We start from the raw sequence: 55,822 nt of genomic DNA, 5'->3' as shown, positions 1-55,822 counted from the left end.
CGTTAAGCGTTTGCCTGCACGTTGATTAGCTCTCGAAAGTACTGCGAGATTTTGCCATCTCTGCTAGCGTTCTCCGCTTCCCAGCCAAACTCCCAGGCATCGCGGCGTACGACCCAATCGCCAACCAAGATTGCGTCCTCGTTCGGCCGACGGTCAGGGCTCAGGTAGGGATTCTCGTTGGCCTTCAGACCGAGAATACGAGCCCTCGAGCCGGCCTCTTGAAGGTCGATCAACTCTTCTATCGTCATCCAATACTCCCTACACCCCTCCGTATGCTACTCAGCAGGTCGGCGATGTGCAAGCTTCGGCTAAAGTAGAAAATGCGATTACGGGAGGGTGACGCTGCGATATACTTGCCTCAACCTCCCCAAATTCGAATTGCTGAAGCTGCCTAGAATCCGCGACGGAAGCTATTTCTCACGCGGCCGCCTCACGGGGCTAAGCAGTGTGGCGTTTGCGATTGATGAGCAGTCTCGCTCGCGATAGGTTCGCGTTGCGAATCCGCAGAACCACACGGGAATAGGTCTACATGGCGACTGGAACGGTAAAATTCTTCAACGACGACAAGGGATTCGGGTTCATCACTCCCGACAATGGCGGCCAGGACGTGTTCGTTCACATCTCCGCATTGGAACGCGGCAGTTCGTTGCGTGAAGGCGACAAGGTCAGATACGAAGTCGGACAAGACCGCAAGACCGGGAAATCGAAGGCCGAAAACGTTTCGGTCCTCTGATCGACTGGGCCGATGTTCGATGAACCCGCAATTGTGCGGGTTTCGCCATCGGAAAGAGTCTCAGCCGTAGCTATGCCGTCCTCTCTTGCTTCCTCGAGATCGTGAGTAACGAGGATCATCGTGACCGCTTCCTCGCTCCAGATGCGGGCGAGTTCTTTCGATATCTTCGTCATCGCGTCGAGTGCACCGAATGGTTGGTCTAGCAGAAGGATACCAGGCTGGACAGCCAGCGCCCTTGCTATACCGACCCGCTGAGCCATTCCACCGGACAACTGTGATGGTAGAGCTTCTGCGAAGTCGGAAAGACCGACGAGCTTCACATAGCGCGCGGCCAGTTGCCTCAGACTTCTTGACTCCGCGGTTCTCGAGCGGAAACCCAACGTTGTCTAGGACCGAAAGCCAAGGCAACAGCCTTGGCTCCTGGAATATCACGGCGCGATCGTTGCCCACTCCGCGAATGGGCTGGCCCTCAACCGCCGACTGTGGCGATCGACGCTGTGCCCCCAACCACCGAGCCAAGGACAGCAGACAAGGCACCAACAATCACGGGGTCCAAAAACGCACTCCTCGTGTGACCTAGCGATCCAGGTTCCCAGTCACTAGGACATCGAAGGGCCAGATAACCTTCGACCTTGACTCCGCAAGGACACAGGGGGGGCCCATTTGTTAGCCAAGGCAGAACTGGAGGCGCGGGGAGTATCGCCGAGGAAACCCAAGGCAAGGCGCACCGTTCGTTCACCAAGTTATCACCGCGATCGACGCCCCCTTTTTGGAATCATGCCCCACGCAAAATCCAGGAAGGTCTCGGCATAAAGCAGGACGCCGATTTCCAGTGGTCAAAGGCAGACCTCGACTGGGTCTGGAAGCAGGCCATCGCAAACGGCGTCGAATGGTTGCATAGCGACGAGGCCAAGGCATTATGTTCCGCCCGCATTTGTTAGATTGCAGACTGATGCGGGTGTAGTGTTCGGGGATCTGCTTATGCGAATGTTCACGGTTTTGCCCACGGCGGGATTTGCAAGGTTGCCGGAACGTTCCGTGTTTTCCGCATTAAGTAAGCGGCTGACGAGAGGGGCTGCGACGTCAATGTCATCTCCTCTCATGGACGTACCGGCATCGCCCGCGCCGCTCTTGCCGATCATTGCGGCAAGCTCTTACGCAGGCCCAGCACCTAGGGCGAAAGCGAGCTATCGGAGAGGTACTCCGGACGCACTGAGGAACTGACGCTGACAATTTTACCTGACAGGGTCGCTCTTCGGTCCGCGCCTCCAAAAGCGAGGACTACCCCGCTCCCTCGTGGTAAAACGGCAACAGGAAGAGGGAGGAACGCCGCCATCACTTCACGCCGTCGCAACCGGCTTTGCCAATGGCGATCGCTAACCCGGAACCGGCCAAACTGAGGCGTGAGGGTTCCAGTTCTTTCGCTACGAAAGAGGAGACGGAAGACACACTTTCCAAAGCCCGGCGTGTTCTGCGCAAGAGCCTGCCATTGGCACTTGTTCACCGAGACGAGGAATTTACCATGCGCAAGACTTACATCGTTTCGAATATCAATGTTACCGATCTGGACGGTTATGAGAGATACTTGAACGCGGCCATCGAAGTGACAAGGGAGAACGGTGGCAGAGTGTTGGTGGGTGGCAGCCCAATCGAAATCATCGAAGGCAAATTGCACAACCGCATCGTGGTCATTGAGTTTGAGAGCATCGAAGCGGCACGCTCTGCGGCGGCGGGTTATACAGTTCTGCGTGATACGCGCGGGACTTCGGCCCCTGATTATAATTCGGTCATCGTGGAGGGCATATGAGCGGATGGAGGCGGCGAAGCTTATCCCCCTGATCGCCCCTCAGGTCTCGTCGGGAGAGTTGACGGTACCTCAAGGGCTGGGTTTGGGTCTCTGCCCAATGCATTTTACGCCACGAACGAAGAAGTAAGTGGCGCAAAGTCGAAGTTCGACGCTCGCCGTCATATCGCACTTAGCGAGTGACAGCCCCGCAGGCTGATGTCAGCAAACCCGCCTTCAAGCCCCGCCAACGCGCGTTTGCCTGCGGATACCGCCCCGGGGGCGGCTTTGCGCTCCAGCGCCCCGGCAGGCGGCGGGGCGGGCGCGATTTCCACAATTTGACGCCATATCGACGCCACAGCCCGGGATGGCAAAAGCAAAAGGGGCCAGCCTTTCGGCTAACCCCTTGAAAAGATGGTGGGCCCGGAGAGACTCGAACTCCCAACCAAGCGGTTATGAGCCGCCGGCTCTAACCATTGAGCTACAGGCCCGGGCGGCCACAGTGGCGCCGTGCGTCCGGCGCAATGGTTCGCCGGGGCAGTTTCGCTCTAACGCAATTCTTGAGCGGTCACAAGCCATTGCCGCAATAGCTTCACAATCCAACGGCAAAGGAATAGCCGTAGATCACAATCGGGGAGTGAAACATGCCATTGTGCAACACCAAGGGGTTCGTCTTTAGTCTGCTCGTCAGCCTACCGGCCGCCGCCGCTGCCGGTCTGCCAGCCCTGGCTGCTGATTCGCAGCCGCGCCAGGCGGTGATTTCGGTGATCGGCGAGGGCCGGTCGACGATGGCGCCCGACACGGCGGTGCTCACCCTGTCCGTCGTCAGGCAGGAAAAGACCGCGCGCGAGGCACTTGACGGAAACAACAAGGCGATGAGCGAGGTTCTTGCCGCGCTGAAGAAGGCGGGAATTGCCGAGCGCGACCTGCAGACATCGGGTTTTTCCGTCCAGCCGCAGTACAGGTTTCCACAGGGCAGCGACGGCCAGCAGCTGCCGCCCGAGCTGATCGGCTATCAGGTGTCTAATTCGCTGACCGTGCGCGTCCGCGATCTGTCCAAGCTCGGAGCCATCATAGACCAGTCGGTGACGCTCGGCGTCAATCAGGGCGGTGATATCCAGTTCACCAATGACAAGCCCGACAGCGCGATCGAGGCGGCGCGCAAGGATGCGGTCGCCGATGCGATCAGCCGGGCAAAGACGCTCGCCGTGGCTGCTGGCGTCAAGCTCGGCAACGTTATCGAGATCAACGAAAGTGGCCCGCGGCCGCAGCCCGTGCCGGTCTACCGGGCGGCGATGATGAAGGAGGCGGCCGATTCGTCGGTGCCGATCCAGGGCGGCGAAACAAGCTACAACATCACCGTCAATGTGACCTTTGCCATCGCCCAATAGGCCATTCCGGCCTTCGGTAACCTAAGTTGATTCAACTTGAGCCGTTGATATAGTGTTTGATATCAACGGCTTATGTCTTTTGATCCGGCAATGTGGGGCGTCGAGGTGATAAAAGCCTTTATCACACGTATATTACACTATAACATTGATCGTGTTATTCGGTCCGGTCGGGAACATGAGTTCTGTTCCCGCTTTCATGCCGGCCGATGAGGAGGAATTGGCACTATCCCCACAAGAGGAGACAGACATGACGAATGCCTTGCCGCCACTTCACAACGGACACGCCCCGTTCACCCTTCAGGAACTCTTCCGCGAAGCGCTCTATGCCTTTGAGGAGTGGGACGCGGAACTTACGGAGCCGATCGTGACATTCGAGGGTCGGGTCGTTCCCATCAGCTCCGTCTTCGAGGCCATGCGCCTGTGCAATGATATCGTTCCCATGAACATCGTCGGCGCCGTCACCGAACGGCTGACAAAGCCGTGGGAAGGCGAGGGACCGCTCGATCAGATGACCTTCTCGACAGCCGCCCGGGTCATGGGTGTCCTTGTGCGCAAACGTCTGCATTCGACGGGTACGCCTGACATCGTGGCGGTTGCATCGGCCCCGGCCGAGCGCCGCTCGCGCGGTTGAACTCAATTCTCGCGGCTGCCGAACCGGTGGCCGCGATTATTGTGCCGGGGCATCTCCACCTCGGAGTTGCACCTGTTAACGGATCCTCAGGGCTCGAACGCTTCTTTCAATCCTTGTGTCTTTCGCTCCCGCAGATCGAGGTCGGCCTCGATATGTGCGATGTGATGCACCATGAGATGGCAGGCGTGATCGAGATCCTTGCGTTCAATCGCGGTGACGATGTTGCCATGTTCCGAGTGGCCGCAGCTCGAGACGGTCGATTGGCCGTAAAGCGCGATCACCAGGGATGAGCGTGCGACAAGTTCGTCCATGAAACGCTGCATGATCGCATTGCCCGAAATGGCCGCAAGCGTCAGGTGAAAATCACCGGACGCCTTGATTTCGGCACGGCGGGCGGTCTGCCCGCGTTCACCCATCAGGCGGGTCTCTTCAAGCAGAAGCTGCTTCAGGTGCTGGATTTCGGACGGCGTTATTCTTGCTGCCGCGTCGCGCAGGATGCCGGGTTCGATCAGGCGCCGGGCGGCAAAGATCTGACGGGCCTCGTCCGGCGAGGGGTAGGCGACAAACGCGCCGCGGTTCTTCTCGACATTGACAAGACCCTCGAAGGACAGCGCCTGGAGGGCGGCGCGCGCAAGCGTGCGACTGACGTTGAAAAGTTTGCCGACGTCATTTTCCGACAGCTTGGTTCCCGGCGAGAGCCGACGCTCCACGATCGCATCGCGGATGGCGTCGCGGATCTGCTGGGCGCCGGTTTCGCCGGAATCATCCGTTGTCTGGAGCGCGTTTGCGGCGGAATTCATGAAATGGAATACCTTCTATATCTGCAAATGATATCCGTCTTTGGGGCAAAAGTTAATCGGAATTTGCGATCAAAATTACGTCTAAATTGTATACGATTTTTTGCACGAATTGCAGACGATAGCCTATTTCATGTGCAGGTGTGAGGTGGCGCTGAATTTTACGGCAAAGACTGCGCTTGCAGGAAACGCCTGTTTTCCCAAGTGTTTGATGCGGGTCGATAGAAACTGGCACGGCAGATGCATTGTTCTTCTCGAACAGGGGAAGACACGATGGGAAAAGCGGCAGAGATCGATATTGCATCCGTTTCCAAGGTGTATGGCGCCACCACGGCGGTGCACGCGATCAGCCTGAAGATCCCGGCGGGCTCCTATTGCTGCTTCCTGGGGCCGTCCGGTTGCGGCAAGACGTCGACGCTAAGGATGATTGCGGGGCACGAGAGCATTTCGTCAGGCGACATCCGTCTCGGTAATACTGTCGTGACCGATTTTCCGCCGGCCAAGCGCGGTACGGCGATGATGTTCCAGTCCTATGCGCTGTTTCCGCACCTCGATCTCGTCGACAACGTCGCCTTCAGCCTGAAGATGAAGGGCGTCGAAAAGGATGAGCGCCGCGCCAAGGCGATGGACATGCTGAAGCTGATGCAGATGGAAGCCTATGCGACGCGGCGGCCGGCACAGCTCTCTGGCGGCCAGCAGCAGCGTGTCGCCCTTGCCCGGGCGCTGATCACGGATCCTGAGGCGCTACTGCTCGACGAGCCGCTATCGGCGCTGGATCCGTTTTTGAAGATCCGCATGCGCGCCGAACTGAAGAAGCTGCAGAAGACGCTCGGGATCACTTTCGTGCATGTGACGCACAGCCAGGAAGAGGCGATGGCGCTGGCAGACGTCATCGTGATCATGAACGACGGCAAGATCGAGCAGGCCGCGGCGCCGCGCGACGTGTTCGAACGCCCGGCGACTGCCTTCGTCGCCCGTTTTATGGGCGATCACAATGTTCTGTCGGGCCGCGTCACGTCCTCGAAGGACGGCGTCGTGACGCTGGAAGTGCCGGAAGGCCAGACGTTTTCGGTGCGCGGCGAGGGCAGGCGGGTCGGCGAGGCCGTCGATATCGGCATCCGCACCGACCGTGTGCGCCTTAATACCGCCTCCGACAAGACGCTCGGTTTCAACGGCATCGTATCCAACATCGAATATCGCGGCGCTTCGGTGAAGATCACCGCAATCGGCGCGGGCAGTGACGACTTCACGGTCATCGCGAGCGACGGCGACTATTTCGCCAAACCCGCATCGGTCGGCGATGCGGTGTCTCTGAGTTGGGCCCTGGAGGACGCCGTCCTCCTCGGCCGCGTTTCCGCATGAATCATCATCACCACAAAAAGAGGGAACTGACATGACTGATGAAACGAAATCCATCAAGACGGGCAATGGCCTGTCCCGTCGCACGCTCTTGAAGACGAGTGCTGCTGCGGCCGGCGCGATCGCCGGCTCTGGCCTCATCACCGGCTTCCCGACCATCTGGGCGAAGACCAACATCACGCTTCGCCAGTTCGGCACCGGCGTTTCGAACATCAATGCGATCGCTGAGAAGTGCAAGGCCGACCTCGGCATCACGCTCGAGATGACGGCGACCGATTCCGACGCCGCCGCACAGCGCGCCGTCACGCAGCCCGACAGCTACGATATCGCCGACATCGAATACTGGATCGCCAAGAAGGTTTACCCGACCGGCGTGCTGCAGCCGATGGACGTCAAGAAGCTCAAGTACTACGACAAGATCGTGCCGCTCTTCATCAACGGCAAGCTGAAGCCCGACAGCGTCATCGCCCAGGGCACGGCACCGCACACGGTCGGCTTCGTCGAAGGCCAGGAATCCAAGGCGTTCGCCAAGGAGCCGACACAGTGGATGACGATGGTTCCGACCATCTACAACGCCGACACGCTCGGCATCCGTCCTGATCTCGTCGGCCGCGAAATCACCACCTGGGCCGATATCATGGACCCGAAGTTCAAGGGCAAGGCCTCCATCTTGAACATCCCCTCGATCGGCATCATGGATGCCGCGATGATCATGGAAGCCATGGGCAACATCAAGTATGCCGACAAGGGCAACATGACCAAGGAAGAGATCGACAAGACGATCGAATTCCTGATCAAGGCCAAGGGCGACGGCCAGTTCCGCGCCTTCTGGAAGTCGTTCGACGAGTCGGTCAACCTGATGGCCTCCGGTGAAGTCGTCATCCAGTCCATGTGGTCGCCGGCCGTTGCCGCTGTCCGCTCCAAGGGCATCGCCTGCAAGTATCAGCCGCTCAAGGAAGGCTACCGCGCATGGGGCGGCGGTCTCGGCCTGGCAGCGCACCTCAAGGGTGCCGAGCTCGACGCAGCCTATGAATACATCAACTGGTACACGTCCGGCTGGGTCGGTGGCTATCTCAACCGCCAGGGCTACTATTCTGCTGCCATGGATACCGCCAAGGAATTCATGTCTGCCGACGAATGGGGCTACTGGATCGAAGGCAAGCCGGCGCAGGGCGATATCCTGTCTCCGGAAGGCAAGATCATGGAGAAGGCCGGCGCCGTTCGTGACGGCGGTTCGTTCGAAGAGCGCATGGGCCACGTCGCTTGCTGGAACTCCGTCATGGACGAAGACCGTTACATGGTCCGCCGCTGGAACGAGTTCATCGCTGCCTAAGGCTCTTGGCTTTCCTCTCCCAGCCCTCCCGCAAGGGAGGAGCGAGGAGGGGGCGGCCAAGAAACTCCCTCCCCTTGTGGGGAGGGTTGGGGAGGGGTCTTGGACGGCACCTCCCTCTATCGGCAGGGATGAAAGCTTGATTTCCGAAAGGATTGGGAATGGCGACGATCGCTTCAGAGCAGACAGACGGGAAGGCCGGGCCGATCCGCAGCGGCGGTTTTCGCCTTCCGCCGTGGGCCGCCTCCTACATCCAGGCAACGCCGCTCGTCATCATCCTTGGTTTCTTCTTCGTTCTGCCGATCGCGATGATCGCGGTGGTGAGTTTCTGGGATTATGACTTTGCCGGCCTCTACCCGGCCTTTCTGACGATGAACTACACGGATACGCTCGGCTCGTGGGTCACGTGGAAGACCTATCTCAACACGTTGAAATTCACGGCAATCGTCTGGGTGCTGACCCTCTTCATCGGCTTCTGGGTCGCCTATTTCCTCGCATTCCACATCCGCCGCACGTCGACGCAGATGATCCTTTTCCTCGTCTGCACCGTGCCGTTCATGACGTCGAACATCATCCGCATGATCTCCTGGATCCCGGTGCTCGGCCGCAATGGCCTGGTCAATACCGCGCTGGTCAACATGGGGATCGTGCCGCAGCCGATCGAGTGGCTGCTCTATTCCGATTTCGCGGTCGTCCTGGCGATGGTGCATCTCTACACGCTGTTCATGGTGACGCCGATCTTCAATACGCTGATGCGCATCGATCGCTCGCTGTTCGAGGCGGCGCGCGATGCGGGTGCCAGCGGCTGGCAGATTCTCTGGAATGTCGTGCTGCCTCTCGCAAAGCCCGGCATTGCGATCGGCTCCATCTTCGTTGTGACGCTTGTCATGGCCGACTTCTCGACCGTGCAGGTCATGTCCGGCGGCCAGAGTGCGTCGGTGGCGCTGATGATGAAAAACCAGATGTCGCTGCTGCAGTATCCGGCGGCCGCCGCCAATGCCGTGGTGCTGCTGATCGTCGTCCTGATGATGGTCGCGGCGATCCTGCGCGTTGTCGACATCCGCAAGGAGCTTTGAGATGAACCACGAAAAGCGCACCTTGGAATTCTATGCCCTGGCGGCTTTCTTTCTCGTCTTCGTGCTGTTCCTCTACGGGCCGCTGTCGGCGATCCTGATCCTGTCCTTCCAGGGGCCGGAGGGCGGCTTGACCTTCCCGCTGAACGGCGTGTCCGTCCACTGGTTCTTCAACCTCTTCGAAAAGCAGGCGGTCGGGGATTTCGGTGCCTCCTTCCGCCGGTCGTTCACGCTCGGCTTCATGGTCATGGTGGTGACGGTCGTGGTGTCGCTGCTCGCGGGCCTGGCGTTCCGCCGGCGGTTTCGTGGCTCGACCGTGCTTTTCTACACGACGGTCGCCAGCCTCGTCGTTCCCTCGATCATCATCTCGCTCGGCATCGGCGTCGTGTTCCAGCAGGGCGGTCTGCGGCCTGCGTGGTACTCCTCGGCATTCGGTGCGCATCTGACCTGGACGCTGCCCTTCGGCGTGCTGATCATGTTTGCCGTCTTCAACCGTTTCTCGCCAGCCTATGAGGAAGCGGCGCGCGATCTCGGAGCGAATTCCTGGCAGACCTTCCGCCATGTCGTGCTGCCGATGATCGCCCCCAGCCTGATCGGCGTCGGGCTGTTCGGCTTCACGCTCTCCTATGATGAATTCGCACGCACGCTGATGACATCCGGCAGCTACAACACGCTGCCGCTCGAAATCTATGGCATGACGACCAACGTCACGACGCCCGTGCTCTATGCGCTCGGTACCGTCACGACGCTCTTCTCCTTCACGATCATTCTCGTCGCGCTCGCCATCATGCTCATGCTGAGCCGGCGCCAGGCAAAGATAAGCTGACATCATGCGCATTCTACTCGTCAATCCAAACACGACGGCCTCCATGACCGAGAAGGCCGCAGTCGCGGCACGCGCGGTGGCTGCTGCGGGGACAGGGATCATCTCCGCTACGTCGCGCATGGGGCCGGTCTCGATCGAGGGGCACTATGATGGCGCCTTCGCCATTCCGGGGCTTCTCAGCGAACTGAAAGAGCGGCAGGCCGCCGGCTACGACGCCGCCGTCATCGCCTGCTTCGACGACACCGGGCTTGATGCCGCGCGCAGCTTTGCCGATGTCCCTGTGCTCGGACTTTGCGAATCCGCCATCGCGACCGCAGGCTTTCTTGCGCAGCGGTTCACGGTCGTGACGACGCTGGAGCGGTCGCGCGTGCTGATCGAAAATCTTGTCCGGCGCTACGGCATGGGTGAGCGTGCGAAGGTTCGAGCGTCCGACATTCCGGTGCTCGAACTGGAGGACGCAGCGTCCGGCGCGATCGGGAAGCTGCGTGCGGAGATCGAGCGGGCGCTGTCGGAGGATGGGGCCGAGGCGATCGTGCTCGGCTGCGCCGGGATGACCGATCTGGCGCGCGAACTACAGGAGATCTATGGCGTGCCGGTGGTGGATGGCGTTGCGGCGGCCGTCAAGCAAGCCGAGGCGCTGGTGTCGCTCGGACTGTCGACCAGCAAGCGCGGCTCCTATGCGTCACCGTTGGCCAAGCCCTTCATAGGGGCGATGAGTGACTTTTCGCCGATGCGGGCGGCAGGCTGAGCGATGTCCATTTCCTTGGATTTTGAAACGCTCTGCGAACGCTGATGATCGGCACTGTCGTTCCGCGTCCGATCGCGCTGGTGACGACGGTGGACGAGCATGGCCGCATCAATGCTGCGCCATCCAGCTTCTTCAAATTGTCTGTCGGCCGATCCGCCGATCCTCGCTCTGGGCGTGGAGAACAACCCCGATATGTCCTTCAAGGATACCGGCCACAATATTAGGATGACGGAAGTCTTCACCGTCAATATCGTCTCGTTCGCGTTTTGCCGAAGCGATGCATGTCTGCGGTTCCAAATGCCCGCGCGGTGTCGATGAGCTGAACGAAGCGGGATTGACGGCGATGCCCGGTACCAAGGTCGCGTCGCCGTGGATCGCGCAAGCGCCCGCGGCTTTCGAGTGCAAGCGGCATGTGACGCTGGAGCTCGGCAGGTCGCGGCAGATCATCATGGGCGGGGCGTCTATGCGCACTATCGCGAGGGTGTCGTCGATCCAAGAGCGTTTGCGCGTCGATCCGGCAGCGCTTGATGCTATTGCGCGCCTTGGCGGCGATACGTGCAGCACGATCCGCGACCGCTTCGAGATGCTGACACCGAAGCTCTGAGGCGAGACCTATCATCACGATTGTGCTTTACTTTTCCGCTCTGGTTGCGAATGTTCAGGCAAAAGCATAGCGGAGTGAAGCAGACATGATGACGGCCGAAGAGGACCTCAAGCGGATCGCGGAACAGGAAAAGGCGTTGAGCTTCGACGCTTTCGATCTCACCACGGCGTGGCAACTCGGCAAGCTGTTGCACGAGCTCGGCAGCGAACGCGGTCTTGGCATCGCCATCGACATCACGCTCAATTCGATGCCTGTTTTCTACGCCGCACTTCCCGGCGTGACGCCCGACAATGTTCAATGGGTGCGGCGCAAGCGCAATCTGGTGCTGCGCTACTTCAAGAGCAGCTACGCGATTGGGCTCGATCTCAAGGAGAAGGGGAAAACCGTCGCCGACAACGGCCTGTCAGACGCGGACTACGCGCCGCATGGCGGCAGTTTTCCGATCAACGTCAAGGGGACGGGTTGCATCGGCGCGGTAACGGTATCGGGTTTGCCGCAGCGCGACGATCACAATCTGGCCGTCGAAGCGCTGGCGCTGATACTGGCAAAGGACCTGGACGCGCTGCGCCTGGCCTGAATGAAGGCGGCGCCGGACATACCACGGCGCCGCCTCCCAGATCAGATCTTGCCACCAGCCTCGGCGATCACCTTGGTCAGGCTGCCGGTCGCCGGAAAGAGCGGGATCAGGCAGGCCTGAAGCGCGTGATAGATGTCGCCTTTGCCCGGGAAGATTGTGTGGGCGGGAACGAGGTCTTCCGTCAGCTCTTCATGCCAACCGCCGTTCTTGTGGTCGACGAAGCAGCGCTCGATCACGTTCCAGATCTTGCGATAGCTTTCCTCGTGGTAATCGCTCGGCAGGTGCTCGTTGAGGTAATGGGCGGCAGCCGCGCCTTCCGAGGCTGGCCACCACAGCTTGCTGCGCTTGGCGGGCGCGTCGTCCCAATCGAGCGTGTAGAAAAAGCCGCCCTTGTCGGTGTCCCAGCCGAGCAGCATCGACTGCGCAAAGAGTGCCTTGGCGGCATCCGGCATCCACGCATGCTTCTTGCCGCCGAGCGACCAGAGCTGCAGCAGCAGTCGTGCCCATTCCAGCCAGTGCCCGGGTGTGGTGCCCGAGGGGCGGAACATCTCGTTGCCGCGATAGGTCTGGTCGAGGACCCATTCTGACGAGAAGTGCTCGGCAACGCGCCAGTCAACGGAGCCCGCGGCGCGGCGGATGACGAGATCGGCGATGCTGTCGGCCTTGTCGAGATAGGCGTTGTCGCCGGTGGCTTCGAAGGCTGCCATCAGCGCCTCGGTCAGGTGCATGTTGGAGTTCTGACCGCGATAGCTGCCGCCTTCGATCAGCGACCAATCGGCATTGAACTCCTCGGCGATCGCGCCATGGTGCGGCTCCCAGAACCTGGTGTTCAGGACTTCGCTGACATCGGCGATCATGGCGTCTGCCAGCGGGTGACCGATTGTCTTGGCCGACGAGCCGGCGAGCAGAACGAAGGCGTGGCCGTATCCCTGCTTGGTGGAATCGACCGGGCCATCATTGTCGAGAGACCAGAAGTAACCGCCGTTCTTCTTGTCGCGATGATGGTTCCAGATATACTGCATGCCGTGGTCAACCACATCTTCAGCGCCTGGACGGCCGAGCAGGGCGCCGATCGAGAAGCAATGGACGGCACGCGCGGCGATGTGGACGCCACGCACCTGACCCTCGGCGTCGAGCGGCCTGCCGGTATCGTCCAGATCGTAGAACCCGCCCCTGGGATTGATGGAATCATGCTGGAAGAAATCGAACAGGGCATTTGCCTGGGCTAGCAGCCAGTTGCGGTGGTAGCTGCGGGTGGTCCAATTTCCGAGCGTGGCGTCGCCGATTGCAGGTGCCATGGTACTCCTCCGATTGCGTGCACAATGCCTTTCAAAGCGCCTATATAGGGGCGGTTCGAGTCTGTCACCCGGCAACCGCGTCAGGGACAGCTTCGTCAAGCGTATATTGACATAAAGATATCTTTATGTGAATTGGAGCGCTGGTCTTTAACGACGTCAAGGAGCCTGCCCGTGTTTGACAATCTTTTTGGTCCCCAGGGGGCAAAGCGTGACGGCGGTGATGTGTTCGCAGCCCTGAAAAAAGCGGCAAGCGAACGCATCCTCGTTCTTGACGGCGCGATGGGCACGCAGATCCAGGGGCTCGGCTTCGACGAAGACCATTTTCGCGGCGATCGGTTTATCGGTTGCGCCTGTCATCAGAAGGGCAACAATGACCTTCTGATCCTGTCGCAGCCGGATGCGATCGAGGAAATCCATTACAAATACGCCAAGGCCGGCGCCGATATTCTCGAGACCAACACCTTCTCCTCGACCAGCATTGCCCAGGCGGACTATGCCATGGAGGGCGAGGTCTACGCTCTCAACAAGGAAGGTGCCGAGATCGTACGCCGGGCGGCGCTGCGGGCCGAGCGCGAGGATGGACGCCGTCGCTTCGTGGCCGGCGCCATCGGCCCGACGAACCGAACGGCTTCGATCTCCCCCGACGTCAACAACCCGGGCTTCCGTGCGGTGAGCTTCGACGATCTGCGCATTGCCTATGGCGAGCAGATAGACGGCCTGATCGACGGCGGCGCCGATATCATCCTGATCGAGACGATTTTCGACACGCTGAACGCCAAGGCGGCGATCTTTGCCTGCGAAGAACGCTTTGCCGCCAAAGGCGTCCGTCTGCCTGTCATGATCTCCGGCACCATCACCGATCTCTCGGGACGCACGCTTTCCGGCCAGACGCCGTCGGCCTTCTGGAACTCGGTTCGCCACGCCAATCCGTTCACGATCGGCCTCAACTGCGCACTCGGCGCCAATGCCATGCGCCCGCATCTGCAGGAGCTTTCGGGCGTTGCCGATACCTTCATCTGCGCCTATCCGAATGCCGGACTGCCGAACGAGTTCGGCCAGTATGACGAGACGCCGGAGTTGATGGCCGCCCAGATCGAGGGCTTTGCGCGCGAGGGCCTCGTCAACATCGTCGGCGGCTGCTGCGGTTCGACGCCGGAGCACATCCGCGCGATTGCCGAAACCGTGGCAAAATACAAGCCGCGCGAGATCCCCGACCATCGTCCCTTCATGTCGCTGTCTGGCCTTGAGCCCTTCGAGCTGACAAAGGATATTCCGTTCGTCAACGTCGGCGAACGCACCAACGTCACCGGTTCGGCGAAGTTCCGCAAGCTGATCACCAATGCCGACTACACGGCAGCGCTCGACGTCGCGCGCGACCAGGTCGAGAACGGCGCGCAGGTCATCGACATCAACATGGACGAAGGCCTGATCGATTCCGAAAAGGCGATGATCGAGTTCCTGAATTTGATCGCCGCCGAGCCGGATATCGCCCGCGTTCCCGTCATGATCGACAGCTCCAAGTTCTCGATCATCGAATCCGGCCTGAAGCGCGTTCAGGGCAAGCCGATTGTCAATTCGATCTCGCTGAAGGAAGGCGAGGAGAATTTCCTCGCGCAGGCGCGCCTGCTGCACGCTTATGGCGCGGCTGTGGTGGTGATGGCCTTCGACGAGACGGGGCAGGCGGACAGCTACGACCGCAAGGTCGAAATCTGCACGCGCGCCTACAAGCTCTTGACCGAACAGGCGGGCTTCCCGCCTGAGGACATCATTTTCGATCCGAACATCTTCGCGGTCGCGACCGGTATCGAGGAACACAACAACTACGGCGTCGATTTCATCGAGGCGACGCGGACCATCCGTCAGCGCATGCCGCTGGTGCACATCTCCGGCGGCGTGTCCAACCTGTCGTTTTCCTTCCGCGGCAACGAACCGGTGCGCGAGGCGATGCACGCGGTGTTCCTCTATCACGCCATTCAGGCAGGCATGGATATGGGCATCGTCAATGCCGGCCAGCTTGCCGTCTATGACAACATCGACCCGGAACTGCGTGAGGCCTGCGAGGACGTGGTTCTGAACCGGCGGCCTGACGGCACTGAGCGGCTGCTCGAGGTTGCCCAGCGTTTTCGCGGTGCGGGCACGCGAGAAGCGAGAGTTCAGGATCTGTCGTGGCGCGAGTGGTCGGTCGAGAAACGTCTCGAGCATGCGCTGGTGAACGGCATTACCGAATACATCGACGCAGACACCGAGGAGGCACGCCAGAGCGCGGCGCGTCCGCTGCATGTGATCGAGGGTCCGCTGATGGCCGGAATGAACGTGGTTGGCGATCTCTTCGGTTCCGGCAAGATGTTCCTGCCGCAGGTGGTCAAGTCGGCCCGCGTGATGAAGCAGGCGGTGGCGGTACTGCTGCCTTACATGGAAGAAGAAAAGCGCCTTACCGGCGGCGACCAGCGGAAGTCAGCGGGCAAGGTCCTCATGGCGACCGTCAAGGGCGACGTGCACGATATCGGCAAGAACATCGTCGGCGTCGTGCTTGCCTGCAACAACTACGAGATCATCGATCTCGGCGTCATGGTGCCGGCAACGAAGATCTTGGAAACGGCCGTGGCGGAAGGTGTCGACATCATCGGCCTGTCGGGCCTGATCACGCCGTCGCTCGACGAGATGGTGCATGTTGCCGCCGAGATGGAACGCCAGGGACTGGATCTGCCCTTGCTGATCGGCGGCGCCACCACCAGCCGCGTGCATACGGCCGTCAAGATTCATCCAGGCTATACCAGGGGTCAGACGGTGTACGTGACCGATGCCAGCCGCGCTGTCGGCGTCGTCTCCGCGCTGCTGTCACCGAACGCGCGCGACGGCTACATCACCGACATTCGCGCCGAGTATGCGAAGGTCGCCGCTGCCCATGCGCGCAGCGAGGCCGAAAAGGTTCGCCTGCCGCTCGCTCGTGCTCGCGAGAATGCGCAGAAGGTCGACTGGTCCGACTACAAGCCGACGAAGCCAGGCTTCCTCGGCACCAAAGTCTTCGAAGATTACGATCTTGAGACGCTTGCGAAATACATCGACTGGACACCGTTCTTCCAGACCTGGGAACTGCGCGGCCGTTACCCCGCCATTCTCGAGGACGAGAAGCAGGGCGAGGCGGCGCGCGCGCTGTGGGCCGATGCGCAGGCAATGCTCAAGAAGATCATCGACGAGAAGTGGTTCCGTCCGCGGGCCGTCATCGGTTTTTGGCCGGCGGGTGCCGTCGGCGACGACATCCACCTGTTCAACGACGATGCGCGCAGCCAGGATCTGGCAACCTTCTACACGCTCCGCCAACAGCTTTCGAAGCGCGACGGCCGCCCGAATGTGGCGCTGTCCGATTTCGTGGCGCCGGTTTCGAGCGGTGTGAAGGATTATGTCGGCGGCTTCGTGGTCACTGCCGGTATCGAGGAAATCGCGATTGCGGAGCGTTTCGAGCGCGCCAACGACGACTACTCTTCGATCCTGGTGAAGGCGCTTGCCGACCGCTTTGCCGAGGCTTTCGCCGAGCGTATGCACGAGCGGGTCCGCCGCGACTATTGGGGCTATGCCAGGGACGAGACGCTCAGCAACGAGCAGCTCATCACCGAGGAATATGCCGGTATCCGCCCGGCGCCAGGCTACCCGGCACAGCCCGACCACACGGAAAAGGAAACGCTGTTTCGTCTCCTCGATGCGGAGAATGCAGCCGGCGTGAAGCTGACGGAAAGCTACGCGATGTGGCCCGGCTCCTCGGTTTCCGGCATCTACATCGGTCACCCGGAGTCCTACTATTTCGGCGTGGCGAAGGTCGAGCGCGATCAGGTCGAGGATTATGCCGAGCGAAAGGGCATGGATGTCGCCGAAGTCGAGCGCTGGCTGGGACCGGTGCTCAACTATGTGCCGCGCAAGCGGCAGGACGAGATCGAGGACGCGGCCTGAGCGGCTGCGTCTTCGTGCATCGATTCAAGGCGTCAGGAAAGTGATTGAGCGTCAGCCGCTAACGGACTGATCCTCAATCGGAAAAACGCGTCATTCATGCAGTCAGTTCGACAAGCAGCGCTGTCGTGTCATCGCTCTGCTTGAACCGCGGGAAGCGATGCCCCTCCGGGTCGATCTCACGTTCCAAGCGCCTCAGCTCGTCGACCATGGGCGCCAACCCCTTGTCGAGCGCAGTCTGCACCAGGCTTGCCGCCGTATAGGCCGAATAGAGGACGACGAGATCCGAGAAGCCGTCGCTGCAGACGATGGCATGGCTCGTGCCCTTTATCCGCAGCTCTTGCGAGACGAGATGGTCGGCTGCATCAGGCACCAGCCCCAGCGTCCAGACACCGCTGTCGGCCGCGTTCTGGCTCTCCCGGTGTCGGCGCAATGCCGCAAGCGTTTCCGGATTGCCGAGGGCGCCGCCGCCCCTGGTGATGCCGCCGGTGCGGGCAATGTGGCTTCGGGCGTGCATCTGCTCATTCGCATAGGCGTCGGGGATCGCCATATGCAGGCTCGCAGAGCCGTCATCGCGCAGCAGGAACAGGCAGGAATCGCCCAGGCCGATGAACGAAAGAGAGCTGTGTGTGGCATGCACCATGGCAAAGGCCGCCAGCGGCCAGGCATAGCGAGGCACGTCGGCATTGCGACCCAGAAAGGTAGCGCGAGCCTGAAGCGAGAGGGCGCGCGAAACGTCCGGGATCGGGCTGTCGCGGGTAACATTCTGCTGGAATCCGTGCGCAAAGCGCTCGGCGATCCATGCCGCGTCGCTGCCGGCCTCCTCGACATATCGGCGATCGCCAAGGCCGGTTGCACCGTCAATGACGAAGGCGCAGGCCTCGTTGTGCCCGAAGCGGTCGTCGTTCGGCTTTTCCGGATTGCCGGGGCTGGTGACGGTATCGAGAATTCTTATTCGCGGTTCAGACATCATAGCTTTGTCACCTTGGCTCGCCCGGTCTAGCCGAGGACAGGGCGCATGAAGCTGCGCTCGTAGCTGATGATGCTGCGATTGCGGCGGTCGAGCTCGAAGGCTGCCTGGCATTCAGGGTCGGCAGTCATGCGGGTGCGATAATCTTCATAGGCGGCAAGACTCGGAAAGGAGAAGAGCGCGACGGCGATATTGCTGGCGCCTTCCGAGGGCAGGAAGTAGCCGTGGTGGTTGCCGCCCATCCGATTGACGATCGGGATCCAGAGGCGTGCGTATTCTTCGAATTCCGGGATCTTGTAGGGATCGAGCACGTAGCGCAGATGGCAGGTAATCATTGAAAAGATCTCTTGTGGGAGGTTCGCCGGGAGAGAAACCGCCCGACATGACGATAGTGCGCGCCTTGCGATCTCGCCGCAAGCCGGTCGTTCAGCAAACGCGAAAGGGCGCAGTCGATGACGGCGCCCTTCGTCGGCAAGCCTATCAGTCGCGAATGACGAGAAGGTCGGCAGCCATGAAACGCAGCGTCACGGTTTCGCCTGTTGCCGGCGGCTTGACGCCCGGGCTGTTGAACATGTCGAAGGAAATGACGTTGCCACCGACGTTCATGCGGGTACGAATGACAGATCCCAGAAAATGTGCGGAGACCACTTCGCCTCTCAGCGCCGTATCGCTGGCGATCGTATCGGACAGCGAGCCGGCTTCCGGACGCAGGGCGAGCGACACCGTATCTCCCGCCTTGAAGGCGGCGACCGATTGCTTCAGCGTTACGCCCTGATCGCCGATCTGGATGCGGTTTGCGGCCGGATCGATCACCTTCGCGTCGATGATGTTCAGCGTCCCGACGAACGAGGCGACGAAGCGCGTGGCTGGTCTGTTGTAGATCTCGAAGGGCGTGCCGATCTGGTCCGCGCGGCCGCCATTCATGACGACGATGCGGTCGGAGATCGACAGCGCCTCCTCCTGATCGTGGGTGACGAACACCGTGGTGATGCCGAGTTTCTGCTGGATGGCGCGGATTTCTTCGCGCAGCGATACGCGGATCTTGGCGTCGAGTGCAGAGAGCGGTTCGTCGAGCAGGAGAACCTGTGGCTTCACGGCAAGCGCGCGTGCAAGCGCGACGCGCTGTTGCTGGCCGCCTGACAGCTGATAGGGATAGCGATCGGCAAGATGGTCGAGCTTTATGAGGCCCAACATCTCCTTGACGCGTTGATCGATCTCAGCCTGGGGAGCGCCTGCCACCTTCAGGCCGAAGGCGACGTTGTCCCGGACGCTCATGTTCGGAAACAATGCATAGGCCTGGAAGACCATGCCGATGTTTCGCTTGTTCGGCTTGAGATTGCCTTGTTCCTTGCCACCGATGGCGATCCGGCCGGCCGTCGGCGTTTCGAATCCGGCGATCATGCGCAAGACCGTCGTCTTGCCGCAGCCGGACGGACCGAGGAAGGAAATGAATTCGCCCTTCTCGATCTGCATGTTGAAGTCATGCACGACCTGTACGTTGCCGAAGGATTTCTTGAGGTTTGCGAGTTCGAGAAAAGCCATGAAAACCAAATACCTTACGACTTAGCCGGGGCGGCTCTGTGGAAGCGGGAGACGAGCTGGAGCAGGCCCATGCTGAGCCAGGTAATCGAGAAGGCGATGACCGCCAGTGCGGATGGTTCGTAAGCGCGGTTGGCGCCGACCAGCTGCAAATAGGGGCCAAAAGCCGGGCGATTGAGCAGGGCGGCCATGGTGAATTCACCCATGACGATTGCGAGCGTGATGAAGGCGCCCGAAAGCACGCCGCTCATGACATTCGGGAAAATGCACTTGAACATGATCGTCGTCCACTTCGCACCGAGGCTTTCGGCCGCCTCCGTCAGCGTGCGGACGTCGATCGCGCGCATAGCGGTATCCACGGCCCGATACATGTAGGGCAGGGAGAGCGTGACGTAGGAGAAGACGAGCAGGACGTTCGTGCCGGTGGTCGATCCGGTCAATGGCAGCATCGACGATGAATTGTACATGCGCAGATAGCCGAAGACGATGACAATGGCCGGGATGACCAGCGGCAAAAGCGTGATGAATTCGACCACCGGACGGATCTGCGGCAGGCGCAGGCGAACCCAATAGGCGGTCGGCACGACGAGAAGCATGCCGAAAACAATCGTGAGAAGTGCCATCAGCATCGAAAAGCCGAAGGTTTGCCGGAACTGGGCATCGGAAAAGACCGAAGCATAGGCGTCGAAACTATATGTGCCGCGCCGCATGCGCAGCGAGAACTCGATCGTGGCGATCAGCGGCAATACGAAATAGATCGCGCCGAGTGCTGTGGCGATCCATGCTCCAAGGCGTGGTGTCTTCATTTTTGCCACCGTTCAGCGCGCATGCGCAGCAGAATGTAGAACAGGTTGGACAGGCCCGTGATGACGATCATCCCGAGCGCGAGCGCGTAGCCCAGATTGGCGTTGTGAAGCACGTCGCCACGGATCTGTGCGTAAAGCAGGATCGGCACGATGTTGAGCGCGCTTCCTGTCAGGGCATAGGCTGTGGCGATCGCGCCGAAGGCGTTGGCGAACAGAAGCAGGGTGGTGCCCATCAGGCTCGGCCAGAGGATTGGAAAGGCGATCATGCGCCAATATTGGCCATTCGAGGCGCCGAGAATAGACGCGGCTTCCTTCCACTCTTTTTTCATTCCGTCGAGCGCCGGCGTCAGGATCAGCACCATCAGCGGGATCTGGAAGTACATGTAGGTGAGGGTCAGGCCGAGGAAGCTCAGAAGGTTGAAGCCGGTCGAATAAAGGTTGAAGCCGAACCAGTCGCGCATCAGAACGGTGACGAGGCCAGTGCGTCCGAGTGTGGCCAGGAAGGCGAAGGCGAGCGGTACGCCGGCGAAGTTCGAGGCGACACCGGAAAAGGTCAACAGGCCGGAACGGACCCAGTGGGGAAGGCCGCCGAGCACAACCGCCCATGCGAGCAGGAAGCCGATTAGCGCGCCGCCGAGCGCCGATGCGACCGACACCTTGATGCTGATCCAGTAGGCGCTCATGATCGAAGGCGTGAACAGGTCGGCGATGTTTTTAAGGGTAAGATCACCGTCCGGCGTCAGGAATGCGCCGGCTACCAGATAGACCGTCGGAATGATGAGAAACATCAGCGCAAAAATCATGAATGGCGCTATGCCGAGCCAGTCAATGACCCTGTCGCGGCTTATCAGGGGCGTGGTGCTGGCCACGGGTGTTGAAACACTGCTCATATACGACAGCCTTATCGGGCAACAGACAGGGAGACCTCTCCGCCACCAAAGGCAGCGGAGAGGCAATTATTCGACTTACTTGACGTTGGCGCCGACCACGGAATCCCAGTTCTTGGTGATGGTTTCCTTGGCTGCTCCCTGCTGTTCAAGCGTCGGGAAGATTGCCTTTTCGTAGGCAGCCGCCGGCGGAAGCTTGTCGAGCAGTTCCTTCGGGATCTTGTTGTTCTTTGCAAGATCGTTGAAGCGGATCGGGTGGCAATAGCCCTTCAGCCATCCGAGCTGGCCTTCGTCGGAATAGAGGTATTCCATCCAGAGCTTTGCGGCGTTCGGATGCGGTGCGAAAGCGGAGATCGCCTGAACGTAGACGCCGGCGACGACGCCCGTCTTCGGAACCACGACTTCAAACGGCGGGTTGCCCTTCAGGCTTTCGCCCCACGAAAGCGCGTTATAGTCCCACGCTACGATGATCGGGGTCGAGCCCTGGGCAAACGGAGCAGCCTTGCCGGTAACCGGAACGAAGTTGCCGCTCTTGTTGAGTTCGGCAAAGAACTTCAGGCCTTCATCGCCAGCCTTGGCAATGTCGCCACCTGCAGCGGACAGGCCGGATGCGAAGACGCCCTGAACTGCCTGGTTTGCCGTGCGCGGGTCACCGGCGAGCGCGACGGAGTTGGCATAGTCGCTCTTCTTGAGGTCAGCCCAATCCGTCGGGGATTCCTTGACGAGGTCCTTGTTCACCAGGAACGAGAGGACGCCGTAGTAATCGCCGTACCAGAAGCCGTCGGCATCCTTGGCGCTGTCGGGAATGGAGTCCCAGGTCGAGACCTTGTAGGGCTGGATCAGGCCGTCGGCCTTTGCAGACGGGCCGAATGAGAGACCGACGTCGATCACGTCGGGAGCCTGCGGGCCGGTGTTGCCCTTGTTGGCCTTGATTGCTTCGATTTCATCGCCCGAACCTGCGTCCGGGTTCAGTTCGTTGACGTCCAGGCCGTACTTGGCCTTGAAGCCGGCGATGACGTCGCCGTAGCCGCACCAGTCGTGCGGCAGAGCGATCGTCGTCAGGGTGCCTTCCTTCTTGGCGGCAGCGATAAGTTCCGCGCTCGGCTCGGCGGCCGCGATTGCTGTCGAAGCGACGACAATTGCAGTAGAAAGCGAAAGCAGTCTAGAAATATTAGAGATCACTGTTGTTCTCCTTCGGGTTCAGTGTCCGGCGATGCTGTTACTGACGTTGCGTGAAGCTAGTATGACATCTGGATGACGACCGTTTTTCTTTTGTATCGCAGATATTTGCCGGTGGTGCTTCATTTGCGACAAGTTTTTTCGCGGGCGTCTGCATCGTCATGCTTTTTTTACTTGCCCTCCTAACCAAGTTTACGGAAGAGCTTGGTCTGCTCGAACAGCCCCTCCAGCGTCTTCATGCGCTCCTTCGTTTCATCCCATGTCGAGTTCTGAACCGCTTCGATCAGCGCCTCGACAATGAAAAGAGTGACGACGGAAGAATCCCAGGCCGATGGCGCCTCGATCTGCACGCGAAACGTATGGCGCGCCAATTTGGCGACCGGAGAGCCCCATTGATCGGTAAAGACGATGATCTCCGCACCACACTTGCGCGCAGCGGTGGCGAGGCTCACCATCTCCTGCTCGTAGCGGCGGATATCGAAGATGATCAGCAGGTCGCCCGGCCTCATGTTCAGAACATATTGCGGCCAGCTGCTGGAATTCGACGAAAGCAGCGTGGTGTTCGGGCGGATGACCTGCATATGCGTAAAGAAATATTCGGCCAGCGCCCCTGTGATGCGGCCGCCGACGAAATACAGACCGCGCTTGCGATCGGACAGAAGTGAGGCGACATTGTCGAAGGTCGCCGTGTCTACGCCGCCGAGCGTCTGTCGCAGATTGCTCATGATCGCGTCGGCAAAGCGGTTGAGGATGTGCGTGCCGGGGGCGTTGGACGCCCAGCGGTCGTGCTTGGCGATCGGATTGGAGATCGTTGCCTCGACTTCGAGATGCAGGTGCGCCTGAAAGTCCGGATAGCCCTTGAAACCCAGCTTCTGAACCATGCGCACGACCGTCGGCGTCGATACGCCGGCGTTTTCGGCAATGGTCGTAATGCTGCCCAGTCCGGAGACAGGATAGTTGTCCAGCAGACTCTCAGCCAACTGCTTTTCGGCACGAGTGAGCGTGCCAAAATGCGAGTGGATTACGTCCGAAACTGTTTTCGACGCAACGGTCACGCGATCTTGCTCCCCGGGACTGGTCTTGTGCCACTTTCCCACTGAAAGTTAACAACGCTGTCACAATCCATGTCAACTGTTGTTGTGAAAAGATTTTTTCAGGATGCGCTTGACAGGGCTTCAAACCTGAAGAATTCTTTTCTTATAAGTATTTTATTAATGATTTGGGATGGTGCGCCTGTGGTGCCTGGTGAGTTCGAGGTCCTAAGCAAATCGGATGGCGAGTGCGTAGCGGTCGAACGGCCGAACGGCGCAAGTCCATTGCTTATCGTTTGCGAACACGCCTCCCGCCTGCTTCCCGAGCGCTATGGTGCGCTCGGCCTTTCCGGTGATGCGCTCAGCAGCCATATTGCATGGGACCCGGGTGCGTTGGCAGTTGCCCGCGGCATTTCGGAAGCGCTTGACGCAACGCTGGTGCACCAGCGTTTTTCGCGGCTCATCTACGACTGCAACAGGCCGCCGGACTCTCCGGGTGCCATGCCGCAGAAGAGCGAAATCTACGATATCCCCGGCAATGCGCATCTCAGCCCGCAAGAGCGCCACGCGCGCACCGAAGCGTTGTATATTCCTTTCCACGATGCCATCCGGGCGCTGATTCGCGACCGCAAGGCGAGGGGGCAGGACACCGTGATTGCAACAGTCCATAGCTTCACTCCCGTTTACCACGGCAAGACGCGTGCCGTGGAAATCGGAATATTGCATGACGAAGACAGCCGCCTTGCGGACAGCATGCTAGCTGACGCCGCAGCCGGCGCGCAGCTTTACAAAGTAGAACGCAACGAACCCTATGGCCCTCTTGACGGTGTGACGCACACGCTGGTCCTGCACGGGCTTTCGAACGGGTTGCGCAATGTAATGATCGAGGTCCGCAATGACCTCATCTCAGACGAAGCCGGTCAAGGGGTCATGACCGGCTATCTGACAGGGCTGCTCCAGCACAGTCTGGACGCCTGACAACAAAACATAAGACCCCAGGGAGCAGTTTAACTGCGATCGGCCCGTAGGCGAAAACGTCACGGGCAATTTGGCACTGGATAATCGGCCGCAATCCCGCGGCTGATCGCTATACAGGGGGAAGTCATGTCCGATTACTCGGAGCTCGACAAAAAGCAGGATGTGCACATCCTGCACTCCATGGGCTATGCCCAGGAGCTTGAACGACGCATGAGCTCGTTCTCGAATTTTGCAGTCTCATTTTCCATCATTTGCATCCTTTCCGGCGGTATCAACTCACTCGCACAGGCGACCGCCGGCGCCGGTGGCGCAGCAATCGGCATCGGGTGGCCGGTTGGCTGCTTCGTTTCGCTGGTGTTTGCCGTCGCGATGGCGCAGATCAGCTCGGCCTATCCAACAGCCGGCGGCCTCTATCACTGGGGTTCGATCCTCGGCAATCGCTTTACCGGTTGGCTGACCGCCTGGTTCAACCTGCTCGGTCTCGTCACGGTTCTCGGCGCCATCAATGTCGGCACCTACTACTTCTTCATGGGCTCCTTCGGCACGAGCTATTTCGGCCTGGCCGATACCACGACGGTCCGCATCGTCTTCCTGGTGATCATCACCGGCGCCCAGGCGCTCGTGAACCACATGGGGATCGGGCTGACCGCGAAGCTCACCGACTTCTCCGGCTACCTTATCTTCGCAACGGCGATCGCTCTGTCTGCGGTTTGCCTGCTCTCAGCACCGTCCTATGACGTGGCGCGCCTCTTCACCTTCGCCAACTATTCCGGCGAAGCGGGCGGCAACGTCTGGCCGGCAACCTCAGGGACATGGGTCTTCCTTCTCGGTCTGCTGCTGCCGATCTACACGATCACCGGCTATGACGCTTCCGCCCATACATCGGAAGAAACCGTCAAGGCGGCCCATTCCGTTCCGCGCGGCATGGTCTCTTCAGTTCTCTGGTCCGCACTGTTCGGCTACATCATGCTTTGCTCGTTCGTTCTGATGCTGCCCAGCATGGACGATGCCGCCAAGCAGGGCTGGAACGTGTTCTTCTGGGCGATGGACAGCCAGGTCAATCCGCTGGTCAAGGATGTGCTCTACTTCGCCATTCTTGTCAGCCAGTGGCTGTGCGGCCTTGCGACCGTTACCTCGGTGTCGCGCATGATCTTCGCCTTCTCGCGTGACGGCGGTCTGCCGGCATCCAAGGCTCTTGCCAAAGTCAGCCCGAAATATCGCACGCCGGTTGCCGCAATCTGGACCGGTTCGATCCTCTCGGTTCTGTTCGTGTGGGGTTCGTCGCTCGTCTCGATCGGCGACACGCCGGTTTACACGATCGTCGTGTCTTGCACGGTCATCTTCCTGTTCTTCTCCTTCGCGATCCCGATCACGCTCGGCCTCTTGGCCTGGGGTTCGTCCAAGTGGGACAAGATGGGTCCGTGGAACATCGGCGAGGGCATGTTCAAGCTGTTTTCGGTCCTGTCGATCCTTGCCATGATCCTGATCTTCGTTCTCGGCGTCCAGCCTCCGAACGGTCCGGCGCTGTACGTCACGGTCGGCTTCCTGGTCCTGACCGCGATTGTCTGGTTCGGCTTCGAAAGCCGCCGCTTCAAGGGTCCTCCGATCGGCGAGGAAGTCGCGCGCCGCCAGGCCGAGATTGCCGCCGCCGAGAAGGCGGTTGGCGAAAGGTAAGCCTGAGGCTTTTCTCTTCAACGACGGGGCCGCTTGTGGCGGCCCCGTTTCCCGGCTCAACGAAAATGCATCAGACGGGCCAGGCTTGCGCCACGGCATGCCCTTTCGTTGCCCCGATTTTCCTATTCCAAGTCAGGCGGATTTAACATGAGCATCTACACCCTCGACGATCTCAAGCAGGATGTTGCCGACGGGCGCATCGATACGGTTCTGGCATGCCAGATAGACATGCAGGGCCGCCTGATGGGCAAGCGCTTCCAGGCCGAGTTTTTCCTGGAGAGCGCCTGGAAGGAGACGCATAGCTGCAATTATCTCGTTGCAACCGACATGGAGATGGAAACCGTCTCCGGCTACAAGGCAACCAGCTGGGAAAAAGGCTACGGCGACTACACGATGAAGCCCGACCTTTCGACGCTGCGCCGCATCCCGTGGCTCGAAGGGACGGCGCTTGTGTTGTGCGACCTGCTCGACCATCACACGCATGAAGACGTGCCGCATTCGCCACGCGCCATCCTGAAGAAGCAGATCAGGCGGCTTGAGGACATGGGCATGAAGGCCTTCATGGCCTCCGAGCTCGAATTCTTTCTTTTCGATCAGACCTACGAGTCGGCACACACCTCGGGCTATCGCAACCTGAAGCTCGCCAGCGCCTATAACGAGGACTACCACATCTTCCAGACCACCAAGGAAGAGGAGGTCATGCGGGCGATCCGCACAGGCCTGCAGGGGGCTGGCATCCCGGTCGAGAATTCGAAAGGCGAAGCCTCAGCCGGCCAGGAGGAAATCAACGTTCGCTATGCCGACGCCCTGACGATGGCCGATCGCCATGCGATCATCAAGAACGGCTGCAAGGAAATCGCCTGGTCGAAAGGCAAGGCGATCACTTTCCTCGCGAAGTGGCACTACAACGCGGCCGGCAGCTCTTCGCATATCCACCAGTCCCTTTGGAGTGCCGACGGCAAGACGCCGCTGTTCTTTGACGAACAGGGCAAGTACGGCATGTCGCCGCTCATGGAAAACTACGTGGCCGGCTTGCTCAGCCACGCGAGCGAGATCACCTATTTCCTCGCGCCCTACATCAATTCCTACAAGCGTTTCATGGCCGGCACCTTCGCACCGACAAAGGCCGTCTGGAGCAAGGACAACCGGACTGCCGGCTATCGCCTGTGCGGCGACGACACCAAGGCAATCCGTATCGAATGCCGCGTCGGCGGTTCCGACCTCAATCCGTACCTCGCCTTTGCGGCGCTGCTTGCCGCCGGTATCGACGGCATCGAGAACAAGCTCACGCTTGAAGACCCGTTCGTCGGTGATGCCTATGGCGCTCGCCGCGTCCGGGAGATTCCCCGGACGTTGCGCGCGGCGACCGCAACGATGACCAAGTCCAAGATGTTGCGCAAAGCCTTCGGCGACGAGGTGATGGACCACTACACGCGCGCTGCCGAATGGGAGCAGGAGGAATACGATCGTCGCATCACCGACTGGGAAGTGGCGCGCGGTTTCGAAAGAGCATAATAGCAATGGCAAAAGCCGGAAGGCGTCCCGCGATACGGTCTCCAGAGTCTGGCGGATTTGTGCGGGATGTCGGCCCGCTTCGGCTCGCGAAAACATAGGAAGATGATCATGGGAATGATCCAATGCATTTCACCGATCGATGGATCGGTTTACGCCGAGCGTCCAGCGCTTTCGCTGGAAGCGGCGAAAGAGGTCGTGGCGCGCGCCCGCAAGGCGCAGAAGTCCTGGGCAAGGCGACCGCTTGAAGAGCGTGTCCAGCTCGTGCTGAAGGGCGCTGCGCGGTTGAATGAAATGTCGGACGTCGTCGTGCCCGAGCTTGCCTGGCAGATGGGGCGCCCGATCCGGTATGGCGGAGAGTACAAAGGTTTCAACGAGCGCTCCAACTACGTCGCCTCGATCGCGGCGGATGCGCTGGCGCCGCTCGTGGTTGAAGCAACCGACAGGTTCGAGCGCCGCATCGAGCGCGAGGCGCATGGCGTCGTATTCGTCGTGGCCCCGTGGAACTACCCCTACATGACGGCCATCAATACGATTGCGCCTGCCTTGATGGCCGGCAATACGGTCGTGCTGAAGCACGCGTCGCAGACGCTTTTGGTCGGCGAGCGGCTGGTTCAGGCCTTTGTCGAGGCGGGTGTGCCCGAGGACGTGTTCCAGAACGTGTTCCTGGACCACGAGACAACCTCGGCACTGATCGCGGCAGGCAGCTTCAATTTCGTCAACTTTACCGGCTCCGTCGAAGGCGGCCGGTCGATGGAGCGGGCCGCGGCTGGCACATTTACGGGCCTCGGCCTCGAGCTCGGCGGAAAGGATCCGGGCTATGTCATGGAAGACGCCGATCTCGACGCTGCCGTCGATACGCTGATGGATGGCGCGACCTACAATTCCGGCCAGTGCTGCTGCGGCATCGAGCGCATTTATGTGCACCAGTCGCTCTATGACAGCTTCGTCGAGAAGTCGGTCGCCTGGGTGTCGAATTACAAGCTCGGCAACCCGCTCGACACGGAGACATCGCTCGGTCCGATGGCCAACAAGCGTTTCGCCAGGGTCGTGCGCGAGCAGATTGCCGATGCCGTTGCCAAGGGTGCCAAGGCGCTGGTCGACCCGAAGCTCTTCCCGGCTGACGACGGTGGCGCCTACCTCGCGCCCCAAGTCCTCGTCGACGTCGATCACTCCATGGCGTTCATGCGCGAAGAGACCTTCGGCCCGGCCGTCGGCATCATGAAGGTGAAGAGCGACGACGAAGCGATCGCGCTGATGAACGACAGCCAGTACGGGCTGACGGCTTCGCTCTGGACCAAGGATGCTGAACGAGCAGGGCGGCTTGGGCGCGAAATCGAAACCGGCACAGTTTTCATGAACCGAGCCGATTATCTCGATCCGGCCCTGTGCTGGACCGGTGTCAAGGAAACCGGCCGTGGCGGCTCGCTCTCCATCATCGGCTTCCAGAATCTGACGCGTCCGAAATCCTACCATCTGAAGAAAGTTACAGCATGAGTGCGCATATCACAGCCAATTGGAGCTATCCGACAGCCTTCAAGCTCGGCCGCGGCCGCATCAAGGAGCTGGCGGACGCCTGCAAGAGCCTCGGCATCAAGAAGCCACTGCTGATCACCGATCGCGGCCTCGCCACGATGGCGATTACCAAAAACGCGCTCGACATCCTGGAAGACGCGGGTCTTGGTCGAGCGATCTTCGCCGACGTCGATCCGAACCCGAACGAGAAGAACCTCGACGCCGGCGTCAAGGCGTTCAAGGACGGCGGTCATGATGGCGTCGTTGCCTTCGGCGGCGGCTCAGGCCTCGATCTCGGCAAGTGCGTGGCCTTCATGGCCGGTCAGACGCGGCCTGTCTGGGATTTCGAGGATATCGGCGACTGGTGGACGCGCGCCAGCGTGGAGAAAATCGCGCCGATCGTCGCCGTCCCGACCACGGCCGGCACCGGATCGGAAGTCGGTCGCGCCAGCGTCATCACCAACTCTGAAACGCATGTAAAGAAGATCATCTTCCATCCGAAGTTTCTGCCGGGCGTCGTCATCGCCGATCCGGAACTGACGGTCGGCATGCCGAAGATCATTACCGCGGGTACCGGCATGGATGCCTTCGCACATTGCCTGGAGGCCTATTCGTCGCCCTTCTATCACCCGATGTCTGCCGGCATCGCACTGGAAGGCATGCGTCTCGTCAAGGAATTCCTGCCGCGCGCCTACAAGGAAGGCACCGATCTGGAAGCACGCGCCAACATGATGTCGGCCGCCGCCATGGGGGCTGTCGCCTTCCAGAAGGGGCTCGGTGCGATCCACGCGCTGTCGCACCCGATCGGCGCCGTCTACAACACTCACCACGGCATGACGAACGCTGTCGTCATGCCGGCAGTGCTTCGCTTCAATCGTTCGGCAATCGAGGACAAGATCGCGCGCGCGGCCGCCTATCTCGGTATTTCCGGGGGCTTCGACGGCTTCTACGACTACGTGCTGAAGCTTCGTTCGGAACTCGGCGTCCCGCAGAATTTGTCGGCGATGGGAATCACGCCGGACAGGATCGATGAGTTGTCGGCGATGGCAATCGAGGATCCGAGCGCCGGCGGCAACCCGGTGGCATTGACGCTGGAAAACACCAAGGCGCTTTTCAAGGATTGCTTCTGAGACAAAAGGCGGACCTCATATTTGGCCCGGGAAGCACTGGCTTTCCGGGCTTTTTTCGTTTCGCAGGACGCCACCCAAGGGTATCTGTGTCCGGATTACGAAAAATCCACGCAGCAATTTAAGCTGCGATCTTTAGGTATTGTTAACCATGTTTGGAAAGGATGCGTTAATCGCACGATGCTTCCGACATTCCGCAACAGAGCGATGGCGGGCTCGTGAATTTCCCCTCGAGGACCAGACATGCCAGTCATCACATTTGCAAACACCAAGGGCGGGGCCGGTAAGACGACGGCCGTCCTTCTTCTCGCGACCGAGCTTGCCCGCAAGGGGTATCGCGTCACGATCCTCGACGCCGATCCGCAGCATTGGATTTCCCGATGGCATGACGTCTCCGGCCATGTGCAGAACGTTTCGGTGATTGATTTCGTGACGTCGGCATCGCTGCCGCAGCATATTTCGGAAAACAAGCACAACACCGACTACTTCATCATCGATCTGCCGGGTGCGCGCAATCCGCTGCTTGCGACTGCAATCGGCCTTTCCGATCACGTGCTTATCCCGATCCAGGGCTGCGCCATGGACGCGCGCGGTGGTGCGCAGGTGCTGGAATTGCTGAATTATCTCGACGAAAAGGCGGGTATCAGGATCAGCCATTCGGTTGTGCTGACCCGCGTCAGCTCCATGGTCACGACGCGAGCCCTGGCGCTCGTCAAGTCGCTGCTCAGCCAGCGTCAGGTGCCTGTCCTCGATACGGCCATCATCGAGCGTTCCGCCTTCCGCGACATCTTCGATTGCGGCGGGACCCTGCATTCGATGGACCCGGGGCGCGTCAGCAATCTCGACAAGGCCCGCGAGAACGCTCTCTGTTTTGCCGAGGAGATCATGAACAAGCTGCCGGTCAGGCTTTCCTCCGCCGCCCGCATGACGGGACCGCTCGTCCGCTCTGCGGCGTAAGGGCCAACCGCTTTTCTGAGACGATGCGCGCCCCGGTCCGCTAGGGGCGCATTTCCTGTAGCTGCACCTGCTTTCGTGTTGGATCAGGACGGCTTGCCAATCTCGGCGAATGTCCACGCGTGGACATGTGGTCCTTCAGCGTCAATCCACGAATTCGACGGTAACGCCGGGTTTGACCATCTTTGCCAGCTCGGTCGCGTCCCAGTTTGTGAGACGAATGCAGCCGTGGCTTTGCGTTCGGCCGATCTTCGACGGTTCCGGGGTTCCATGGATCCCGTAGGTTGGCTTCGAAAGTGCCATCCAGACCGTGCCGACGGGGCCGTTCGGCCCTGGCGGAATGTTCAGGATCTTGTCATTGTCGCCCTGCTGGAAGTTGATCTTCGGATTGTAGGTGTAACCCGGATTGAACGCGACGCGTTCGACTGTCACCGTGCCTGACGGCGACGGGGTGTCGGTGGAACCGATGGAGGCGGGGTATGCGGCAACCAGACCGCCGGATGCGTCATAGGCGAAAATCTGCTTCTTGCCCTTGTCGGCGATGATACGCGCTACACTGCCGCTCTTGACCTCGCCCGGATTGATCACCTTGACGATCGTGCCGGGCACCGTGAAATCCGCACCCGGATTGATGTCCTTCAGGAAGCCTTCATCCATGTGAAAGCGCTCGGCCAGCATCTCCGTCGTGGAGGTATAGGCAAGCGACGACAGGGCAGCCTTGTGTGCGTAGTCTTCCGGGATCTCGGCGACATACGGACCGGCGGCGTCGGCGGGCGTGATCGTGTAGCTCACGAGCGGCAGGCCACCGGACATGCGGAGCTGTTCGAGAATGGCATCGGTGTTGTTGGGATCCAGCGTTTCGCCGGTCATCTCCTGATAGGCGTAAATCGCCTTGGTGACGTTTGTGCCCATATGGCCGTCTATGGCGCCGGGAGAGATGCCCGCGCGGTCGAGAAACACCTGAAGCGCCACGATCTCAGACTTCGACTTGTTCTTCAGGGTGATAACAGGCTCCGAAGGCGGCTTCGGTTGCATCATGTCAGGTTGCTGTTGATCCGGCTCGATTGAGGCATAGTCGCCGTCGTTTTGCGGGTACGGCTGCTCGTCCAGCGGCTGGCGATCGATGGAGGCATCGCGTGTGATGGAGCCCGTCACGGCGCCGCGTTCCGAGTAGCGGGTATCGCCGTACTGGTCGTCGCGATAATAGGGATCATTGTTGTAGACCTCACGGCTGGGCGGCGGCGGATAGTATCCGCGTGCGCGCGCTTCCGTAGCGATGATGTTGCCATAGCGGTCGACGAGCACCCGATTGCCGCGACGGTCACGGGCATAGCCGGCACCGGTGGGGACGTAGTCGAGAATGTCACCGTTCGGTGCTACGAAAACGACGCTGTTCTGGCGCCGGTTGAAGAACTGCGCGTCGGCGTCTGGAGCCAGCGCCGCAACGGCCAGCACCACAATTGTCCCAGACAATGCCGATTTGAAAAAGCGATTCACGTCTTCGTATCCTTCAGTGACAGAGCCGACACACACCTGCGAATTTTGACGCTAGTGTGGAATTTATGAAATCGTGCTGAATAAAAGATAAAAAACTCCCGATTTTCCGTTTGCTCATAAACATTTGAGACCGCCAGGCGGTTCCACGGAAATTGGCGCCTGAACAAGTGCCCTGCGCGATTGACGAAACGTGGCGCAAAACCTAACCCTACGCCGGCTGATGAAACGGGGAGATGACATCATGATTGAGTTTGCCGCTGCCCTTGGGCCGCGTCTGATGCTGGACGAAACGTCGCTGATGGATATCGGCGGATGCCTCGTCGAAGGTGTTGATATCGCGCCGAAGACGGCGGTACCGGATGACGGTGACGCCCGCATTTCGCATTCTGTCCAAGGCTTTCTCTTCACCTGCGGACCCGACCACATCCGTCACCGTGACAAGATACCCGGCCGCAGCGACGGCAAGGTTTTCCCCTTGCATGGGTCTGCTGCCGGGCACGGCGCAAACATCCTGTGGACCAAATTTGAAAACGGCAACGCTGAGTGCCGCGCAGATATTGATCTCACCACAGTGGAGGGGCTGCCGGCCCGTATCGAGCGACATTGGTTCATCGACGGTAAAACCGGCGAGGCGCATCTCAACGACCGGGTCATCAATACCAGCGACAGGAGGGTGCCGACTTTCCTGATGTACCATATGAACGTTGGCGGCAAATGGTTCGACGCGGCCACGCGGCTCGAGGGGAAGATGCTCGAAGGCGGCGGTTTCCCCTGGCGGTTCGGAGAGCAACTCGGAGACCTCTTCTGCGTCAAGGCGCCGGCAACCGACGATGGTCTTTCCGAAGTCCGTTTGGGACCGATCGCTGCGATCGGCGGCAGGACGCTGAGGGTGCGTGTACAGGCGGACACCTTGCCGCATCTGCAGGTCTGGCGAAACCAGAAGGCGCCCGCCGATGTCCTCGGCATCGAGCCGGTATCGCATCGGTGGGTCTCCCGATCCGAGCTGGAGGCAGCGGGGGAATTCGTCTGGCTGGAGCCCGGCGAGAGCCGCAACTACGGGCTCAGCTTCGCCTTCGTTTGAATGATCCGCGGTTGACGCTGGTCATCCGGCGGCGTAGTCATTCAGCCCACGATTTCAGGAGGATTAGCAATGGACATTCGCCAGATCGATGACGATTATTCGGTTTCCGGCCAGATCACGGTCGAGGACCTCGACGAGGTCAAGGCCTTGGGCTTCAAGTCCATCGTCTGCCATCGTCCGGACCAGGAAAGCATGGACCAGACGCCGTTTGCCGCGATCGAAGCGCGCGCAAAAGAGCTCGGCCTCGATATCGCCCATGTTCCGGTCGGCCCGATGGGGGTGACAGAAGAGGCGGTCGTCGGCATGGTCGATGCGCTTGACGAATTCCCACGCCCGATGCTCGGCTACTGCCGTTCCGGCGCGCGCTCGACGGCGATCTACCAGAAAACCCAGCATATCCGCGCCTAGTCTCTGGCCGCGGGGCTTATTCGGCGCCGCCTGTGGAGCGGCGTCTTTCATTTCATAACCAGGAGAACATCATGAGCATCAAGCGCATCGACGTCGGCGCCCGCATGAGCGGCGCAGTCATCCACGGCAACACCGTTTACCTCGCGGGCCAGGTCGGCGAAGGCGAAAGCGTCACCGAACAGTGCAAGTCGGCGCTTGGCGAAGTCGATCGCCTGCTCGCTGCTGCCGGTTCGAGCAAGTCGAAGGTTCTGCAGACCATCATCTATCTCTCCGACATCGCTTACTTCGCCGAAATGAATGCTGCCTGGGAAGCCTGGGTCGATCCGGCAAACACGCCTGCTCGCGCGACCAGTGAAGCAAAGCTTGCTGCGCCGAAGTACAAGGTCGAGTTCATCGTGACGGCTGCGATCTGAACACTTCGCCATCTTCGATGTGGAAGCCGGTGGGTTCGCTCACCGGCTTTTTGTTTGGGCGATTTCCGATAGCGTGCGCGTCGGCGTGATCGCTTCGGGATCAAGCTTCACCTCGATGATCGAAGGTTTGCCGGCAGCGCGAGCCCGTTCGAAGGCGGGGGCGAAATCCTCGGTTTTCTCCACCGTTTCTCCGTGGCCGCCATAGGCCCGGGCCAGTGCCGCAAAATCCGGGTTTGTAAGATCGGTGCCGCTGACGCGGCCGGGATATTCGCGCTCCTGATGCATGCGGATCGTGCCGTAGATGCCATTGTTGATGACGATGGCGATGATCGGCAGGCGGTAGCGGACGGCTGTCGCGAATTCCTGGCCGTGCATGAGGAAACAGCCGTCTCCAGCAAAGCAGATCACGTCGCGCTCGGGAAACAGAAGCTTTGCTGCGACCGCGGCGGGCAGGCCGTAACCCATGGAACCTGAGGTCGGTGCAGCCTGCGTGTTGAATTGGCGGAACCGGTGGAAGCGGTGCAGCCAGGTCGCGTAGTTGCCGGCACCATTGGTAAAGATCGTGTCTGTGCGCGTATTGGCCCCGATCCATTCCATGATCGGGCCCATGTGAACATCGCCGGGACCTGTTTGCGGCGGTTTCGACCAGGAAAGATAGGCCTGATGCATGCGCTCGGTGCGTTCTGCCCAGTGCGGTTCGGCCGGCGCCTGGAGATCGGCGAGAGCGGTGACGAAATCCTGCGGGCTCGCTGAGATCGCGAGATCCGGCCGGTATATGCGGCCAAGCTCGGATGGATCCGGATAGATATGGACGAGTGACTGCTGCGGGTATGGAATATCGATCAGCGTGTAGCCGGAGGAGGGCATTTCCGACATGCGGCTGCCAAGCAGGATCAGCAGGTCGCTCTCCTTGATCTCTTTTGCGAGCGCCGGATTGATGCCGATGCCGACGTCGCCGGCATAGCCCGGGTGCAGATGATCAAACAGCATCTGGCGGCGGAAGGAGCAGCCGACCGGCAGTTTGAAGCGTTCTGCAAAGGCCTGGAAATCGGCGACCGCGTCCGCATCCCAACGGGTCCCGCCGATGATCACCATTGGCCGTTCTGCCTTCAGCAGGCGCAGATACAGATCGTCGATCTGGCCGCTGCCGGGATGTGCTTCGACACGCGCATAGCGCTTCGCGCGGGGCGCTTCGACTTCATCCCGCAGCATGTCTTCGGGCAGTGACAGCACGACGGGGCCCGGGCGACCGGAGGTTGCGATCGCAAAGGCGCGGGTCACGAACTCGGGTATGCGTGCGGCATCGTCGATCTCACCCACCCACTTGGCGAATTCGGTGAAGGCACGGCGAAATTCCACTTCCTGAAATGCCTCGCGCTCGCGGGCGTCGCGTTGCACCTGGCCGATGAAGAGGATCATCGGAATGGAATCCTGCCTGGCGATGTGAAGGCCGGCCGAGGCGTTCGTAGCGCCCGGGCCGCGGGTGACCATGCAGATTCCGGGTTCGCCGGTGAGCCGTCCCCAGGCGTCGGCCATCATCGCGGCTCCACCTTCCTGTCGGCAGACCACAACGTCGATGTCGCTATCGTGGAGCGCATCGAGGACGGCGAGGAAACTCTCGCCGGGCACGCAGGACAGGCGCCTTACCCCGTTCGCCTTCAATGCCTCGACGATCAGTTCCCCGCCGGTTCTTTTCATGGTGATCTCTTCCCCTCCAGCTCGGCGAGTTCCGCCAGAACGTCTTCCTGATGCTCTCCGAGCCTCGGGCTCGGCCTTTCGTAACGCAAGGGCGTCTGCGAAAGCACGACCGGCGTCCTCACACCGGGAATGACGGTGCCGCCAGCATCCTTGAGGTCAATGCGCAGGCCGCGCGCCTCGACCTGCGGATCGGCAAACATTTCCTCGATAGTGTTGATGGCGCCTGCCGGAACCGCGTTTTCCTCGCAGGCTCGCATGAGGTCGGCCTTCTGCCATGTCAGCGTTTCGGTCGCGACCAGCCGACGAACCTCGTCGCGGTTGGCGACGCGGGCCCTGTTGGTCGCGAAGCGCTTGTCGAAAGGGGCGGCTGCGAGCCCGAGGATGGAGCAGAGCCGGCCGAACTGGCCGTCATTGCCGATCGCAAGGATGAGATAGCCGTCGGCAGTGGGAACGACTTCGTAGGGAGAGATATTCGGATGGGCGTTTCCGAGCCTTGTCGGCGCGCGTCCGGATATCAGGTAGTTCATGTTCTGGTTTGCCAGCACGGCGGATTGCACATCGAGCAACGCCATATCCACCAGCTGCCCTTCACCGGTCTTCAATGCATGGATGAGCGCGGCCTCTATCGCCGCAACCGCGTAGATGCCGGTGAAGATGTCGGCGATGGCAACCCCTGCCTTCATCGGCTGCCCTTCCGGCTCGCCGGTGATCGACATGAAGCCGGACATGCCCTGGACAATGTAGTCATAGCCGGCGAGGCCGGCATAGGGGCCTGTCTGGCCAAAGCCGGTGATCGAGCAATAGACGAGCTTCGGATTGAGCGTCTTCAGGCTCTCGTAGTCGAGGCCATATTTCACCAGCCCGCCGAGCTTGAAGTTCTCGATGACGACATCGGCGGTCGCTACCAGGCGGCGCACCAGTGCCTGGCCTTCCTCGCTCCTCAGGTCTGACGTGATGGATCGCTTGCCGCGGTTGGCCGCGTGATAGTAGGCGGCGGAGAGGTTCTCGCCATCCGCGCTCTCGACGAAGGGAGGTCCCCACTGGCGGGTATCGTCGCCGCCGTCGGGGTTTTCAACCTTGATCACGTCAGCGCCGAGATCGGCCAGCATCTGGCCCGCCCACGGGCCGGCGAGCACGCGGGCGAGTTCAATGACGCGAATGCCGTGAAGCGGCGGCTTCCTAAGCTTTGTATCCGTCATGTTCCTCCCGCGATCAGATCAGGGCGCCCGTGCCGACTGAGATGTATCGGATACTGGTTTCGATGCAAAGCGGCGCTCGCGCCAGATAATATAAAAGCCGGACCCCATAATAATGAGGATGCCGATCCACTTGACCACATCGGGAAAGTCTCCGAACACCAGCCAGGCGAAGATGGTGGCCGAGACGATCTCGAAATACTGCAGCGGTGCCAGCGTCGAGGCAGGTGCCGATCGGTAGGCATAGACACCGAGGATGCCGGCAATCGCTGCGGTGATGCCGACGCCGATCAGATAGAGATAGGCGCGGCCATCCGGCAGGACAGGATCGAATATCTCGGAGCCGGTGCCATGGCCGAAATACAGAAGGACGATGCAGATGAGGAGACCCCACAGGCCCATGTGAAACTGCATGACCCAAGGGTCCTCGCGCTGCGCGAGCGCGCGGTTCATCATCGCGGATATTGCTATGCAGACCGCGCTGACGACCGGCAGAAGCGCAACGTAACCCACTTCCTCAAAACTTGGTTGAATGATGAGGATCGCACCGAAGAAGCCCACGCCGCAGGCTGTGTAGCGTCGCCAGCCGATCGCCTCCTTGAGGAAGATGCTGCTGAGGATGGTGAGGATGATCGGTTCGACGAAGAAGATAGCAATGGCATCCGCGACCGCCATGTACTTCAGCGTGGTGACGAACGAGATCATCGAGATGGTGATGATGGCGCCGCGGATCGCGTGAAAGAAGCTCTGCTTCCACGTCGTGTCGGCCAGGTTCTTCCGCCACAGCACGATAGGCAGCATGCAAAGCGCCTGCACGGCAAATCGAGCGGCGGTAATCTCCGCCGACGGGATGGTGGCGATGGCGAGCTTCGAGAAAATGTCGATGATCGGAGAAACGAGAACCGACATGGACATCAGCATCAGCCCCATCATGACCTCCGAGGAGGTCGATGCGGGGAGGGTGGAATTGCTGGTGCTCATTGCCGGTCCTTCTTCAGGACTTCGCGAGCGCTTCGTCACACCAATCGGCGAATGCCGAAATGGCGGCGTCGGCGCCGATTTCATTCAGAGTCTCGTGGCGCATGTCCTGATATATCTGCGTGGTGATACGGGAGAAACCGGCGGCTTTCAAATGGTTTGAAAGCCAGACGACCGCTTTTCCTCCGTCCGTTGCCGGATCCTTGCCGCCGCCGACCAGATGGATCGGCGTCCGCGCCGGCAGCCTCGCCAGATACTGTCTTTGCGGGGCGCGGAAGGTCAGTTCGAACAGGTCGAGCCACAGGGACACGGACGCGTCGAACCCGCATAGCGGGTCGGTGATGTATTTGTCCACTTTGGCGGGATCACGAGACAACCAGTCGAAGTCCGTGCGCCTGCCCTTGATCGACTTTGCCCACGTGCCGAAGGTGAGTTTTGGCAGTATGCCGCTTGGCACGTCGGAGCCTTTCAACGCGCGCTCTAAAAGAAGGATCGCTTGCGCGGCGCGGCCGGCAATGCCGGGGTTGAAGTTGGAGTTCCACAGGGCGATCGCATCGAATTTGTCGGGATAGGTGACAGCCGCATTGAGCGCGATCAGACCTCCCATCGAATGACCGAAGAGCACGATCGGCAGCCCCGCCTGCTGTCCCGCGATGTGATCACGAAACGCTGCGACGTCATCGACGACGCGACGGGCGCCTTCGCGGCGGGCAAAGCGGCCGATCGGCGCCTCCGGCGCCGTTGTCTCGCCGTGGCCGCGATGGTCGTGGACGTAGACGTGATAGCCACGGCCGGCCATGGCCTGCGCGAAGCCCGCATAGCGCTTCGAATGCTCGGCCAGCCCGTGGCAGACGACAATGATCCCGTTTGCATGCCCGCTCGCCGGCTGATGATGAAAGGCAAGCGACGCCCCGCGCGTCACGAGGCGCTGTGTTTGTGCGAACATCGTTTCCTCCGTCGCGCGAGAAGATCAGAACAGCCGCCGAATGCAACAGGCCCTTATGCTTGTTCCGGGGGAATTTCAGCGCTCCGTTTTTGCGGCTTGCGAAAACACGCCTGGCGTGTTTAGTTGTTCATGCATTGTTCTTTGGCGAGCAGAGCTGGAGTGAGGATGAGAAATCTGTTCCTGCGTTTGACCGTGGGTATCATCGTCGCTGCCACCGCCGGTTCTGCCGCTGCCGAGGCAGGCGGCGGGCGGACGCGTTTTATCCTCGCGGCGAGCTGGCAGCCGGCATTTTGCCAAACCAATCATCGCAAGGCGGAGTGCGCAAGCCAGACGAAGGACCGGTTCGACGCGACCAATTTCTCGCTGCACGGTCTCTGGCCGATGCGGGAGAACTACTGTGGGGTGTCTGAAGACCTGCGCGCGGCTGACAAGGGCGGAAGCTGGCACGAATTGCCTGCCTTGACGCTCTCCGATGCCTCGAAGGCCGCACTCGACAAGGCGATGCCAGGAACGCAATCGGGCCTTGAGCGGCACGAATGGCTGAAACACGGTACCTGCGCGAGGATGAGCGCCGATGATTATTTCTCCACGGCGGTTCGGCTGGTGGGCGAATTGAACGGTTCTGCGGTTCGCGATTTGTTTGCGTCAAGGATCGGCAAGACGTTGACCTCGCAGGAGATCAAGACGGCCTTCGACAAGAGCTTTGGCCCGGGGGCGGGAGACCGCGTCAAGATGAGCTGCCGTCGCGCCGGTCAAAACCGCGTCATCAGCGAATTGACGATCGGGCTGTCACAGGACGCGACAACCGAGGTCGGCGCCAACCTGGGTGACCTCATACAGGGCGCCGGTCGGACATCGTTCGGCTGCAATGAAGGGATCGTTGACGCGGCGGGGTTCTAATGCCGGGGGCATGCCTTCTCCTTTAGCCGGTCAAGAGCAAGCGCCGTTCCGTGCGCGGCGACGACTGGCCGGGTCCCGAGAGGGGGCAATCGGTAGGCAAACCGACGTCCGGCTTTTCCGGTCGACCATGCAAAGCTGAAATAGCCGCCGCCTTTGGGCTGGAATTCCATTGAAGGTTTCAGAAAAGCGTCTTGTTTTTGGCGCTGCGCGTTGCTCCCGGGCGCCAATTCGCCTACATAGCGGCAAACCTAAAATCCCCCCCGCGGAGCACTTCATCAATGGCACGTCAGTTCATCTATCACATGTCGGGGCTCAGCAAGTCCTACGGCGCCAAGAAAATCCTAGAAAACGTCAACCTGTCCTTCTACCCGGATGCCAAGATCGGTATCCTCGGGCCGAACGGTGCCGGTAAGTCGACCGTGCTGCGCATCATTGCCGGCCAGGACAAGGAATTCACCGGCGAAGCCTGGCTCGCCGAAGGCGCGACGGTCGGCTACCTGGAACAGGAGCCGCATCTCGATTCGACGAAGACGGCGTTCGAAAACGTCATGGTCGGCGTTGCTGACAAGACGGCAGTGCTCGAGCGTTACAACGAGCTGATGATGAACTATTCCGACGAGACCGCGGAAGAGGGCGCCAGGCTTCAGGACATCATCGACAGCCAGAATCTCTGGGACCTCGAGCAACAGGTCGAGATGGCCATGGAAGCGCTGCGTTGCCCGCCGCGCGATTCCGACGTCACGACGCTGTCGGGTGGTGAGCGCCGTCGTATCGCGCTCTGCCGCCTGCTCTTGTCGCAGCCGGATCTGCTGCTCCTCGACGAACCGACCAACCATCTGGACGCCGAGACCATCGCGTGGCTTGAAAAGCATCTGCGTGCCTATCCCGGCGCCGTGATGATGATCACCCACGATCGCTACTTCCTCGACAACGTGACCGGCTGGATTCTCGAGCTCGACCGCGGCCGCGGCATTCCATACGAAGGCAACTACTCCGCATATCTGCAGGCGAAGGCCAAGCGCATGCTGCAGGAAAACCGCGAAGAGGCGGGCCGCCAGAAGGCAATCTCGCGCGAACAGGAATGGATCGCGTCCAGCCCGAAAGCCCGTCAGGCCAAGTCGAAGGCGCGTATCAAGTCCTACGAGCAGCTGGTGGATGCCGCTGAGAAGCAGCGTCCCGGCGACGCGCAGATCATCATCCCGGTCAGCGAGCGTCTCGGCCAGGTGGTCATCGAGATGGAAGGCATCTCCAAGGGCTTTGAGGGCCGCACACTGATCAACGACCTGTCGATCAAGCTGCCGCCGGGCGGTATCGTCGGCATCATCGGGCCGAACGGCGCCGGCAAGACGACGCTGTTCAAGATGATCACCGGCCAGGAAGCGCCGGACAGCGGTTCGGTGCGCATCGGCGACACGGTGCATCTCGGTTATGTCGACCAGAGCCGCGATGCGCTCAACGGCAGCAAGACGGTCTGGGAGGAAATCTCCGGTGGCGCCGAAGTCATCAAGCTCGGCAAGTTCGATATGAACTCTCGTGCCTATTGTGGCGCCTTCAACTTCAAGGGCGGCGATCAGCAGCAGAAAGTCGGAAATCTCTCCGGTGGTCAGCGCAACCGCGTTCACCTGGCGAAGATGCTGAAGGCGGGCGGCAACGTGCTGCTGCTCGACGAACCGACGAACGACCTTGATACGGAAACGCTCGGTGCGCTGGAGACGGCGCTCGAGAACTTTGCAGGCTGCGCGATCATCATCAGCCACGATCGCATGTTCCTCGACCGTCTGGCGACGCACATCCTCGCCTTCGAAGGCGATGGCCATGTGGAATGGTTCGAGGGCAACTTCGAAGACTACGAGCAGGACAAGGTGCGCCGCCTCGGTGCGGACGCCCTAAACCCCGGCAGCCAGGCCTACAAGCGCCTGACACGCTGATTTTCAGCGTTTCGCAAGCAACTGGAAAAGCCGCTGGGTGACCCGGCGGCTTTTTTTAGTGACGGCGCCTATGTCGCTAATCGCGCAGTGAATTTCGTGATTGGAGCGAATTGCTGCTTGCAAGCTCAGACCAATTCACATAAAGATATCTTTATATGTTGATTGGATCGGATATGAGTGAGCCCGTCAGGCTTGGTTTGGATGCGTTGGTGGACGTGCTGCGGGCAGCTGGCGAGCCGACCCGCCTGCGTTTGCTCGCTTTGCTTGCCGCGGGCGACCTGACGGTCACCGATCTTACAGAAATTCTCGGGCAATCCCAGCCTCGCATTTCCCGCCATCTCAAGCTGCTCGGGGAGGCCGACCTGATCGATCGTTACCAGGAGGGGGCATGGGCCTACTTCCGGCTACGGCAGGACGGGAAGGCGGTGGCCTTTGTCAGAAGTCTTTTGAGGCACGCTTCCGATAGCGATCCGGTCATCCTGCGTGACGGCGCGCGTCTCTCTGCCGTCAAGCGCCAGCGCGCCGAGCGGGCACAGGACTATTTCAGCCGCAATGCGGCCGAGTGGGACGAGCTTCGCCGCCTGCATGCGGCAGACGAGGAAGTCGATGCGGCCGTCATCCGGATTCTCGGCAGCCAGCCGATCGATTCGCTTCTGGATCTTGGCACGGGAACTGGCCGTATCTTGGAGCTGCTCTCCGGCCTCTATCGTCGCGCAATCGGCGTTGATGCCAGCCGCGACATGCTGAGTGTCGCACGGGCAAATCTGGACAAGTCGGCCATCACCAAGGCCTCGGTCCGCCACGCCGACATCCTGAACCTGCCTTTCGAGGCACAGGATTTCGATCTGGTGACAATCCACCAGGTTCTGCATTTCTTCGATCAGCCGGAGATCGCGATCGGCGAGGCGGCGCGCATGCTGCGCCCGGGCGGGCGGCTGGTCATCATCGATCTCGCGCCACACGCGCTGGAATATCTTCGTGACGAGCATGCGCACGTGCGCCTCGGCTTTTCGCACCAGTCGATGTCCGATTGGGTGCGCAAGGCCGGGCTCGATGTCGAGCAGGTCGTCGATCTTCATCCGGGTCATCAGGGCGGGCAGGGACTTACGGTCACCATCTGGCTCGCGCGGGACCCAAGGCGTCTGATGGCCTCTGTCGAGACCGAAAGCGCCGTACCTACATTTGCCGGGAGAGAGTGACATGGCTTCAAACAGCGACGCGCGCCGCAGGATCGGTGTTTCCTTCGAATTCTTTCCGCCGAAGTCGGAAGAGATGGAAGGCCAGCTGTGGAACACCGTCAGCGAACTGCAGGACTGGGATCCGGACTTCGTATCCGTAACCTATGGCGCCGGCGGCACCACGAAGGCGCCGACGCTGGCGACCGTGTCGCGGTTCCTTGCCGGAACGCCGCTTGCCACCGCGTCGCATCTCACCTGCGTCGGGGCGACGAAGGAAGAGACGCACAGCGTCATCGACACCTTCCGAAATGTTGGCGTCAAGCATTTCGTAGCGCTGCGAGGCGATGCCCCAGGTGGCGTCGGCGCGCCTTATCAGCCGCATCCCGGCGGCTATGCCAACGCCGCTGAGCTCGTCGCGGGGTTGCGCGAGATGGGCGACTTCGAGATCTCGGTCTCGGCCTATCCCGAGAAGCATCCCGAAAGTCTCGATACCGCTGCCGACATCGAGATGCTGAAGCGCAAGGCGGACAACGGCGCCGATCGCGCGCTGACGCAATTCTTCTTCGACAACGATAATTTCGAGCGTTACCTGGAAAAGGTTCGCGCGGCGGGCGTCAATATACCCGTCGTGCCGGGCATCATGCCGATCCAGAACCTGACGCAGCTGAAGCGCTTCGCAGGCGCCTGCGGAACCATCATTCCGGGCTTCCTCGATGAACGCTTTGCCGGCTTTGACGACAAGCCGGAGGAACGCGCCAAAGTCGCGGCCGAGGTTGCAGCCGAGCAGATCGAAGATCTTGGCCGCCGTGGCATCAGCGATTTCCATCTCTACACGATGAACCGCGCGCCCCTGGTCTCGGCCGTGTTGGCGAATATCGGCCTGAAGCGGGGGCACACGAAGAATGCCGGCGCCGCGGCCTAGCCTGACCAAAGCTGCTGACGCATCAAACACTAAAAAAGCGCATGTCGTCGTGACATGCGCTTTTTTAATTCTTTGAGCTGTTCGCTATTCAGGAGTCTCGGCATTGTCCGTTTGAGGCGGCAAAATAGTCAGATAAAAAGCATCGACAAAACAAAAAGAAACGCCGCACCGACCAAAAGGACATTCAAGGATCGTGTCAGTCCCATGTCTGTCTCCTCGCGTTAACGATCGGATAATATGTCGGGAATACGACGCTTGAAAAGTGAATTTTATGCTGCGATGCGGCGAAAATGTCACGCTTTTGCCGGTTTTCACGCGCTAAGCCACTGAAATGGAAACGCAAATTGCGCTGTAAAAATATTCACACTTTTTAACGAACTGTAAAATTGAGGGACCCCGCATTAACGGATATGGCGGGTTCAAGGTCCCTGCTCTGAAAGCCGGGCCAATCGCCCGGCTTCGAAAAGCGGCTCACGGGCGGCCTAAAGCGCGCCGAGCAGGGCCGGGGTTGCCCAACCATCTGCCGGCATCCCCAGTCGCTGCTGCTCCTTCTGGATCGCGACGCGCGTACCGGAGCCGAGAATGCCGTCGATCGAGCCGACATCATGGCCGAGCGTGTCTAGCTTCGTCTGCAGTTGTTTCATCTCGTCGTTGGAAAGACCCTGTTCCGGCGTGCCCTTCAGATACGGCTCGGCGCCTGAGAGACGCGTGCCGAAATAGGCAGCCGAGGTGGTGTAGATGAACGACTTGTTCCACTCGAGATAAATCTGGAAGTTCGGGTAGGCGATGAAAGCGGGTCCAAGGCGGCCCTGCGGGAGCACGAGGTCGCCGCGCAGGTTGCCGAAGCCGGTGTTGCCGTCGCGCGGCTTCACACCGAGCGCGAACCATTCGCCCGCGGTCATGGAGCCACCGAGGCCCGATTTGTCAAACGGCAGGGCGTCAGGAACCGTGACTTCCTGAAGCCAGGGCTGGCCCTTCTGGAAGCCAAGGTGCTGGATGAACTTGGCGGCCGTCAGGATTGCATCCGGTCCGCTCTGCTTCAGGCGCACATGGCCGTCGCCATCGCCATCCATGCCGTAGGCGACGATGTCGCGCGGCAGCATCTGCACCTGGCCGATTTCACCAGCCCAGGCGCCGGTGTTGGTTGCGGGATCGAGGTCGCCGTGTTCTACCATCTCGATCAGGGCGATGAGCTGCGGTCGGAAGAGTTCGGGGCGGCGGCAATCGTGAGCCAGCGTTACCAGCGCGTTGCGGGTGTTGAAATCGCCCTGCACGGCGCCGAAGTCCGTTTCCATAGCCCAAAAGGCGGTGATGACCCCGGCCGGTACGCCGAACTCCTGTTCGGCGCGGGCAAAGACGTCCGCGAACTGCTTCATCTTCTGGCGGCCGATGTCGAGCCGTGCCTGGCTGACGGTGCGCTGCGAGAATTCGAGGAAGGTCTGTTTGAATACGCCCTGGGCGCGGTCGCGGCTCAGCACCTTCGGGTCGATCTGGGCGCCGGCAAGTGCCTTGTCGGCCGCGTCGGCGGATGCGCCTGCTGCAATCGCCTCCGCCTTCACGCCTGCCAGGAATGTCGCAAGATCGCCGTCGCATGCAGGGGCTGGCGCCATTGACGCGGGAGCCTCGCTGGCCGGCGCAGCGGTTTGCGCTGCGGCGCCGGTTGCGAGGCCGGCGGCCAACAGGAAAGCGAGCGCGGAACGGCTTGCAGGCGTGCGGTGCATAGTCTTTATCCTCGTCATTACCGAAATTGCTGTCGATGTCCCAAATGATTGTGACAGAAGCAAGAAAGAAGACGGGACGTTACTAAGAATTCGTGTCTTTTGATACGGCCGCAACCCAGTTGGTCCAGTTCTTTGCCGAGCCGGCAAACACGTTAATGTCAGTAGGCCCCTTGATGCCTGGAATGACGCCGGTCGACGTGTACTGCCAGAACGCCCAGCGGCGATCGGCATAGGTCACCTCCGGATGCTTCGCGACGGAACGGACCCAGAAATGATAGTCCTTGAAATAGCCGGCGAGATTTTCGCGATGGAAATCGACCGAGGTATATATGATCGGGCGCTTGCCGTAATAGGCCTCAAGGCGGTCCATGAAGCGCTGGATCTGCGCGCGCACCGTTTCCGGGTCGGGGCGGGTGCGGCAGGTTTTTGATTCGCCATTCCACTCGACGTCGAGCACCGGCGGCAGGCGCATGGATTCCTTCGGCACGTTACCGATGAACCAATCGGCCTGTTCGTCAGCCGACGAGCAGAAGTAGTAGAAATGGTAGGGCGCGTGGGGGATGCCGACGGCGCGGGCGCGCTGCCAGTATTCATTGAAGCGCGGATCGACGCGGTCCTTGCCTTCGGTCGCCTTGATGAAGGCAAAGGCAACGCCTGAATTGCGGACCGTCTGCCAGTCGATATCGCCCTGCCACTTGGAGATGTCGATGCCGTGAACGGCATTCTGCTGCGGGTGTTTTGCCCCGAAGTCCTGCGGATCGGTGTCCTTGAACCTTGTCTTGGGTTTTATGGACGCTGTTTCGAGAAAGTCGTAACCCGATGACGTGCAACCGGCCAGCATGATGGCCAATGGCAAGACGCAAAGCAGAAGCCGGCGCATAGGTGTTCCGTCGTGAACCGAATGATCTTTTTGCCCCACAGCTTGACCTTCGTGATAGACGCGTCCAGCGAGAGATGCCCCTCTATTGACCATATCAACGTAAAAATTCGGTTAGTTTCAAGCTAAATATTAGCCTTCCGTAATTATTGTTGCGCGCCAGGCGTAGCCACCGCCGATAGTCTGGAATGCCAGCCGCGCGTTATGCCGCTCCGCCTGGGTCCGCACGACAGCGTGCAAGTTGGCCCGTGGGCTCACATGAAATCTTGCGAGCCATGACTGAAGGAGGGTGCGAAACCAGTCCGGGAGGCCTTCCTGCTGGCCGAAATCGACGATGTGAAGCTGCCCGCCTGGGTTGAGTGCAGCTGCAGCGGCATCGATCGCCCGTTCCCAATCTGGGATCATCGAGAGAGCGTAGGAGATCAGGATGCGGTCGAAGCCTTCGACGCCGAATTCGTGCGGCGTGAAGGCCGTTGCATCGGCAACCCGAAAATCGGCGCTCGTGCCTTTGGTGGCGAAGGTCTTGCGCGCCGAGATCAGCATTTCCTGCGAGATATCAAGGCCATAGAGACGTGCCAAGGGATAGCGCTCGTGGGCAAGCGCCAGGTTGCGGCCCGTTCCGCATCCGACTTCCAGGAGCGTGCCGCCGGCCGGCACATCGAGGTTGCTTATCGTCTGGTCGCGACCAAGCAGGTAGTATTTGCGGGTGAGGTCGTAGATATGGCGCTGATAGCGGTACATGCCGTCCATCAGGTCGGCATGGTTTTCGGCCGATGCGCCGGTGGTTGCATCGATCTTGCTCACGCCGTTTTTCCGTAGATGTGAAACCCGCCATAGATTGCGGAGCGATCGAGCGCTGTCAGCGCGCGTGAGCGTTCCGCCAGATAGACCCACTGGTCGCGAACGGCCGGCGACAGCCGGCCCTCGACAATGCTCTTTTCGGCGGCCGTGCGGAAAATCACCCTGGCGCCATCGCGCGCCGTCCGGGTAATTTCCGACCACAGGTCGTTCAGCTGCTGATCTGTCATCCAGTCCTGCGCGTCGAGAAGGATGTAGCGATCGCGCGAATCGGCCGGTTCGCTCGCGAGCAGTTCGGTGAAGCTTGCGTGGTGGACGCTGACGCGATCGACGTTTGCGCTGATCGTCTCATAGTGCTCGGGCCTCAGATAGGTCGGAAGCGGACCTTCGCCCTCCGGCGCGTAGCGCCGGCCGAAGGCCTGCCAGGCGAAATAGTTGTCGCGCATCTCGAAGTGACAGGCGAGCTTTTCGAGACGGTGCCGCAGGACCGGCGCGATCGAGTGATCGGCGGTAAGGCTTGCCAGCTCGTCATATTGCTGCGGCGGAATACCAAGGCCGAAGAGGGAGCTCTTGCGGCCCGTGATCCAGCGCACCACCGGCCTTTCGAACAGGGGAGCAATCTTCTCGTCGAAGAACTGGCGTTGCTCACGCAGCGTGCGCGCGCGCGTCATCTCCGTGAGATCGACGCCGTGCAGGCGCGCCAGCAGATGTGCTGCGCCGATGAAACGGCCGAGAAGGCCCGTCTTGTATATATTGCGGTCAAAGACCGTCACGCGGCGGCGACCGAAGTTGCGCCCGTTCCAGTAGGCGCGTGTCGTTTCGTCGACATTGGCAGACAGGAACTGGTCGAATGCCTTGCTGTTGGATGGCTCGCCTGGCGTGGCAAGGAAGCGGATGAGGTCGGCGCGAGCGGGCAGATGCCGGAAGGCGGCAAGCTTCAGGCGGTTGAGGGCAATGTGGTGTGGATTGAGATCGACGACGTCGATCGATGCCGGGCTCTGCGAGAGATAGGCGAGCATATTGCAGCCGCCGGAGCCGATCGTCACGATGCGGTGATGTGGCTCAATCTCCATCGCCATCATGTCCAGATCCGGATCCTCCCAGATTTGCGGGTAGACGAGGCCGGAGAACAGGAGCCCGAAGAGCCGCTCCGAAAGGCCTTCTTTTGAGAGGACCTTGTGGCGCAGAAGAGCCGCCTTGAGTTTCCGGTTCTTGCGGAAGCCGGCATCCGGTGCAAATTCCGTCATATGTTTCTCTCAACCTTTTAGCGTTCAGCGCGTTTAACGCGACGGCGCTACAGTTTGATGACGTGGCCTGTGGGAATTTGCCTTGATGGCCGCTGTACGGCGTTGCACAATTTGGTGCCCCACCTGTTTTCTTCGCCCCGATGGAGGAGCACATATGCGACGTGTTCGGCCTATCCTGAAGACACTGGCCGCTCTGCTCGGCGTCGTCGCCGTTGTCGGCGCCGGGTGGTTGTACGTCAGACCGCCGGAGCTTCTGCTCGTTGGCGATGGCTATGCAGCCAAGATCGTGTGCTCCAACGTCTTCCTGGCGGGGCGCGATCCGGACATGGTGCTGTCGAAGGATGTTCAGGCGCCGGGCAATCCGCTGTTGCGACTGGTACGGATCGATGTCGACCGAGGGGAAAAGCGGGTCACGGCCCGGATCCTCGGACTGTTTGCCCCCAACCATGCGATCTATCGCGAGCGCCTTGGATGCACGGCCGTTCCCGACGGCAATTTCGACGCTGCGCGACGTGCCGTGCCTGACGAACCGGCAGCCGCCGCCCTCCCGGACAATGCAATCCGGGTGGCGGCGGACGGTGTTAAAAGCGCCAGGGACGAGCGGATTGCTGCCCTTCTGGCGAGGAGGGATCTGGCTGGCAAGAACATGCGCGCGGCCGTTGTCGTTCATGACGGGCATATCATCGCGGAAGCCTACGGCACGGGATTTGGACCAGGCACGCCGTTGATCGGGTGGTCGATGACCAAGACGGTGAACGCCGCGATCCTTGGGCGATTGATGATGGAGGGCAAGATCAGGCTCGACGATGCCGCGCTGTTCCCGCAGTGGAGGAACGACAGGCGCGCGCAGATCAAACTCAGGGATCTCCTGGGGATGGAAAGCGGGCTGGCGTTCAACGAAGACTATGGAACCGTGGCCGACGTCACTCGCATGCTATATCTCGATCCCGACCAGACGGCGCTTCCGGCAAGTTTGCCGATGCTGACCGACCCCGGAAAAAGCTTCAACTATTCCAGCGGTACCTCGGTGCTGATCTCCAGGATTTGGATGGATCGGATCGGCGACGAACAGACGGCGCTGGCCTATCCGCGGCGGGCTCTGTTCGGCCCTCTCGGCATGGCGAGCGCGGTGCTGGAAGTTGATGCGCGCGGCACGTTTGTCGGCAGTTCATACCTTTACGCGACTGCCCGGGATTGGGCGCGCTTCGGCCAGTTCCTGCTTCAGGACGGCGTCTGGAACGGACAGCGGCTGTTGCCCGAAGGCTTCGTCGGCATGATGCGGACGCCGACACTGACGTCGAACGGAGCGTATACGCGCTTGCAGGCCTGGCTGAGGCCCCCAGGCAGCGGCACAGGCTGCGATTGCCTGCTTCCGGCAGATACGTTCTGGTTGGAGGGGCATGACGGGCAGAGCATGGCGATCGTTCCGTCAGCCAATCTGGTCGTCGTCAGGCTGGGGCTGACGCCCAGCTGGCTCAAATACAGGCCGCAGGCGCTCGTGAGGGACGTTCTGGCCGCCCTGCCGGCCGGCAATCAGCAGCCGTGATCAGTAATTGCCGTGCGCGATGTTCGTCATGCCCTTGCGCTTTGCGTCATAGTAATAGCCGCGGGCATAGAGACGGACCGCGTCGTCCTCGCTGTTGTCAGAGACGAGCCAGGCCCCACGCAGATACTTTGCCGCGTACTTGATATTGGTTTCGGCGTCGAAAAGGCCCTCGGGCCGGCCGTCGTAGCCCATGGATTTCGCGGTGTTGTACTTGATCTGCATGAGCCCGAAGTAGCCGCGCTTGTTGTAGGCCTTCGGATTGTAACGGCTTTCGCGATGCACGACGCGGTGAAGCAGCGATGCAGGAACCTTGTAGATCGCGGAATACTTGTCGATGATCTTGGTGATGGCGCTCTTCTCAACCGTCGGCGCGCCGTCGTCGTCATTGTCGCCGAACATCGGCGGCGCGGCGGGGGGATCCATCGGGCCCGACGTGTCAAAGCCGTAGTCCATCATCGGGCGTGGGGCGGTGTCGATCGCCGAAAGCGCTGCAACCGCTCCGGTCTGCGGGGTCGCGGCAAAGGCGAGCTGCGTCGAGGGCGTTCCCGGGCGCGGCGTCGGTACGACCGATTGGATGGCGGTCATCTCGGGCGTCAGCGGAATTTGAGCCATGGCGGTTTGCTGGGTTGGATCGGTTGCCGGCATGGCTGCCGTGGCGATCGACGGTGCCGTCTGATCGGCGCCGGCAATCATGGCTGTCAAAGCTGTGCCTTCGCCCGCCGGAATTGCCGCGAACATGGCATCTTCACCGGGCCTCGGCGTCGGAACGACGCGCTGTTCCGCAGTCAGTTCCGCCTGGGAGGTGTATTCGACGCTGGAGCATCCAGCGGCCACGCCGCACAGCATCGTAGATACGATGAGACTGCGTTTAAGGCCGGAAAATCCGATCGCTACCATACTCTCACTCTCGTGAAACGCGCCGCCCCGGCAGCGTTGGATATTAACAAGAACCTTAAGCCCTGTTTCGCCAATTAACCTATTCGTTGCTTTGCGGCAACCCGCCGAGAATATTTACGCGGCAATCCGGCGGTAGCCGGCGGTCACCGCACCTGCAGCGATCAGCAACGTGCCTCCTGTGCGATTGACCGCGCGCTGCACGCTCGCCTTGCGAATCAGGCCACGCGCCGCATGTGCCGCAAGCGCATAGGTGGAGGCATTGATGGTTGCGAGAACCAGGAAAGTCGCCTCCATGACCAGCATCTGGCCGAAGAAGGGGAGGGCAGGATTGAGGAATTGCGGTACGAAGGCCACGAAGAAAATAATGCTCTTGGGATTGAGCGCCGTCACGACATAAGCATGAAGGAAGATCTTCAGCGACTTCTCTTCCGGCAGGTTGTCGTTATCGGCCATGGGCCCCTCAACGATCGGCGCGCGCCAGAGCTTTATCCCAAGCCAAATAAGATAGGCGCCGCCGATCCACTTGAGAACGGTGAAGAGTGCCGCCGATGCCGCAAGAACGGCACCGAGCCCGAACAGCGAAGCCGTCATTGCGGTGAAATCGCCAAGTGCCACACCGGTCACCGTCGCGAAGGCGGCTTTGCGACCATGACCGAGCGCATAGGAAACGACGAGGAGAATCGTCGGCCCCGGTATGGCCAGCATAATGGCGGATGCAGCAGCGAAAGCGAACCAGGCTTCGAGCGACATGAGATCTCCTCCTCTTCACTAGAAAGCAAGCAAAGACACCATATCGGCCTTGCGTCAATCATGCTTCCTTGTATTTTTGCCCGATCGTATTCATCACTTCGCCGAACCACTTCACCGACGTGTCGAAAGGCTTGCCGCCCTTGATCCGCGGGAATTCGATCGTGCGCAGCTTGCCGTTCTGAGCTTCGTCGTGGCCGGTGACGCCCGAAACCTTGTTGAGCGCGCTTTCGACGGCAAGGTCGGTCATGCTCTGGATCAGCCGCAGGTCGTCGATATTGGCGGGCGCGGACCTGGCAAAGTAGCCGGATTTCTGCACGAGCGAACGTTCGGCATTGAGGAGGCTGGCGAACTGTTTCTGGAACCAGCCGCCGACATTGATGGTGTCGATCTTGACGTGACCGAAAGCATCGCGCTTGACGGTCTCCCCTGCCGCTTCACGCTCGGCGACGATCGCATCCAGGCATGCACCTTCCGAGACGAAGACCGTGGCATGCCCCGTGCGGTCCATGATCTCTTTCAGGCGTGCCGCCTCAGCCTCCAGGTCGAAGGCGATTTCCGGCAGATAGACGGCGTCGATGCCCTTCATCTGCGCGTTGGTCATCAGCCCGTCGACATATTCGTTGTTCCTCGTGCGCTGCAGATAGGCGCGCGCGGTCGCTGCCGTCAGCCAGCCGCAATGGCGTCCCATCACTTCATGAATGATCAGCGTACGGGGAGCTGCCGTCTGCTCGTTGCCGACATTGTCGAAGAAGTGCGCGCCGACTTCGGCCGCCGTCCACGCGCCGAGTGACTGGCGGATCGGAACGACGTCGTTGTCGACCGTCTTGGGCAGTCCGACGACAGTCAGATTGTAGCCGTTTGCCGCGAGATAGGCCGCAAGGTCTGCTGCCGTCGTATTGGTGTCGTCGCCGCCGATGGTGTGAAGGATGGTGATGCCGTCGCTCGCAAGGCGCTCGGCTGCAACGCGCAGCGGGTTCTCGCCCTCCTTGACCAGGCCGCGCTTCACGCAGTCGGCGGCATTGGTGAGCTTGACGCGGCTGTTGCCGATCGGGGAGCCGCCGTAGCGATGCAGCAACGGAGCCTTTTCCCGCATATCCGTCGTGATCTTGACGCTGTCGCCGAGCAGCACGCCCTGATAGCCCGAACGGTAGGCGATGAGCTCGATGTCAGGCGCCACGTCGCTATAGCGTTCGATGAGGCCGCCGACCGCTGAAGACAGACAGGGGGCAAGGCCTCCGGCCGTGAGCATTGCGACTTTCTGTTTGGCCATGATCCCTCCGCTTTGGTGTCTGCGCTGTTTGCGTGATGCTTAGCTAGCGCATGGATGCGGCAGACAAGGAGGCCTGTAAAGTGTTGTTTCTATGAAAATCGCGCCTTTCGTCCAAGCCAAACCACGAAGGCGACGAGAAGCGCGAATATAATCGTTTCAAGCCCGAGTTGCTCCTTGAGGAGGGTTGTGGAAATCGCGAGCGTGACGAACGTCTGCAGCAACTGGACCTGCGCCACGCGGGCAATTCCGCCGATCGCGAGGCCGGCGTTCCAGAACACGAAGCCGCCGAACATCGACATCAGGCTGAGGTAGGCAAGCGCTCCATATTCTCCGGCGCCGGGCGAATGGATGCCCGACGGCGCGACGATGACGGTGCCGATGAGCGACAGGGGGAATGTGACAACAAGAGCCCAGGATATCGCTTCCCACCCCGACAGATGGCGGGAGAGGCGGGCAAGAAGGACATAACCGAGCGCCGCCGAAACAGCTGCTGCGAGAAGCCAGAGATCACCGGCGGCAAGCTGGAAGCCGCTGCCACGAACGGAAAAGACAATCACGAGCAATGCGCCGGCGACGCCGCATGCCCAGAAGAGGGGACCTGGCCGTTCGCCATCGATGAGCGCGGCGAAGATCGAGGTCAGCAGCGGGAGCACACCGAGAACGACGCCGCCGTGGCTCGCCGGTATTGTCTGCATGGCGATCGACGAAAAGGCCGGAAAGCCGAAGACCACGCCGATGCCGGCACCCAAGAGTGCGGGGAAATGCGTCTTGGGAAACGGACGGCGGAAAATTGCCAGTGCGATCATGGCAACGACGGAAGCGATGGCGGCGCGGCATAGCGTCACGAAGTAGGGCGAAAAGCCCTGGAGCGCGATATGCGTCATCGGCAGCGTCGCACCGAAAATGAGGACCCCGATGAAGCCCAAAGCGAGCCCAAGGATCTGCGGTCTGTCGGCGAATGGCATGGAATCTCTCACGAAACGAATGGCGGAAGCGCTGACATCACCGCGCCGCGCTGTCCAATTCATTCGCCTGATGCGATGCCACGCAAACGCGATGGATGCGCCGGTTCCAATGCGACAATGACCGAAATGTGAAAGGTGTTTTCAAAGCTACGACCAATCGTTATCTTGCAAAGGCAAACTTTATTTGTTCAAGGTGTTTTTCCTTTTGATGCGCGAGAGACCTTGATGTCCTTCTGGGAAAAACTGCTGAATGCCATTGGCAACACCGCGGGAAACGCTCTTTCCGCCGTGGTCGAGGCGATCCGCACGGTTTTCGAAGGCGATCCCGAGACACGTCGCAAGGTCGCCTTCTCTGTCGCGATCATCGCGCTTTCCGCAAAGATGGCGAAGGCAGACGGTATCGTCAGCGAGAAGGAAGTCGAAGCCTTCCGCGAAATCTTCGAGTTTCCGCCCGATCAGGCCCGCAATGTTGCGCGCCTTTACAATCTGGCACGCCAGGATGTGGCCGGCTACGAAGCCTATGCGGAGAAGCTGTCGACGCTGTGCGTGACGTGCGCGGCCAATTGCCCGGTGCTCGAAGAGGTTCTCGACGGGCTGTTCCATATCGCCAAGGCGGACGGGCTTATTCACGAGAAGGAAATGGTCTTCCTGACGCATGTGGCGGAGATCTTCCACATGAGCGAGGAGCGCTTCGAGCGGATTGCCGCGCGTCATGTTTCAGTGGGCCGCGATCCCTACAAGGTGCTCGGCGTTTTGCCCTCGGACGATTTCACGACCATACGGCGCCGCTATCACGGCCTTGTCAGCGAGCATCATCCCGACCGGCTGGTTTCGCGCGGCGTGCCCGCTGAATTCCATGCGATTGCCAACGAGCGGATGGCAGCACTTAACGCCGCCTACGAAGCGATCGAGAAGGAACGCCGCGCCGCATGACCTCGTTCGAGGCCGACTACAGGAAAGCGGTCGTGCGGTCGTCGCCGAACCAGGGGGAACGCGTGGGCGGGCGCAAGCCCGATATGATCCTCCTTCACTATACCGGGATGCCGACGCCCGAGGGGGCCCTGGAATGGCTCTGTCGTGACGAGAGCCAGGTCTCCAGCCACTATTTTGTGCACGAGAGCGGCGACGTCGTTCAACTCGTTGCCGAGGAGCGTCGCGCCTGGCACGCGGGAAAAAGCATCTGGCATGGAGAGAGCGACATCAATTCGCTTTCGATCGGTATCGAGATTGCCAATGCCGGCCACCCCGGCGGATTGCCGCAATACCCAAAGGCGCAGACCGAAGCCGTGATCGAATTGTGTCGCGATTGCGGCAAACGTTGGTCGATCGCGCCGGAACGCGT

Annotated in this window: 50 protein-coding genes, 1 tRNA gene and 2 pseudogenes (1 of these 53 running past the window's edge); 28 read left to right on the top strand and 25 right to left on the bottom strand. The window is 60.6% G+C overall.

Annotated elements, in window-relative coordinates; all coding sequences use genetic code 11:
- Positions 1-2 precede the first annotated feature (2 nt).
- The gene (locus tag AC1D2R_RS16800; protein WP_477968526.1) at positions 3-248 is read right to left on the bottom strand and encodes a CrpP-related protein; all 246 of its coding nucleotides are present in this window, start codon (positions 246-248) and stop codon (positions 3-5) included.
- 281 nt (positions 249-529) lie between these two features.
- Between AC1D2R_RS16800 and AC1D2R_RS16795 the strand changes: the two genes are divergently transcribed.
- The gene (locus tag AC1D2R_RS16795; protein ID WP_477968524.1) at positions 530-733 is read left to right on the top strand and encodes a cold-shock protein; all 204 of its coding nucleotides are present in this window, start codon (positions 530-532) and stop codon (positions 731-733) included.
- A 29-nt stretch (positions 734-762) separates the two neighbouring features.
- Here the strand turns inward: AC1D2R_RS16795 and AC1D2R_RS16790 are convergent.
- Positions 763-1,207, bottom strand: a pseudogene (locus AC1D2R_RS16790) (ABC transporter ATP-binding protein); the annotation flags it as partial.
- An 892-nt stretch (positions 1,208-2,099) separates the two neighbouring features.
- Here AC1D2R_RS16790 and AC1D2R_RS16785 point away from each other — a divergent pair.
- Positions 2,100-2,540, top strand: coding sequence for a DUF1330 domain-containing protein (locus AC1D2R_RS16785; protein ID WP_477968522.1), 441 nt, complete (start codon positions 2,100-2,102; stop codon positions 2,538-2,540).
- Between the two features lie 391 nt (positions 2,541-2,931).
- Here the strand turns inward: AC1D2R_RS16785 and AC1D2R_RS16780 are convergent.
- A tRNA-Ile gene (locus AC1D2R_RS16780) sits at positions 2,932-3,007 on the bottom strand.
- A 153-nt stretch (positions 3,008-3,160) separates the two neighbouring features.
- Here AC1D2R_RS16780 and AC1D2R_RS16775 point away from each other — a divergent pair.
- The gene (locus AC1D2R_RS16775; protein ID WP_477968520.1) at positions 3,161-3,907 is read left to right on the top strand and encodes an SIMPL domain-containing protein; all 747 of its coding nucleotides are present in this window, start codon (positions 3,161-3,163) and stop codon (positions 3,905-3,907) included.
- A gap of 247 nt (positions 3,908-4,154) precedes the next feature.
- Positions 4,155-4,538, top strand: a complete 384-nt coding sequence (locus AC1D2R_RS16770) for a BRA0787 family protein (RefSeq protein WP_477968518.1) — start codon at positions 4,155-4,157, stop codon at positions 4,536-4,538.
- Positions 4,539-4,624: 86 nt separating this feature from the next.
- Here AC1D2R_RS16770 and AC1D2R_RS16765 read toward each other — a convergent pair whose 3' ends face one another.
- Positions 4,625-5,338, bottom strand: a complete 714-nt coding sequence (locus tag AC1D2R_RS16765) for a GntR family transcriptional regulator (RefSeq protein WP_477968516.1) — start codon at positions 5,336-5,338, stop codon at positions 4,625-4,627.
- 270 nt (positions 5,339-5,608) lie between these two features.
- Here AC1D2R_RS16765 and AC1D2R_RS16760 point away from each other — a divergent pair, with 270 nt between their 5' ends.
- The 7 genes and pseudogenes from AC1D2R_RS16760 to AC1D2R_RS16730 all read left to right on the top strand — a co-directional run bounded on the left by AC1D2R_RS16760 (position 5,609) and on the right by AC1D2R_RS16730 (position 11,852).
- On the top strand, positions 5,609-6,697 hold the full coding sequence (locus AC1D2R_RS16760; protein ID WP_477968514.1) for an ABC transporter ATP-binding protein: 1,089 nt from the start codon (positions 5,609-5,611) through the stop codon (positions 6,695-6,697).
- Between the two features lie 31 nt (positions 6,698-6,728).
- Positions 6,729-8,027, top strand: a complete 1,299-nt coding sequence (locus AC1D2R_RS16755; protein WP_477968512.1) for an ABC transporter substrate-binding protein — start codon at positions 6,729-6,731, stop codon at positions 8,025-8,027.
- 158 nt (positions 8,028-8,185) lie between these two features.
- Positions 8,186-9,100 carry an ABC transporter permease gene (locus AC1D2R_RS16750; protein ID WP_477968510.1) on the top strand — a complete coding sequence of 305 codons (915 nt, stop codon included), beginning with the start codon at positions 8,186-8,188 and terminating at the stop codon, positions 9,098-9,100.
- 1 nt (position 9,101) lies between these two features.
- On the top strand, positions 9,102-9,923 hold the full coding sequence (locus AC1D2R_RS16745; RefSeq protein ID WP_477968508.1) for an ABC transporter permease: 822 nt from the start codon (positions 9,102-9,104) through the stop codon (positions 9,921-9,923).
- Between the two features lie 4 nt (positions 9,924-9,927).
- Positions 9,928-10,671 (top strand): aspartate/glutamate racemase family protein, encoded by a 744-nt coding sequence (locus AC1D2R_RS16740; protein WP_477968506.1) that lies wholly within the window; start codon positions 9,928-9,930, stop codon positions 10,669-10,671.
- Positions 10,672-10,674: 3 nt separating this feature from the next.
- Positions 10,675-11,275: pseudogene (locus tag AC1D2R_RS16735) on the top strand (flavin reductase family protein).
- A gap of 88 nt (positions 11,276-11,363) precedes the next feature.
- Positions 11,364-11,852 carry a heme-degrading domain-containing protein gene (locus tag AC1D2R_RS16730; protein ID WP_477968504.1) on the top strand — a complete coding sequence of 163 codons (489 nt, stop codon included), beginning with the start codon at positions 11,364-11,366 and terminating at the stop codon, positions 11,850-11,852.
- Between the two features lie 41 nt (positions 11,853-11,893).
- Here AC1D2R_RS16730 and AC1D2R_RS16725 read toward each other — a convergent pair whose 3' ends face one another.
- On the bottom strand, positions 11,894-13,150 hold the full coding sequence (locus AC1D2R_RS16725) for an AGE family epimerase/isomerase (protein WP_477968502.1): 1,257 nt from the start codon (positions 13,148-13,150) through the stop codon (positions 11,894-11,896).
- Positions 13,151-13,321: 171 nt separating this feature from the next.
- Here AC1D2R_RS16725 and metH point away from each other — a divergent pair, with 171 nt between their 5' ends.
- Complete coding sequence (metH, locus tag AC1D2R_RS16720) at positions 13,322-17,095, top strand: methionine synthase (RefSeq protein ID WP_477968500.1); 3,774 nt, start codon at positions 13,322-13,324, stop codon at positions 17,093-17,095.
- A gap of 94 nt (positions 17,096-17,189) precedes the next feature.
- Here the strand turns inward: metH and AC1D2R_RS16715 are convergent, their stop codons facing one another.
- The 7 genes from AC1D2R_RS16715 to AC1D2R_RS16685 all read right to left on the bottom strand — a co-directional run bounded on the left by AC1D2R_RS16715 (position 17,190) and on the right by AC1D2R_RS16685 (position 23,528).
- A complete protein-coding gene (locus tag AC1D2R_RS16715) occupies positions 17,190-18,062 on the bottom strand; it encodes a hypothetical protein (protein ID WP_477968498.1) in 873 nt (290 codons plus the stop codon).
- Positions 18,063-18,091: 29 nt separating this feature from the next.
- Positions 18,092-18,397 (bottom strand): NIPSNAP family protein, encoded by a 306-nt coding sequence (locus AC1D2R_RS16710; protein ID WP_477968496.1) that lies wholly within the window; start codon positions 18,395-18,397, stop codon positions 18,092-18,094.
- Between the two features lie 145 nt (positions 18,398-18,542).
- The gene (locus tag AC1D2R_RS16705) at positions 18,543-19,604 is read right to left on the bottom strand and encodes an ABC transporter ATP-binding protein (RefSeq protein WP_477968494.1); all 1,062 of its coding nucleotides are present in this window, start codon (positions 19,602-19,604) and stop codon (positions 18,543-18,545) included.
- 14 nt (positions 19,605-19,618) lie between these two features.
- On the bottom strand, positions 19,619-20,407 hold the full coding sequence (locus AC1D2R_RS16700; RefSeq protein ID WP_477968492.1) for an ABC transporter permease: 789 nt from the start codon (positions 20,405-20,407) through the stop codon (positions 19,619-19,621).
- Positions 20,404-21,297, bottom strand: coding sequence for an ABC transporter permease (locus AC1D2R_RS16695; protein ID WP_477968490.1), 894 nt, complete (start codon positions 21,295-21,297; stop codon positions 20,404-20,406). Before AC1D2R_RS16695 ends, AC1D2R_RS16700 begins: the two co-directional genes overlap by 4 nt.
- Before the next feature lie 75 nt (positions 21,298-21,372).
- Entirely contained in the window at positions 21,373-22,476 is a 1,104-nt protein-coding gene (locus tag AC1D2R_RS16690) for an ABC transporter substrate-binding protein (protein ID WP_477968489.1), read from the bottom strand.
- A 179-nt stretch (positions 22,477-22,655) separates the two neighbouring features.
- Complete coding sequence (locus AC1D2R_RS16685) at positions 22,656-23,528, bottom strand: MurR/RpiR family transcriptional regulator (RefSeq protein ID WP_477968487.1); 873 nt, start codon at positions 23,526-23,528, stop codon at positions 22,656-22,658.
- Between the two features lie 159 nt (positions 23,529-23,687).
- Here AC1D2R_RS16685 and AC1D2R_RS16680 point away from each other — a divergent pair, with 159 nt between their 5' ends.
- From AC1D2R_RS16680 to AC1D2R_RS16655, 6 genes are all read left to right on the top strand, one after another.
- Complete coding sequence (locus AC1D2R_RS16680; protein WP_477968485.1) at positions 23,688-24,482, top strand: N-formylglutamate amidohydrolase; 795 nt, start codon at positions 23,688-23,690, stop codon at positions 24,480-24,482.
- Between the two features lie 126 nt (positions 24,483-24,608).
- Positions 24,609-26,156, top strand: coding sequence for an amino acid permease (locus AC1D2R_RS16675; RefSeq protein WP_477968484.1), 1,548 nt, complete (start codon positions 24,609-24,611; stop codon positions 26,154-26,156).
- A gap of 147 nt (positions 26,157-26,303) precedes the next feature.
- Entirely contained in the window at positions 26,304-27,671 is a 1,368-nt protein-coding gene (locus tag AC1D2R_RS16670) for a glutamine synthetase family protein (RefSeq protein WP_477968482.1), read from the top strand.
- Positions 27,672-27,779: 108 nt separating this feature from the next.
- Positions 27,780-29,165, top strand: a complete 1,386-nt coding sequence (locus AC1D2R_RS16665) for an aldehyde dehydrogenase family protein (RefSeq protein ID WP_477968479.1) — start codon at positions 27,780-27,782, stop codon at positions 29,163-29,165.
- Positions 29,162-30,313 carry an iron-containing alcohol dehydrogenase gene (locus AC1D2R_RS16660; RefSeq protein WP_477968477.1) on the top strand — a complete coding sequence of 384 codons (1,152 nt, stop codon included), beginning with the start codon at positions 29,162-29,164 and terminating at the stop codon, positions 30,311-30,313. Before AC1D2R_RS16665 ends, AC1D2R_RS16660 begins: the two co-directional genes overlap by 4 nt.
- A 240-nt stretch (positions 30,314-30,553) precedes the next feature.
- A complete protein-coding gene (locus AC1D2R_RS16655; protein ID WP_477968475.1) occupies positions 30,554-31,267 on the top strand; it encodes an AAA family ATPase in 714 nt (237 codons plus the stop codon).
- Between the two features lie 141 nt (positions 31,268-31,408).
- On the opposite strand, the gene AC1D2R_RS16650 is transcribed toward AC1D2R_RS16655, so the two are convergent.
- Positions 31,409-32,761: a L,D-transpeptidase family protein gene (locus AC1D2R_RS16650; RefSeq protein ID WP_477968473.1), complete on the bottom strand. Its 1,353-nt coding sequence runs from the start codon at positions 32,759-32,761 to the stop codon at positions 31,409-31,411.
- 241 nt (positions 32,762-33,002) lie between these two features.
- Between AC1D2R_RS16650 and AC1D2R_RS16645 the strand changes: the two genes are divergently transcribed.
- The 3 genes from AC1D2R_RS16645 to AC1D2R_RS16635 all read left to right on the top strand — a co-directional run bounded on the left by AC1D2R_RS16645 (position 33,003) and on the right by AC1D2R_RS16635 (position 34,663).
- Positions 33,003-33,842, top strand: a complete 840-nt coding sequence (locus AC1D2R_RS16645) for a DUF4432 family protein (RefSeq protein WP_477968471.1) — start codon at positions 33,003-33,005, stop codon at positions 33,840-33,842.
- Positions 33,843-33,911: 69 nt separating this feature from the next.
- Positions 33,912-34,250, top strand: a complete 339-nt coding sequence (locus AC1D2R_RS16640) for a protein tyrosine phosphatase family protein (RefSeq protein ID WP_477968469.1) — start codon at positions 33,912-33,914, stop codon at positions 34,248-34,250.
- A gap of 71 nt (positions 34,251-34,321) precedes the next feature.
- On the top strand, positions 34,322-34,663 hold the full coding sequence (locus AC1D2R_RS16635) for a RidA family protein (RefSeq protein WP_057469161.1): 342 nt from the start codon (positions 34,322-34,324) through the stop codon (positions 34,661-34,663).
- 39 nt (positions 34,664-34,702) lie between these two features.
- Here the strand turns inward: AC1D2R_RS16635 and AC1D2R_RS16630 are convergent, their stop codons facing one another.
- The 4 genes from AC1D2R_RS16630 to AC1D2R_RS16615 are packed head-to-tail and all read right to left on the bottom strand — an operon-like array spanning position 34,703 to position 39,481.
- The gene (locus AC1D2R_RS16630) at positions 34,703-36,361 is read right to left on the bottom strand and encodes a thiamine pyrophosphate-binding protein (protein ID WP_477968467.1); all 1,659 of its coding nucleotides are present in this window, start codon (positions 36,359-36,361) and stop codon (positions 34,703-34,705) included.
- A complete protein-coding gene (gene caiB / locus AC1D2R_RS16625; RefSeq protein ID WP_477968465.1) occupies positions 36,358-37,560 on the bottom strand; it encodes a succinate--glutarate CoA-transferase in 1,203 nt (400 codons plus the stop codon). Before caiB ends, AC1D2R_RS16630 begins: the two co-directional genes overlap by 4 nt.
- Before the next feature lie 18 nt (positions 37,561-37,578).
- Positions 37,579-38,538, bottom strand: coding sequence for a DMT family transporter (locus tag AC1D2R_RS16620; protein ID WP_477968463.1), 960 nt, complete (start codon positions 38,536-38,538; stop codon positions 37,579-37,581).
- Between the two features lie 13 nt (positions 38,539-38,551).
- Positions 38,552-39,481: a lysophospholipase gene (locus AC1D2R_RS16615; protein ID WP_477968461.1), complete on the bottom strand. Its 930-nt coding sequence runs from the start codon at positions 39,479-39,481 to the stop codon at positions 38,552-38,554.
- A 165-nt stretch (positions 39,482-39,646) separates the two neighbouring features.
- Here AC1D2R_RS16615 and AC1D2R_RS16610 point away from each other — a divergent pair, with 165 nt between their 5' ends.
- The 4 genes from AC1D2R_RS16610 to metF all read left to right on the top strand — a co-directional run bounded on the left by AC1D2R_RS16610 (position 39,647) and on the right by metF (position 44,409).
- On the top strand, positions 39,647-40,381 hold the full coding sequence (locus AC1D2R_RS16610; protein ID WP_477968459.1) for a ribonuclease T2 family protein: 735 nt from the start codon (positions 39,647-39,649) through the stop codon (positions 40,379-40,381).
- 278 nt (positions 40,382-40,659) lie between these two features.
- Positions 40,660-42,309, top strand: a complete 1,650-nt coding sequence (gene ettA, locus AC1D2R_RS16605; RefSeq protein ID WP_477968457.1) for an energy-dependent translational throttle protein EttA — start codon at positions 40,660-40,662, stop codon at positions 42,307-42,309.
- 173 nt (positions 42,310-42,482) lie between these two features.
- Complete coding sequence (locus tag AC1D2R_RS16600) at positions 42,483-43,508, top strand: ArsR/SmtB family transcription factor (RefSeq protein ID WP_477968455.1); 1,026 nt, start codon at positions 42,483-42,485, stop codon at positions 43,506-43,508.
- A gap of 1 nt (position 43,509) precedes the next feature.
- Positions 43,510-44,409, top strand: a complete 900-nt coding sequence (metF, locus tag AC1D2R_RS16595) for a methylenetetrahydrofolate reductase [NAD(P)H] (RefSeq protein ID WP_477968453.1) — start codon at positions 43,510-43,512, stop codon at positions 44,407-44,409.
- A 482-nt stretch (positions 44,410-44,891) separates the two neighbouring features.
- Here metF and AC1D2R_RS16590 read toward each other — a convergent pair whose 3' ends face one another.
- From AC1D2R_RS16590 to AC1D2R_RS16575, 4 genes are all read right to left on the bottom strand, one after another.
- Complete coding sequence (locus AC1D2R_RS16590) at positions 44,892-46,130, bottom strand: lytic murein transglycosylase (RefSeq protein WP_477968451.1); 1,239 nt, start codon at positions 46,128-46,130, stop codon at positions 44,892-44,894.
- 82 nt (positions 46,131-46,212) lie between these two features.
- Positions 46,213-47,010 carry a glycoside hydrolase family 25 protein gene (locus AC1D2R_RS16585; protein ID WP_477968449.1) on the bottom strand — a complete coding sequence of 266 codons (798 nt, stop codon included), beginning with the start codon at positions 47,008-47,010 and terminating at the stop codon, positions 46,213-46,215.
- A 129-nt stretch (positions 47,011-47,139) separates the two neighbouring features.
- Positions 47,140-47,757: a class I SAM-dependent methyltransferase gene (locus tag AC1D2R_RS16580; RefSeq protein ID WP_477968559.1), complete on the bottom strand. Its 618-nt coding sequence runs from the start codon at positions 47,755-47,757 to the stop codon at positions 47,140-47,142.
- A gap of 50 nt (positions 47,758-47,807) precedes the next feature.
- Positions 47,808-49,052: a BtaA family protein gene (locus AC1D2R_RS16575; protein ID WP_477968447.1), complete on the bottom strand. Its 1,245-nt coding sequence runs from the start codon at positions 49,050-49,052 to the stop codon at positions 47,808-47,810.
- Positions 49,053-49,206: 154 nt separating this feature from the next.
- Between AC1D2R_RS16575 and AC1D2R_RS16570 the strand changes: the two genes are divergently transcribed.
- A complete protein-coding gene (locus AC1D2R_RS16570; protein ID WP_477968445.1) occupies positions 49,207-50,598 on the top strand; it encodes a serine hydrolase domain-containing protein in 1,392 nt (463 codons plus the stop codon).
- Here AC1D2R_RS16570 and AC1D2R_RS16565 read toward each other — a convergent pair whose 3' ends face one another.
- The 4 genes from AC1D2R_RS16565 to AC1D2R_RS16550 all read right to left on the bottom strand — a co-directional run bounded on the left by AC1D2R_RS16565 (position 50,599) and on the right by AC1D2R_RS16550 (position 54,480).
- Complete coding sequence (locus AC1D2R_RS16565; RefSeq protein ID WP_477968443.1) at positions 50,599-51,495, bottom strand: transglycosylase SLT domain-containing protein; 897 nt, start codon at positions 51,493-51,495, stop codon at positions 50,599-50,601.
- Positions 51,496-51,609: 114 nt separating this feature from the next.
- A complete protein-coding gene (locus tag AC1D2R_RS16560; RefSeq protein WP_477968441.1) occupies positions 51,610-52,245 on the bottom strand; it encodes a LysE family translocator in 636 nt (211 codons plus the stop codon).
- Between the two features lie 58 nt (positions 52,246-52,303).
- On the bottom strand, positions 52,304-53,515 hold the full coding sequence (locus tag AC1D2R_RS16555) for a pyrophosphate--fructose-6-phosphate 1-phosphotransferase (protein ID WP_477968439.1): 1,212 nt from the start codon (positions 53,513-53,515) through the stop codon (positions 52,304-52,306).
- Positions 53,516-53,604: 89 nt separating this feature from the next.
- The gene (locus tag AC1D2R_RS16550) at positions 53,605-54,480 is read right to left on the bottom strand and encodes a DMT family transporter (protein ID WP_477968437.1); all 876 of its coding nucleotides are present in this window, start codon (positions 54,478-54,480) and stop codon (positions 53,605-53,607) included.
- Between the two features lie 225 nt (positions 54,481-54,705).
- On the opposite strand from AC1D2R_RS16550, the gene AC1D2R_RS16545 reads away from it, so the two are divergent.
- Entirely contained in the window at positions 54,706-55,413 is a 708-nt protein-coding gene (locus AC1D2R_RS16545) for a TerB family tellurite resistance protein (protein ID WP_477968435.1), read from the top strand.
- Positions 55,410-55,822 carry the 5' portion of an N-acetylmuramoyl-L-alanine amidase gene (locus tag AC1D2R_RS16540; RefSeq protein ID WP_477968433.1) on the top strand. Its footprint extends 352 nt past the window's final position, so the window shows 413 of its 765 coding nt (coding positions 1-413); it begins with the start codon at positions 55,410-55,412; its stop codon lies beyond the right edge, outside the window. The genes AC1D2R_RS16545 and AC1D2R_RS16540 overlap by 4 nt, the downstream gene beginning before the upstream one ends.

The sequence above is a fragment of the Rhizobium sp. P1_C7 genome (genome assembly GCF_056406295.1).
Note: the sequence above shows the minus strand (reverse complement) of the source record. Positions and strands in the feature narration are given on the sequence as shown.

Bases quoted from the DNA above. Each gene is read 5' to 3' on its own strand.
- AC1D2R_RS16545 (WP_477968435.1), top strand. From the start codon at position 54,706: ATGTCCTTCTGGGAAAAACTGCTGAATGCCATTGGCAACACCGCGGGA.
- AC1D2R_RS16655 (WP_477968475.1), top strand. From the start codon at position 30,554: ATGCCAGTCATCACATTTGCAAACACCAAGGGCGGGGCCGGTAAGACG.
- caiB (WP_477968465.1), bottom strand. From the start codon at position 37,560: ATGACGGATACAAAGCTTAGGAAGCCGCCGCTTCACGGCATTCGCGTC.
- AC1D2R_RS16795 (WP_477968524.1), top strand. From the start codon at position 530: ATGGCGACTGGAACGGTAAAATTCTTCAACGACGACAAGGGATTCGGG.
- AC1D2R_RS16785 (WP_477968522.1), top strand. From the start codon at position 2,100: ATGGCGATCGCTAACCCGGAACCGGCCAAACTGAGGCGTGAGGGTTCC.
- AC1D2R_RS16760 (WP_477968514.1), top strand. From the start codon at position 5,609: ATGGGAAAAGCGGCAGAGATCGATATTGCATCCGTTTCCAAGGTGTAT.
- AC1D2R_RS16680 (WP_477968485.1), top strand. From the start codon at position 23,688: ATGATTTGGGATGGTGCGCCTGTGGTGCCTGGTGAGTTCGAGGTCCTA.
- AC1D2R_RS16645 (WP_477968471.1), top strand. From the start codon at position 33,003: ATGATTGAGTTTGCCGCTGCCCTTGGGCCGCGTCTGATGCTGGACGAA.
- AC1D2R_RS16570 (WP_477968445.1), top strand. From the start codon at position 49,207: ATGCGACGTGTTCGGCCTATCCTGAAGACACTGGCCGCTCTGCTCGGC.
- AC1D2R_RS16630 (WP_477968467.1), bottom strand. From the start codon at position 36,361: ATGAAAAGAACCGGCGGGGAACTGATCGTCGAGGCATTGAAGGCGAAC.
- AC1D2R_RS16730 (WP_477968504.1), top strand. From the start codon at position 11,364: ATGACGGCCGAAGAGGACCTCAAGCGGATCGCGGAACAGGAAAAGGCG.
- AC1D2R_RS16700 (WP_477968492.1), bottom strand. From the start codon at position 20,407: ATGAAGACACCACGCCTTGGAGCATGGATCGCCACAGCACTCGGCGCG.
- AC1D2R_RS16750 (WP_477968510.1), top strand. From the start codon at position 8,186: ATGGCGACGATCGCTTCAGAGCAGACAGACGGGAAGGCCGGGCCGATC.
- AC1D2R_RS16635 (WP_057469161.1), top strand. From the start codon at position 34,322: ATGAGCATCAAGCGCATCGACGTCGGCGCCCGCATGAGCGGCGCAGTC.
- AC1D2R_RS16560 (WP_477968441.1), bottom strand. From the start codon at position 52,245: ATGTCGCTCGAAGCCTGGTTCGCTTTCGCTGCTGCATCCGCCATTATG.
- AC1D2R_RS16770 (WP_477968518.1), top strand. From the start codon at position 4,155: ATGACGAATGCCTTGCCGCCACTTCACAACGGACACGCCCCGTTCACC.
- ettA (WP_477968457.1), top strand. From the start codon at position 40,660: ATGGCACGTCAGTTCATCTATCACATGTCGGGGCTCAGCAAGTCCTAC.
- AC1D2R_RS16600 (WP_477968455.1), top strand. From the start codon at position 42,483: ATGAGTGAGCCCGTCAGGCTTGGTTTGGATGCGTTGGTGGACGTGCTG.
- AC1D2R_RS16610 (WP_477968459.1), top strand. From the start codon at position 39,647: ATGAGAAATCTGTTCCTGCGTTTGACCGTGGGTATCATCGTCGCTGCC.
- AC1D2R_RS16800 (WP_477968526.1), bottom strand. From the start codon at position 248: ATGACGATAGAAGAGTTGATCGACCTTCAAGAGGCCGGCTCGAGGGCT.
- AC1D2R_RS16640 (WP_477968469.1), top strand. From the start codon at position 33,912: ATGGACATTCGCCAGATCGATGACGATTATTCGGTTTCCGGCCAGATC.
- AC1D2R_RS16715 (WP_477968498.1), bottom strand. From the start codon at position 18,062: ATGTCTGAACCGCGAATAAGAATTCTCGATACCGTCACCAGCCCCGGC.
- AC1D2R_RS16755 (WP_477968512.1), top strand. From the start codon at position 6,729: ATGACTGATGAAACGAAATCCATCAAGACGGGCAATGGCCTGTCCCGT.
- AC1D2R_RS16615 (WP_477968461.1), bottom strand. From the start codon at position 39,481: ATGTTCGCACAAACACAGCGCCTCGTGACGCGCGGGGCGTCGCTTGCC.
- AC1D2R_RS16695 (WP_477968490.1), bottom strand. From the start codon at position 21,297: ATGAGCAGTGTTTCAACACCCGTGGCCAGCACCACGCCCCTGATAAGC.
- AC1D2R_RS16725 (WP_477968502.1), bottom strand. From the start codon at position 13,150: ATGGCACCTGCAATCGGCGACGCCACGCTCGGAAATTGGACCACCCGC.
- AC1D2R_RS16740 (WP_477968506.1), top strand. From the start codon at position 9,928: ATGCGCATTCTACTCGTCAATCCAAACACGACGGCCTCCATGACCGAG.
- AC1D2R_RS16670 (WP_477968482.1), top strand. From the start codon at position 26,304: ATGAGCATCTACACCCTCGACGATCTCAAGCAGGATGTTGCCGACGGG.
- AC1D2R_RS16745 (WP_477968508.1), top strand. From the start codon at position 9,102: ATGAACCACGAAAAGCGCACCTTGGAATTCTATGCCCTGGCGGCTTTC.
- AC1D2R_RS16575 (WP_477968447.1), bottom strand. From the start codon at position 49,052: ATGACGGAATTTGCACCGGATGCCGGCTTCCGCAAGAACCGGAAACTC.
- AC1D2R_RS16705 (WP_477968494.1), bottom strand. From the start codon at position 19,604: ATGGCTTTTCTCGAACTCGCAAACCTCAAGAAATCCTTCGGCAACGTA.
- AC1D2R_RS16580 (WP_477968559.1), bottom strand. From the start codon at position 47,757: ATGGACGGCATGTACCGCTATCAGCGCCATATCTACGACCTCACCCGC.
- AC1D2R_RS16765 (WP_477968516.1), bottom strand. From the start codon at position 5,338: ATGAATTCCGCCGCAAACGCGCTCCAGACAACGGATGATTCCGGCGAA.
- metF (WP_477968453.1), top strand. From the start codon at position 43,510: ATGGCTTCAAACAGCGACGCGCGCCGCAGGATCGGTGTTTCCTTCGAA.
- AC1D2R_RS16675 (WP_477968484.1), top strand. From the start codon at position 24,609: ATGTCCGATTACTCGGAGCTCGACAAAAAGCAGGATGTGCACATCCTG.
- AC1D2R_RS16620 (WP_477968463.1), bottom strand. From the start codon at position 38,538: ATGAGCACCAGCAATTCCACCCTCCCCGCATCGACCTCCTCGGAGGTC.
- AC1D2R_RS16665 (WP_477968479.1), top strand. From the start codon at position 27,780: ATGGGAATGATCCAATGCATTTCACCGATCGATGGATCGGTTTACGCC.
- AC1D2R_RS16590 (WP_477968451.1), bottom strand. From the start codon at position 46,130: ATGCACCGCACGCCTGCAAGCCGTTCCGCGCTCGCTTTCCTGTTGGCC.
- AC1D2R_RS16555 (WP_477968439.1), bottom strand. From the start codon at position 53,515: ATGGCCAAACAGAAAGTCGCAATGCTCACGGCCGGAGGCCTTGCCCCC.
- AC1D2R_RS16550 (WP_477968437.1), bottom strand. From the start codon at position 54,480: ATGCCATTCGCCGACAGACCGCAGATCCTTGGGCTCGCTTTGGGCTTC.
- AC1D2R_RS16660 (WP_477968477.1), top strand. From the start codon at position 29,162: ATGAGTGCGCATATCACAGCCAATTGGAGCTATCCGACAGCCTTCAAG.
- AC1D2R_RS16585 (WP_477968449.1), bottom strand. From the start codon at position 47,010: ATGCGCCGGCTTCTGCTTTGCGTCTTGCCATTGGCCATCATGCTGGCC.
- AC1D2R_RS16710 (WP_477968496.1), bottom strand. From the start codon at position 18,397: ATGATTACCTGCCATCTGCGCTACGTGCTCGATCCCTACAAGATCCCG.
- AC1D2R_RS16565 (WP_477968443.1), bottom strand. From the start codon at position 51,495: ATGGTAGCGATCGGATTTTCCGGCCTTAAACGCAGTCTCATCGTATCT.
- AC1D2R_RS16775 (WP_477968520.1), top strand. From the start codon at position 3,161: ATGCCATTGTGCAACACCAAGGGGTTCGTCTTTAGTCTGCTCGTCAGC.